This window comes from Streptomyces californicus (assembly GCF_000717645.1).
Taxonomy (GTDB): domain Bacteria; phylum Actinomycetota; class Actinomycetes; order Streptomycetales; family Streptomycetaceae; genus Streptomyces; species Streptomyces californicus.
This window is the reverse complement of sequence record NZ_JNZZ01000034.1, coordinates 1-56900: the sequence shown is the minus strand read 5'-3', so window position 1 is coordinate 56900 and position 56900 is coordinate 1. Positions and strand designations below refer to the sequence as shown.

Annotated in this window: 45 protein-coding genes and 1 riboswitch; of the genes, 27 read left to right on the top strand and 18 right to left on the bottom strand. The window is 72.9% G+C overall.

Going from position 1 to position 56900, the window contains the following annotated elements; genetic code table 11:
• Positions 1-53 precede the first annotated feature (53 nt).
• Positions 54-605: a tRNA adenosine deaminase-associated protein gene (locus IF19_RS0131000; protein WP_030117578.1), complete on the bottom strand. Its 552-nt coding sequence runs from the start codon at positions 603-605 to the stop codon at positions 54-56.
• A gap of 239 nt (positions 606-844) precedes the next feature.
• Entirely contained in the window at positions 845-1123 is a 279-nt protein-coding gene (locus IF19_RS0130995) for a hypothetical protein (RefSeq protein WP_030117577.1), read from the bottom strand.
• Positions 1124-1225: 102 nt separating this feature from the next.
• Here IF19_RS0130995 and upp point away from each other — a divergent pair, with 102 nt between their 5' ends.
• Positions 1226-1861 carry a uracil phosphoribosyltransferase gene (gene upp / locus IF19_RS0130990; protein WP_030117576.1) on the top strand — a complete coding sequence of 212 codons (636 nt, stop codon included), beginning with the start codon at positions 1226-1228 and terminating at the stop codon, positions 1859-1861.
• Between the two features lie 129 nt (positions 1862-1990).
• Here the strand turns inward: upp and IF19_RS0130985 are convergent, their stop codons facing one another.
• From IF19_RS0130985 to IF19_RS0130970, 4 genes are all read right to left on the bottom strand, one after another.
• Positions 1991-2593: a LytR C-terminal domain-containing protein gene (locus tag IF19_RS0130985; RefSeq protein ID WP_030117575.1), complete on the bottom strand. Its 603-nt coding sequence runs from the start codon at positions 2591-2593 to the stop codon at positions 1991-1993.
• A 202-nt stretch (positions 2594-2795) separates the two neighbouring features.
• Positions 2796-3092, bottom strand: a complete 297-nt coding sequence (locus tag IF19_RS0130980; RefSeq protein ID WP_003967677.1) for a type II toxin-antitoxin system VapB family antitoxin — start codon at positions 3090-3092, stop codon at positions 2796-2798.
• Positions 3093-3379: 287 nt separating this feature from the next.
• Complete coding sequence (locus IF19_RS0130975; protein ID WP_030276662.1) at positions 3380-4912, bottom strand: M28 family metallopeptidase; 1533 nt, start codon at positions 4910-4912, stop codon at positions 3380-3382.
• Between the two features lie 234 nt (positions 4913-5146).
• Positions 5147-5857, bottom strand: a complete 711-nt coding sequence (locus IF19_RS0130970) for an HhH-GPD-type base excision DNA repair protein (protein ID WP_032747737.1) — start codon at positions 5855-5857, stop codon at positions 5147-5149.
• A 252-nt stretch (positions 5858-6109) separates the two neighbouring features.
• Here IF19_RS0130970 and IF19_RS0130965 point away from each other — a divergent pair, with 252 nt between their 5' ends.
• Positions 6110-7045, top strand: a complete 936-nt coding sequence (locus IF19_RS0130965) for an eCIS core domain-containing protein (protein WP_030117571.1) — start codon at positions 6110-6112, stop codon at positions 7043-7045.
• A 142-nt stretch (positions 7046-7187) separates the two neighbouring features.
• Here IF19_RS0130965 and IF19_RS0130960 read toward each other — a convergent pair whose 3' ends face one another.
• Positions 7188-8543, bottom strand: a complete 1356-nt coding sequence (locus IF19_RS0130960; protein ID WP_030117570.1) for a COG1470 family protein — start codon at positions 8541-8543, stop codon at positions 7188-7190.
• Between the two features lie 213 nt (positions 8544-8756).
• Between IF19_RS0130960 and IF19_RS0130955 the strand changes: the two genes are divergently transcribed.
• From IF19_RS0130955 to IF19_RS01000000135110, 4 genes are all read left to right on the top strand, one after another.
• Complete coding sequence (locus tag IF19_RS0130955; protein WP_030117569.1) at positions 8757-9383, top strand: response regulator transcription factor; 627 nt, start codon at positions 8757-8759, stop codon at positions 9381-9383.
• Positions 9384-9915: 532 nt separating this feature from the next.
• Positions 9916-11919 (top strand): VWA domain-containing protein, encoded by a 2004-nt coding sequence (locus IF19_RS0130950; protein ID WP_078580732.1) that lies wholly within the window; start codon positions 9916-9918, stop codon positions 11917-11919.
• 58 nt (positions 11920-11977) lie between these two features.
• On the top strand, positions 11978-12901 hold the full coding sequence (locus tag IF19_RS1000000137265) for a Pvc16 family protein (protein ID WP_050494006.1): 924 nt from the start codon (positions 11978-11980) through the stop codon (positions 12899-12901).
• Positions 12898-15108 carry an ATP-binding protein gene (locus IF19_RS01000000135110; RefSeq protein WP_032747703.1) on the top strand — a complete coding sequence of 737 codons (2211 nt, stop codon included), beginning with the start codon at positions 12898-12900 and terminating at the stop codon, positions 15106-15108. The genes IF19_RS1000000137265 and IF19_RS01000000135110 overlap by 4 nt, the downstream gene beginning before the upstream one ends.
• 5 nt (positions 15109-15113) lie before the next feature.
• Here IF19_RS01000000135110 and IF19_RS0130930 read toward each other — a convergent pair whose 3' ends face one another.
• Both IF19_RS0130930 and IF19_RS1000000138530 read right to left on the bottom strand, forming a co-directional pair.
• Positions 15114-15758 carry a leucine-rich repeat domain-containing protein gene (locus tag IF19_RS0130930; protein ID WP_030117565.1) on the bottom strand — a complete coding sequence of 215 codons (645 nt, stop codon included), beginning with the start codon at positions 15756-15758 and terminating at the stop codon, positions 15114-15116.
• A 10-nt stretch (positions 15759-15768) separates the two neighbouring features.
• Positions 15769-19902 (bottom strand): phage tail protein, encoded by a 4134-nt coding sequence (locus IF19_RS1000000138530; RefSeq protein WP_234313274.1) that lies wholly within the window; start codon positions 19900-19902, stop codon positions 15769-15771.
• Between the two features lie 406 nt (positions 19903-20308).
• On the opposite strand from IF19_RS1000000138530, the gene IF19_RS0130920 reads away from it, so the two are divergent.
• From IF19_RS0130920 to IF19_RS1000000138520, 13 genes are all read left to right on the top strand, one after another.
• Positions 20309-21904 carry a phage tail sheath family protein gene (locus IF19_RS0130920; protein WP_030117563.1) on the top strand — a complete coding sequence of 532 codons (1596 nt, stop codon included), beginning with the start codon at positions 20309-20311 and terminating at the stop codon, positions 21902-21904.
• A 68-nt stretch (positions 21905-21972) separates the two neighbouring features.
• Positions 21973-22416 carry a phage tail protein gene (locus IF19_RS0130915; RefSeq protein ID WP_030117562.1) on the top strand — a complete coding sequence of 148 codons (444 nt, stop codon included), beginning with the start codon at positions 21973-21975 and terminating at the stop codon, positions 22414-22416.
• Positions 22416-22865: a hypothetical protein gene (locus IF19_RS0130910; RefSeq protein WP_030117561.1), complete on the top strand. Its 450-nt coding sequence runs from the start codon at positions 22416-22418 to the stop codon at positions 22863-22865. Before IF19_RS0130915 ends, IF19_RS0130910 begins: the two co-directional genes overlap by 1 nt.
• Complete coding sequence (locus IF19_RS1000000137845) at positions 22862-23005, top strand: DUF6760 family protein (RefSeq protein WP_007457431.1); 144 nt, start codon at positions 22862-22864, stop codon at positions 23003-23005. The genes IF19_RS0130910 and IF19_RS1000000137845 overlap by 4 nt, the downstream gene beginning before the upstream one ends.
• Before the next feature lie 51 nt (positions 23006-23056).
• Positions 23057-25042 (top strand): hypothetical protein, encoded by a 1986-nt coding sequence (locus IF19_RS1000000135565; RefSeq protein WP_136975158.1) that lies wholly within the window; start codon positions 23057-23059, stop codon positions 25040-25042.
• A gap of 132 nt (positions 25043-25174) precedes the next feature.
• A complete protein-coding gene (locus IF19_RS0130895; RefSeq protein ID WP_030117558.1) occupies positions 25175-25612 on the top strand; it encodes a phage tail protein in 438 nt (145 codons plus the stop codon).
• Positions 25613-25617: 5 nt separating this feature from the next.
• The gene (locus tag IF19_RS0130890; protein WP_030117557.1) at positions 25618-26478 is read left to right on the top strand and encodes a CIS tube protein; all 861 of its coding nucleotides are present in this window, start codon (positions 25618-25620) and stop codon (positions 26476-26478) included.
• Positions 26478-28517: a VgrG-related protein gene (locus IF19_RS0130885; protein ID WP_030117556.1), complete on the top strand. Its 2040-nt coding sequence runs from the start codon at positions 26478-26480 to the stop codon at positions 28515-28517. The genes IF19_RS0130890 and IF19_RS0130885 overlap by 1 nt, the downstream gene beginning before the upstream one ends.
• A gap of 38 nt (positions 28518-28555) precedes the next feature.
• The gene (locus tag IF19_RS0130880) at positions 28556-28846 is read left to right on the top strand and encodes a PAAR domain-containing protein (RefSeq protein WP_030117555.1); all 291 of its coding nucleotides are present in this window, start codon (positions 28556-28558) and stop codon (positions 28844-28846) included.
• 7 nt (positions 28847-28853) lie between these two features.
• Entirely contained in the window at positions 28854-29303 is a 450-nt protein-coding gene (locus IF19_RS0130875) for a GPW/gp25 family protein (RefSeq protein ID WP_030121683.1), read from the top strand.
• 144 nt (positions 29304-29447) lie between these two features.
• Positions 29448-31424, top strand: a complete 1977-nt coding sequence (locus IF19_RS0130865) for a putative baseplate assembly protein (protein ID WP_030117553.1) — start codon at positions 29448-29450, stop codon at positions 31422-31424.
• 4 nt (positions 31425-31428) lie between these two features.
• Positions 31429-31959 carry a phage tail protein gene (locus IF19_RS0130860; protein WP_030117552.1) on the top strand — a complete coding sequence of 177 codons (531 nt, stop codon included), beginning with the start codon at positions 31429-31431 and terminating at the stop codon, positions 31957-31959.
• 410 nt (positions 31960-32369) lie between these two features.
• A complete protein-coding gene (locus tag IF19_RS1000000138520) occupies positions 32370-33263 on the top strand; it encodes a discoidin domain-containing protein (RefSeq protein ID WP_267882453.1) in 894 nt (297 codons plus the stop codon).
• Positions 33264-33369: 106 nt separating this feature from the next.
• Here the strand turns inward: IF19_RS1000000138520 and IF19_RS0130850 are convergent, their stop codons facing one another.
• Positions 33370-34662 (bottom strand): RNA polymerase sigma factor, encoded by a 1293-nt coding sequence (locus IF19_RS0130850; protein WP_030121681.1) that lies wholly within the window; start codon positions 34660-34662, stop codon positions 33370-33372.
• Between the two features lie 207 nt (positions 34663-34869).
• Entirely contained in the window at positions 34870-35280 is a 411-nt protein-coding gene (locus tag IF19_RS0130845; protein ID WP_030117548.1) for a YciI family protein, read from the bottom strand.
• A gap of 254 nt (positions 35281-35534) precedes the next feature.
• Between IF19_RS0130845 and IF19_RS0130840 the strand changes: the two genes are divergently transcribed.
• From IF19_RS0130840 to IF19_RS0130830, 3 genes are read left to right on the top strand one after another with little or no spacing between them, the layout of a single operon-like run.
• Positions 35535-36815: a bifunctional cobalt-precorrin-7 (C(5))-methyltransferase/cobalt-precorrin-6B (C(15))-methyltransferase gene (locus tag IF19_RS0130840; protein WP_030117547.1), complete on the top strand. Its 1281-nt coding sequence runs from the start codon at positions 35535-35537 to the stop codon at positions 36813-36815.
• Positions 36812-37567, top strand: coding sequence for a precorrin-4 C(11)-methyltransferase (gene cobM / locus IF19_RS0130835; protein ID WP_030117546.1), 756 nt, complete (start codon positions 36812-36814; stop codon positions 37565-37567). The genes IF19_RS0130840 and cobM overlap by 4 nt, the downstream gene beginning before the upstream one ends.
• Positions 37568-37586: 19 nt before the next feature.
• Positions 37587-38801, top strand: a complete 1215-nt coding sequence (locus IF19_RS0130830) for a threonine synthase (RefSeq protein ID WP_030276656.1) — start codon at positions 37587-37589, stop codon at positions 38799-38801.
• A 349-nt stretch (positions 38802-39150) separates the two neighbouring features.
• Here IF19_RS0130830 and IF19_RS0130825 read toward each other — a convergent pair whose 3' ends face one another.
• Complete coding sequence (locus IF19_RS0130825; RefSeq protein ID WP_030276654.1) at positions 39151-40983, bottom strand: RICIN domain-containing protein; 1833 nt, start codon at positions 40981-40983, stop codon at positions 39151-39153.
• A 67-nt stretch (positions 40984-41050) separates the two neighbouring features.
• The gene (locus tag IF19_RS0130820) at positions 41051-41770 is read right to left on the bottom strand and encodes a hypothetical protein (RefSeq protein WP_030117542.1); all 720 of its coding nucleotides are present in this window, start codon (positions 41768-41770) and stop codon (positions 41051-41053) included.
• A 372-nt stretch (positions 41771-42142) separates the two neighbouring features.
• Here IF19_RS0130820 and IF19_RS0130815 point away from each other — a divergent pair, with 372 nt between their 5' ends.
• Both IF19_RS0130815 and IF19_RS0130810 read left to right on the top strand, forming a co-directional pair.
• Positions 42143-43237 carry a hypothetical protein gene (locus IF19_RS0130815; protein WP_030117541.1) on the top strand — a complete coding sequence of 365 codons (1095 nt, stop codon included), beginning with the start codon at positions 42143-42145 and terminating at the stop codon, positions 43235-43237.
• Between the two features lie 40 nt (positions 43238-43277).
• Positions 43278-43778, top strand: a complete 501-nt coding sequence (locus IF19_RS0130810; RefSeq protein WP_030117540.1) for a hypothetical protein — start codon at positions 43278-43280, stop codon at positions 43776-43778.
• Positions 43779-43830: 52 nt separating this feature from the next.
• Here the strand turns inward: IF19_RS0130810 and IF19_RS0130805 are convergent, their stop codons facing one another.
• A complete protein-coding gene (locus IF19_RS0130805; protein WP_030121675.1) occupies positions 43831-45351 on the bottom strand; it encodes an NHL domain-containing protein in 1521 nt (506 codons plus the stop codon).
• A 219-nt stretch (positions 45352-45570) separates the two neighbouring features.
• The gene (locus IF19_RS0130800; protein ID WP_030117538.1) at positions 45571-46773 is read right to left on the bottom strand and encodes a cobalt-precorrin-5B (C(1))-methyltransferase; all 1203 of its coding nucleotides are present in this window, start codon (positions 46771-46773) and stop codon (positions 45571-45573) included.
• 17 nt (positions 46774-46790) lie between these two features.
• On the opposite strand from IF19_RS0130800, the gene IF19_RS0130795 reads away from it, so the two are divergent.
• On the top strand, positions 46791-47549 hold the full coding sequence (locus tag IF19_RS0130795; protein WP_030117537.1) for a cobalt-precorrin-6A reductase: 759 nt from the start codon (positions 46791-46793) through the stop codon (positions 47547-47549).
• 52 nt (positions 47550-47601) lie between these two features.
• On the opposite strand, the gene IF19_RS0130790 is transcribed toward IF19_RS0130795, so the two are convergent.
• The 3 genes from IF19_RS0130790 to IF19_RS0130780 form a co-directional block, all read right to left on the bottom strand.
• Positions 47602-49125 carry a precorrin-2 C(20)-methyltransferase gene (locus IF19_RS0130790; protein WP_030117536.1) on the bottom strand — a complete coding sequence of 508 codons (1524 nt, stop codon included), beginning with the start codon at positions 49123-49125 and terminating at the stop codon, positions 47602-47604.
• Positions 49125-49751 carry a precorrin-8X methylmutase gene (locus IF19_RS0130785; protein ID WP_030117535.1) on the bottom strand — a complete coding sequence of 209 codons (627 nt, stop codon included), beginning with the start codon at positions 49749-49751 and terminating at the stop codon, positions 49125-49127. Before IF19_RS0130785 ends, IF19_RS0130790 begins: the two co-directional genes overlap by 1 nt.
• 98 nt (positions 49752-49849) lie before the next feature.
• Complete coding sequence (locus IF19_RS0130780) at positions 49850-51319, bottom strand: cobalamin biosynthesis protein CobG (RefSeq protein ID WP_030121674.1); 1470 nt, start codon at positions 51317-51319, stop codon at positions 49850-49852.
• Between the two features lie 186 nt (positions 51320-51505).
• A riboswitch (cobalamin riboswitch) is annotated at positions 51506-51591 on the top strand.
• 93 nt (positions 51592-51684) lie between these two features.
• Between IF19_RS0130780 and cobN the strand changes: the two genes are divergently transcribed.
• Both cobN and IF19_RS0130770 read left to right on the top strand, forming a co-directional pair.
• Positions 51685-55290, top strand: a complete 3606-nt coding sequence (gene cobN / locus IF19_RS0130775) for a cobaltochelatase subunit CobN (RefSeq protein WP_030276652.1) — start codon at positions 51685-51687, stop codon at positions 55288-55290.
• A gap of 111 nt (positions 55291-55401) precedes the next feature.
• Complete coding sequence (locus tag IF19_RS0130770; RefSeq protein WP_030117236.1) at positions 55402-56586, top strand: hypothetical protein; 1185 nt, start codon at positions 55402-55404, stop codon at positions 56584-56586.
• The last annotated feature ends 314 nt before the right edge of the window (positions 56587-56900 follow it).

The following is a 56900-nucleotide window of genomic DNA, read 5'->3' as shown; positions in this document are numbered from 1 at the left end:
AGGGTGAGGGGTGGAGTGGCTGGTGGGGGCCTGGGGGCGTGGGTGGGCCCGGGTCAGCGGACCGACTCCAGGACCTCCGCCGCCCCCACGGCCTCCGCGATCTCCGCGAGGGCGTCGGTCTGCAGGGTCAGCAGCTCCTTCTCGGACATCCCGAGGTCGGCGAGGAGCCCCAGCTCCCCGATCGGCCCCGCCGGTACCGCGTCCGGGTCGGTGGAGTCGTCCTGGTCGGCCGGGGCGGCGGCGGAACGGTGCGGTTCGCCGTCCTCCGTGCCGTCGAGGCCGACGAGCTCCTCCAGGGCGGCGATCTCGTCCTCGGCCCCGGGTTCGCGGCCGAGCATTTCGTCGGTGAGCAGGATCTCCCCGTACGAGGAGCGGGCGGCGGCGGACGCATCCGACACGTAGATCCGGGGGTCCTCCTCACCGTCCACGCGGACGACGCCGAACCAGGCGTCCTCCTGCTCGATGTAGACCAGGACCGTGTCCTCGTCCACCGAGGCATCCCGGGCCAGGTCCGTCAGATCGGACAGGGTTTCCACATCGTCGAGCTCTGTATCGCTCGCTTCCCACCCGTCTTCGGTGCGCGCGAGCAGTGCGGCGAAGTACACCGTGACTCTCCCACTGGTCATAGGCGAATCGGTCCGGCGGGAGGGCGAACGGTGATCCGTCCGTCCTGGGCCCCGCCCAATCGGCATCGTGGCAGAAACAAGCGCCGCGCGAGACCTCTTCGGCCGTTGCGTCGGCCATCAGTTCCAGGAGTGCCCGGTCGGACGTCGCCCTGACGCGCCGCTGAGCGGGCCTTATGCGCCGGTCAGCGGGGGAGTGCGCCGGTGGTACGCACCGGATTTCACCAGCGGAACGTGCGCATCCGCATCTGTTGCCGCATCCGCGCGGCGCGGGCCCGGCGCGGCTGTACGCGGTCGCGGAGCTGTTTGGCCTCGTGGAGCTCGCGGAGGAACTGGGCGCGTCGCCGTCGGCGGGCCGCGTCACTCTCCTGCGCGTCCTCGTCGCCGCGCGCCGCGTCCGGCACGCCGGCCGTGCTCGTCGCAGCCGCCGCGCCCTCGGCGTCGCGCTCCTTGCGCGGCGCGCGCGGGGCCGGGTTTCGGCGCAGTTCCCCGTCAGCCATCGACACACCACCCCAGTACTGGGTCCGTATGCCCCCACCTTCCCCCCGAACAGGTGGTTGATGCCAGCGCAGAGTGCCGGGCGGCGCGGTTACTGTTGACGTATGCGGATCCACGTTGTCGACCACCCGCTGGTGGCGCACAAACTCACCACGCTGCGCGACAAGCGCACCGACTCCCCGACTTTCCGGCGGCTCGCCGACGAGCTGGTCACCCTGCTCGCGTACGAGGCCACCAGGGACGTGCGCACCGAGCAGGTCGACATCGAGACTCCGGTGACGTCCACGACCGGGGTGAAGCTCTCGCACCCCCGGCCGCTGGTCGTTCCGATCCTGCGGGCCGGCCTGGGCATGCTGGACGGCATGGTGCGGCTGCTGCCCACCGCCGAAGTGGGCTTCCTCGGCATGATCCGCAACGAGGAGACGCTGCAGGCGGAGACGTACGCGACCCGGATGCCCGAGGACCTCTCCGGCCGCCAGGTCTACGTGCTCGACCCGATGCTGGCCACCGGCGGCACGCTCGTCGCGGCCATCCAGGAGCTGATCAAGCGCGGCGCCGACGATGTCACCGCCGTCGTCCTCCTCGCCGCGCCCGAGGGCGTCGAGGTGATGGAGCGCGAGCTGGCCGGGACCCCGGTCACCGTCGTCACCGCCTCCGTCGACGAGCGGCTCAACGAGCACGGCTACATCGTGCCGGGCCTCGGCGACGCGGGCGACCGGATGTACGGCACGGCCGAATAGGGCCGACCCCGGCGACGACGACGTCCCGCCGCCCACCGCGCGGTCTCGTGCGGTGGGCGGCGGGACGTCGTCGTGCGGGGCCCTGCCTCGTGCGGCGACCCGGTACGTCTACGGGCGCCGGGGAGGGTGTCAGCAGGAGGGGGACGGGGCGGGGGCCGGCTTCGTGAGGGCCGTCATCGCCGCCGTGGCCTCCTGCGGGGTGCTGAACGCCTTGAACTTCGTCCCGAGGATCAGGTCGATCTCGCCCGTCTTCCTCGCGTCGGTCTTCTCCACCGCGCCCGCGAGCTGGGTGCCGAGCACCGTGAAGCCGCCGTTCTTCGCGGCCGGTGCGCCGAGCAGGACGCCCGTGCCCGGGACCTTCTTGTCGTACTCCTTCGAGGCGTTCCCCACCTCGCCGATGGCGAAGCCCCGCTTCTTGAGCTCCTCGGCGGCGTCCTTGGCCAGTCCGCTGCGGGTCGTGGCGTTGTAGACGTTGACCTTGACGGCGGCCGGCTTCGGCAGCGCCTTGGCGGGGGCCACCGCGGGCTTCACGGTGGGGCACGCCCGTTTGTGGCCGGCCGCGGCGGCGCTCTTGTCGCCGCCGGTGAAGACGTCGATGAGCTGCAGAGTGCCCCAGCCGGCCAGGCCGAGGGCGACGACGGCGCCGACGCCCGCGAGGACCAGCCTGCGGCGCTTCCGGGGGCGGCGCATCCGGGGGTAGGCGTCACCCGTGATGCGGTACTTTCCGCCCATGCCGGGGGGAGTGAGCATGCTCATGGAAGTAGCGTAGTGCCGCTGGTCATGATGCGTACTAAATGATCAACGTATGGCACCCGGATGAGTGGGAAAGCACCCGAAAGGCCCGAATTCGTCCGCGGTGCTCCGATGCCCCGGTGCCCTGGTGCTCCGCTGGTCGGCCGGGCGGCGGTAGCGGTAGCGGGGCCTGGTGGGAGGGTCAGCCCAGGTCGAGGACGCGGGCGTGCAGCACCTGGCGCTGCTGGAGCGCGGCGCGGACGGCCCGGTGCAGCCCGTCCTCCAGGTAGAGGTCGCCCTGCCACTTCACGACGTGCGCGAACAGGTCGCCGTAGAACGTGGAGTCCTCGGCGAGGAGGGTCTCCAGGTCGAGCTGGCCCTTGGTGGTCACGAGCTGGTCCAGGCGAACCGGACGCGGCGCGACGTCCGCCCACTGCCGGGTGCTTTCACGGCCGTGGTCGGGGTATGGCTTCCCATTTCCGATGCGCTTGAAGATCACACGGAAAGCCTACCGGGCAAGGACCACCGGGCGCAGCCAGGGAACTCGCCACACCGCAGGTGCAAAGGCCGTATAGCGCCGGATAGGGCGGGATAGCGGCAGCGGGCCGAGGCGGCGGGGGTGTTCTGGCGCCCCGGCCCGCTGTGGCGGCGGAGGTGTTCTGCCCGGGCGGGTGGTGGTGCCGCCCGCCCGGGCAGGGGCCGTGGGATGCGGCCGGGCGCGGTCCCGGGACGTACCGGGTGGCCGCGTCCGGGGCCGTGCCGTGGGGTGCGAGGAGGCGGAAGCCGCTACTCCGTGTCGCGTCCGTGGCCCTCGCGCAGACCGCCGCCGCTGCCGCCGCTGCCGGGGGCGCCCGAGCCGTTGTCGGGGTCGACCGGGCGGGTCAGGGAGCGCAGGTCGTGGGCGTACGTTCCGACGGCGTTGGCGATCACGTCGATGTTGGTGTCGAAGTGGCGCATGTCGATGTTGTCCAGGTCGTCGCAGGCCGCGTGGTAGCAGGGGTCGTACGCGATCCCCGCCTCGCCGCCGAACACCTTCGCCTGGGCCGCCGTCTTGATGCCCTCGGCCCCGGTGTCCGTACCGCCGGAGGGGATGCCGACCTCGATGAACGGGCCGTAGTCCGAGCGGCCGGTGAAGTCCGTGCCCTCGTGGGGCTTGCCCTTGCCGTCCAGGAACGCGTTGATGTCCCGCTCCAGTTGGGCCGAGCCCTCCGGTCCCGGGCCCTCGCCGACGCCGTCGGAGTTGTCGCCGTCGAAGACGAACTGCACGCCGTTGGGGGAGGCGATCATGTCGAAGTTCAGGTAGAGCGCGATCTGCTCGCGCTGCTTCTCGGAGAGCGCCGCGACGTACTTCTCCGAGCCGATCAGACCGTTCTCCTCGGCCGACCACCAGGCGAACCGGACCTTGTTGGCGGGCTTGCTCTTCGACTGCGCCAGCTTCAGGGCGACGTCGAGCAGACCGGCCGAGCCCGAGCCGTTGTCGTTGATGCCGGGGCCCTCGGTCACCGAGTCGAGGTGCGCGCCGAGCATCACGGTCCGCGCCGGGGCGCCGCCGGGGGTCTCCGCGATGACGTTGCGGGTGGGGCGGTCCTCCTGGAGCTCGCGGATCTCGAAGGAGACGGTGACCTCGCCGGCCGCGAGGTCCCGGACGAGCTTCTCGCCCTCCTCCTGGGTGAGACCGCCGGTCGGGACCTTCCCGGCGGCGACCTCGCCGAGCGTGCCGGACAGCACGCCCTCCACGTTGTTGTAGATGACCGCACCGGCCGCGCCCGCCGCACCGGCGGCCGCCTGCTTCTCGGCGAAGGAGCAGCCGCCGCGCTTGATCAGCGCGATCTTCCCGGTGAAGTCCGCGGCGGCGTAGTCGGACGCCTCGCAGCCGGTCGTGGCGTCGGCGGGCACCGCGACGAGCGGCGCCGTCACGCCGCCCTTCCGCGTCGACGGCGTGTACGTCATGGCCTTGATCGTCACGTCGCGGGGCGTCGGCGTCACCACGGCGAGCTTTTCGGCCAGCGTCTCGGTGTAGGTGAAGCGGAAGTTCTCGTACGAGACCTTGTAGCCGGCCCGCTGGAGCTGGCGGTAGACGTACGCGGCCGAGGCGTCGTGACCGAGCGATCCGGCGGCGCGGTGGCCGTCGGTGGAGTCCGCGATCGCCTGGAACTGCTGGAGGTGACGGTAGGCGTCACGGGCCGACGCGTTCCTCACCAGCTCCCGCGACAGCTTGGCCGCTTCCTTGCCGGGGTCGTGCGGGGCGGGGCGCCCGGGGTGCGGGGACGCTGCCAGCAGGAGCGGCGTGGCCAGTGCGGTGGCGGCCACGACAGCCATGGCTCTGCGACGTATGGCGTGCACAGGAGTCCTTCCGGTCGGAACGGCCGGCGCCCCGGTCCGCCCGGGGCTCCGACGGTGTTCGGACGCTGCTCGGGCGGATCGGAACGGAACGGCTGAACGGCTGAACGAATGTGCTGCGAAAGCTAGCGAGTGGCGTCACGCCTGGGAACAGGTGTGGCCGGTTCTCGACGGTGAGGCGGGGGTGTCGTCCTGATTCGGACCATGTCCACGTCACTTTTCGGACGTGGTGCCGCCGCTCTTCCCCGCTGCCCGCGTTGTCGTCGTCTTCTTCGCCGTCGTCTTCGTTGTCTTCGCCGTCTTTGTTGTCTTCGTTGTCTTCTTCGCCGCGGCCTTGGCCGCCGCCTTGGCCTCCTGTTTGTAGGCCCGTACCTCGGCGAGCGACTCCGGTCCGGTGATGTCGGCGACCGACCGATGCGATCCGGCCTCCCCGTACGGGCCCGCCGCCTCCCGCCAGCCCTTGGGCCGTACGCCGAACCGCTTGCCGAGCAGCGCCAGGAAGATCTGCGCCTTCTGCTTGCCGAAGCCGGGGAGCGCGTTGAGGCGCTTCAACAGCTCCCCGCCGGTCGCGGCGTCCCGCCACACGGCGCTCGCGTCGCCGTCGTACTCCGCCACCAGGAACTGGCAGAGCTGCTGCACCCGCTGGGCCATCGAGGCGGGATAGCGGTGCAGGGCCGGTTTGGCGGTGAACAGTCCGGTGAAGGCGTCCGGGTCGTAGGCGGCGATCCGCCCCGCGTCCAGATCGTCCGCGCCCATGCGCTCCGCGAGGGTGTACGGGCCGGTGAACGCCCACTCCATCGGCACCTGCTGGTCCAGGAGCATGCCGACCAGGGCGGCCAGCGGGCTGCGGCCGAGGAGTGCGTCCGCTTCCGGGCTCTGGGCGATCCGCAGGGTGGCGGCCGTGCCGCTGTCGCTCTCGGTCATGGTGCCGATCATCGCGAGCACCGGGGAGGACGGCGACCGGTACTGCGCCGATGGCCTCTGCCCTGTCCGCCGAAGGGAGCAGGGCGTGGGAGCGGGAGGGGCGCTCCTCGGCCGGGGAGTCCGCGTCCGCGCGTGCCGCCGCGCTGCCCGATGAGGCAGTTCCGGATGCCCGGCCCGGGCCGTGGTGCGGGCTGGACGGCCCGGGGGCCGCGCCCCAATCGTGGAAGGCCGAGGACAGCGCGGTCAGGGGAGATGAGCATGGACGCGCACGACATCGAGCAACCCCACGACGGGCATGAGCACCACGGGCACGGCGAGCGCCAGGGGCCCGGAGAGCGGGAGCCGGCCCACGAGCGTGACGAGCACGGCGGGGAGCAGCGCGCTGACCATGCCGCGGACGCGCCCGGCGAACGGGCCCACCACGTCTTCCGGGCGGCGGCCGCCGGACGGGCCGATGTGGTGGGGACGGCCGGGATGGGACTGCTCCAGCGCACGGTCGGGAACAGCGCTCTCGGGGCGATGGTCCAGCGGTCCAGGTCCCGGTCCGAGGCCGAGGAGACGGCCGCAGAAACGGCCGGGACCGAGCACGGGGCCCGGCCGACTGAGGAGCGGCGGTCGCCGGTGCACGACGTGATCTCCTCCGGAGGCTCGCCCCTGGACACCGACACCCGTGCGGACTTGGAGAGCCGGATGGGCGCGGACTTCTCCGACGTGCGGGTGCACCACGACACCGCCGCGCACGAGTCGGCGAAGGGGGTCGGGGCGCACGCCTACACCGTGGGCAACAACGTGGTGTTCCAGCGCGACGCCTACGACCCCTCGTCACCGCAGGGCCGCACCACGCTCGCACATGAGCTGACCCATGTGATCCAGCAGCGCAACGGTCCGGTGGAGGGCACCGAGGCGCCGGGCGGGATCCGGGTCAGCGACCCCTCGGACCGGTTCGAGCAGGAGGCCGTCGCCAACGCGGACCGGGTGCTGGCCGAGCCCGCGCCGGAGACGGCCTCGTCCGCGCCCGCCCCGGTGGCGGTCCCCGCGCCCGCGCCTGTTTCCACGCCTGTTTCCGCCGTACAGCGGACGGCCGCGGAGGACGAGGACGAGCAGCCTGCGGACGTCCAGGGCTCCTTCGTCCAGCGGGCGGTGGGGAAGAAGCCGGAGGAGGAAGAGGAGGAAGCGCCTCCGGCGTGACCTCTGGGACCGCCCCGGGCGCGGTGGGCCGCCCCGGGGCTGGTGGGACTGCCTGCCCGGTGGGAGCGCTCCGGGCGCGGGTGGGCCGCCCGGGTGCGTGTCACGACGTTCGGGTGCGTGCCACGACGGTCGGTTGCGTTGCTCAGTCCGTCGCGTCCGGGCGCATCGTTCCGCCCAGGAACATCGAGGTCGCGCACCGCGAGGGGGCCGGGGCGCCCACCGGCTTGCCGATCCGACGGCAGTCGATGGTCATCGTGACCTTGCCGCCCGCCGGCACCAGGATCGGGGTGACGAAGTGGTAGTCGGAGTCGCGGAAGTTCTCCAGCCCGAGGCTCAGGACCCGGGTGTCCTCGCCCGCCGTGACGGTGACCGTGCCCGCGTCGCCCTGCGGGTTCTGCACCACGATGTCGGTGAGCTGGAAGGTCTGGCCGGCCGGAACCGTCAGGGCCGTCCCGGTATTCGCGCCGCCGCCCACCGCGTCCTGCACCCGGGCCTGCGCACTGGTCGGGGCCCCGCCGCCCGTACCGCCGCCGGATCCGCCGCCCCCGGTGGCGCCCGAGGCCGACGGGCCCGGTGACGGGGTGGCGCCGCCCGATCCGCCGCCCGGGCCCGTACCGGCGGACGCGCTCCCTCCGGGGTCCGCCCCGCCCTGTCCGCCCTCCTCGGGCGCCTTGCTCCGGTCCGCCGCGGCGGCCGACCGTACCGCCTCGGGCGTGACCGCCTCCCGGGCCGCGGACTTCACCGCCGGGCGCAGCAGCGCGTACCAGAGGCCCACCAGGGCGAGGACCAGCAGCGCGGCGGTGGCCAGCGCCCGGGGCAGCCACCGCGGCAGGATCGGGTCCTGCTGGTAGGAGCCGTCCACCAGCACCGGAGGCGGCGGTTCCTCGCCCTCGGGCGGCTCGGGCGCCGCGAACACCTGGAAGGCGTGCGTCACCGGCGTACCGCGCCACATCCGCTTCGCCGGGCGGACCCGCAGCTTCGCGAACTCCGCGTGCCCCGGCTCGATCCGCAGCTCGGAGGCGGCGAACACCACCCGCGCCTGGTCCGTACCGGGGCGGGCTCCCAGCCGTACGGTCACCGGGACGTTGCCCCGGTTGTCCACGGCGAACTGGTGCCGCCCGCCGCGCGACCCGTTCGAACTGCGCGGGACCAGTTCGGCGGTCGTCTCGGTGAACGGCAGGACCGTCACCCGGCCCTCCGGCACCACGGTCTCGCCGCGGTCCCCGGCCGGCGTCACCCGGACCCCGAACGTCGTCTCCCCCGCGAGGACCGCCGAGTCGCGCGGCGGGCGCATCATCACGGACACCGACCCGGAGTCGCCCGGGTAGAGGGAGAGGACCGCGGGTTCCACCGCCGTGTAGGCGGCACACGCGCCGACCACCTCGAAGTGGTACTCCTCGACGGTCCGGCCGGAGTTCAGGATCTGCAGGGGAAGGGTCGTCTCCTCGCCCGGTACGACGGTGACGGCGGACGCGTCGAGGCTCGCGGTAAGGCTCATACGGCGGACGGTAGAGCCGCTCCGGTGGACGGACACCGGTCACGGAGGAACACTTTCGGGCAACTTCGGTGCCCGTAGCACCCTTTCTGTTTCCTCATCTGGGGGAGCGGGAATCCTCTGACCGCCTCACGACAGATGGGGCGGACGAATACAGCTGTGGAGCTTGTGCCTGCTGTGTGACGCTTCCAGCTGGTGCCCAGGGGGAGCATTCGCATGGAGCGCATCACTGTCTCTTTACGCGCGCAGGACCCGATTTCCCAGGCCGGAGTGGCCAGTCAGCTGCGGGCCCGTCCCGAGGTCAGCGTCGTCGAGCAGGACGGCGGCGAGCCGACGCCCCAGGTCGTGCTCCTGGTGGTCGACACGGTGGACGACGAAGTCCTGCGGGTGCTGCGCAACATCCAGCGCACCAGCACCTGCCGCACAGTGCTGGTGACCCGGGACATCGACGAACAGAAGCTGGTGAGCGCGGCGGAGTGCGGGGTGGCGGGGGTCGTCCGGCGGTCCGACTCGACCCCGGACCATCTGGTGCAGGTCATCGGCACGGTGGCGCGGGGCGAGGGGCATCTCCCCTCCGACCTGCTCGGACGCCTCCTCGAAGAGGTCGGCAGGCTCCAGGGCCAGGTGCTCGGGCCGCGCGGCCTGCACTTCACCGGGCTGGCCTCGCGCGAGGTGGACGTGCTGCGCCTGGTCGCGGAGGGGTACGACACCGCGGACATCGCGACGAAGCTGGCGTACTCGGAGCGCACGATCAAGAACGTGCTGCATTCGGTGATGACCCGCCTGCAACTGCGCAACCGCTCCCATGCGGTGGCGTACGCGATGCGCCAGGGACTGATCTGACGCCTCGCGGCGCGCGTTCCGGTCTCGTGTTTCCTGTCCCGTGCTCGTGCTTTCTGCTCCGGCCTCGTGCTTTCTGCTCCGGCCTCGTGCTTCCTGCTCCGTTCCCGTTCTCGTGGCGTATGTCCCGTCACCGTGTCGCCCGTCCCGTCCCGTCCCGTCTCGTTGTCACCTGTCCCGGGCTCGTCCGACGCCTCTCTTTCGGCGGCTGCCGCCCTCTGCGTCGCGTGTGCGGCTGGGCGCGGCCCCGCTGCGGCAGGGTCCTTGCACCATCGGGCAGTCAGGTCTTCCCGGGGGTCTGGCTCGCCCTCCTCGGTGCGCGGCGGGCCGGTGCGCGACGGTGGTCGGCGGGTAGCGGGCGGGACACGGGGAGGGGAACGCTGTGCGGTGGCTTCAGCCGGGGGCGGGTTCGCTGTGGCGCGCGGTTGGGCCGCGTCGGCGTACGGCCGGGCGGGGTCGGCCTGCGGTCGGGCTGTCGGGGCGCATCGCCGGTGCGCGGCACGGCCGTTCGGGCGCGTGCGCTCTTCTCCTGGTGCTGATCGCCGGGCTCGTCCCCGTCTCGGGGGCGGGCGGCGTGGCCTCCGCGGTCCCCGTGCCCCCGGAGCCGTGGGTGACTCCGGCGAAGCTGGAGGAGGTGCTGGACCCGGGCGGTTCGACGGGGGTGGACAAGCAGGTGCGGACGCCGGCGATCCCGCCGCGGCCGGATGTGGTCCTGCTGGTGGACGGCACGGCGAGCATGGCCGACCCGATCGGGAGCGTCCGGGAGAACCTGCCCGCCATCACCGGCAAGATCCTGGCCGAGCAGCCCGACTCGCGGTTCGCGGTCGCCACCTTCGGTGACCAGGAGGGCGATGTCGACGCGGGCTTCAAGGTGCTCACCGGGCTGACGGACGACCTGACGAAGGTGCAGGAGGGCGTCGACGGGCTGAGGACCGATCTCGGGGGCGCCAGCCGGGGCCCCTCGGAGGACTGGATCAACGGGCTGTGGCAGATCGCGGACGGCGCGGGCGGTGCGACGGAGTTCCGCGAGGGCGCCAGCCCGGTCGTCGTGCTGGTCAGCGACGCCTCCAGCCACGCGCCCAGCAACGGGCACTCCATCGACGACACCATCTTCGCGCTCCAGGACAAGGGCGTTCGCGTCATCGGCGTCGATGTGGAGAGCACCATCGGTGACGGTCTCAACGGCAACGGCGACGCCGGAAACCCGGACTACGTCGAGGACCCGCCCACGACTCCCGGCCAGGCCACCCGCATCATCGAGGCCACCGGCGGCCGGTTGCTCGAAGGCATCGACGGGGACCGGGTCGCCGAGGCCATCATCGACGGCTTCGACAACCTCCCCACCTCCGTCGGCTACCGCCTCGACGCCTGCGATCCGCATCTGACCGTCGCCCTCGACCCGCCGACGCGCCGGCTCACCAGCGGGGAGACCGCGCACTTCGCGGAGACGGTCGACGTGTCCGAGGACGCCCCGCAGGGCGCGACGCTGACCTGCACCGTGCAGTTCCTGCTGGGCACCCAGGTGCCCGGGACGGACACGGTCGGGCCGGCCGCCGTGGACGACCCCGACTTCCAGCAACGGATCAGCATCTCCGTGAACGACATCGACCTGCCCGTCGTCACCGTGGACGACCGTACGGCCAGGGCCGCCGACGACGACGGCGTACGCATCGACTACACGGCAACGGCGACGGACCCGCAGGACGGGGCGCTGCCGGTGACCTGCGCACCGCCGTCCGGATCGTTGTTCCCGGTCGGTCTGACGACGGTGACCTGTACCGCCACCGACTCGGCGGGCAACACGGGCGCGGACACGGCACGGTTCGAGGTGCTGGAACCGGTCGTCCCGCCGGACCCGCCCGCCCCGCCGCCGCCTCCACCGCCCCCGGTCTCGGACCTCGCGGTGCGGGCCGACGTCAGCCCGGACCGTACGTACGTGGGGCGGCCCGCCTCCGCCCGGTTCACGATCACGAACGCGGGCCCGGACACGGCGACCGGCGTCGTCCTCGGGACGGTCTGGCCGAGGACGGAGAAGGCGGAGGACCGCAGCCTGCCCGCGGTGGGCCGGTGCACGGCGGCGCGTCCCTGCACGATCCGTCCCGGGGGGCGGGTCGAGGTGACGCAGACGGCGACCTACCGGGCGGCGGTCACCGGCGACGTACGAGCCTCCGTGCGCGGTGCCCTGCCCGACCGGCGTACGGCGAACAACCGGGACGTGGAACGGCTGCGGGTCCTCCAGCCCTCGCTGACGGTCACCCCGCAGGTGGCGAAGCCGGGGCAGCCCGTACTGGCCCGGGGCAGAGACTACCCGCCGGGGGAGACCGTACGTTTCACGTGGAACATCGGCATCACCGCCGACCGGTCCGGTGTGCGGGTGGGCCGCGACGGCACGTTCGAGGTGCAGGTGCTGGTCCTGCGGAAGGACACGCTGGGCCCGCGCGTTCTGCGGGCGGACGCCCGTGACCTGCCACGACTGCGCAAACCGGTCCTCGTCGTGCAGCGCAACCTCCAGCCCCCGGACTTCGCGGGCCGGTCATGAGGACGCCCGTCGTGGACCCGGTCGAGAACCGCCGGACACGCCCTGAGGCGGTCGCCGGATGATCCATGAAGTGGACGACGTCCTGCGGTCCCTGATCCGGGCCGAGGTGCTGGAGGGCCGTCAGATCGCGGTGGTCTTCGACGCCCCGACCCGGGAGTGGGCGGCCAAGGTCAACGCGCCGATGGTCAACCTCTACCTCTACGACATCCGTGAGGACATGCGGCGGCGGGAGCGCGGCCTGCACAACGAGTACGACGAGCGTGGGGCGATCGTCGCGCGCCGCCGCCCACCCCGCTACTTCAAGCTGTCGTACCTGATCACGGCGTGGACCAAGCGCCCGGAGGACGAACACCGCCTGCTCTCCTCCCTGCTGGCCTGCTTGCTGCGGTACGAGGCGCTGCCACCGGAGCGGTTGGCGGGCACGCTGGCGGCGGTGGGGGCCGCGGTACCGATGTCGATCGCGCTGCCGCCGCCGGAGGACCGGTCGTTCGCCGATGTGTGGAGCGCCCTCGGGGGCGAGTTGAAACCCTCGCTGGACCTGGTGATCAGTGTTCCGGTGACGGCCTCGCCGGTCTACGAGGCGGGCCCGCCGGTGGGCGACGAGGGGCTGCGCGCGGAGTTCGGGGACATGCCCGCGTCGGTTCCCGGGGAGAGCGCGGGTGCGGGGGCGGGGGCGGGCGTGGGTGCGACGGAGCCGCAGCCTGGACGGCCGGGGCTGCCGGTGTACGGGTCGCGTCCCGGCCGGCCGGCCCGCGTGCCGTCTGCCGCCGCGCCGGGCGGCGAGCGGGGGCGGGCGGTGTCGTTGCGGATCACGGAGCGGCGGGGGACGGCGCCCGGGGACGCGAGCGGGGGCGCGGGGCGGCGGGGGACGTCGGCTGCGGACGAGGGGGGTAAGGCGAGCAAGGCAGGCGGGGCAGGCGGTGCGGGCAAGGCAGGCAGGGCGCACGAGACGGACGAGGCGGACGAGGGAAGGGACGGATGACGGCGGGGGACGGCGTCGGCCCGGACCTCCGGCATCTGCTCGCCCGGACGGCGGCCGTGGAGCGGCGCATCCGGCACGCGGTGGAGCTGCGGAGGAGCACCGACCCGGACCCGGACGACGATTTCCGGGGCCTGTATCTGACGGACGAGAGCATCGCGCGGCTGCTGGACGACGAGCGGGCGCGGGGGTTTCCGACGACGGCCGGTTTCGCGGCCGAGGGTCTGCGGGACGGGGCGGAGGCTTCCGAGGAGGAAGCGGCCTCCCGACTGGGCCGACTGGCGCGGGAGTTCGGTCTCACCGTGCTCGACACGGAGATCCTGCTCATCGCGCTCGTACCGGATCTGGACGACCGTTTCGAGGCTTTCTACGGCTACCTGAACGACGACGTGTCCCGTCGCCGTCCCTCCATCGGGCTGGCCCTCGGCCTGTGCGGTGCGGCGCTCTCCGACCCGGCGGCCCGGGCCCGGCTGGCGGCGGGCGCCCCGCTCCGGGCGGGCGGGCTGCTGCTGGTGGAGGAGCTGAACCGGCCGTTCCTGAGCCGTGCGCTGCGGGTGCCGGACCGGGTGGCCGCGCACCTGCTGGGCGACGACGCCCCGGACCCCCGGCTGGCGGAGCTGCTGGCCCCGTGGCAGGCCGTGGCCGGGGCGGGCGACCCGGCCACGCTCGCCGGAGTGCTGGCGGACGGGGTCGCGTTGGCGTACCTGAGCGAGGACCAGGGCGGGGCGGGCACGGCACTGGCCGCGTCGGCGCTGGCGCGGGCGGGCCTGGGGGTGCTGGGCCTGGACCTGGCCCGGCTGGCGGAGGATTCGTCGCCCGCCGAGGCGGTGCGCGCCCTGGTCCGGGAGGCGCGCCTGACCGGGGCGGGGCTCGTGTGCGCGCCGCTGGACGCGGTGTCCCGGGACCGCCCGGGGCTCCTCAGGCTCCTCACGGCGGCCCCGGTCCCGACGGTCCTGGTGGGCCGGGCGCCCTGGGACGCGTCGTGGTCGGCCGTCCCGCCGCTGCTGCTGCACGCGCCCCGGGTGGAGCCGTCGGCGCGGGGGGCGCTGTGGCGGGAGGCGTACGAGCAGGCGGCCGGGGCGGGACGAGGGCCCATGAGCGGGGCTGGGCACGGAGGCCGCCCGCCCGAGGTCGGCCACGGGGACCCGTCCGGCGACGCCGCCGCGCTCCCCGCCGGGGCCAGCCCGGGGCACCCGCCCGCCATCGCCGCCCCGCTGCCGCCCGGCATCGCCCCGGACCACCTGCTGGCCCCCTTCCTCCTCACCCCGGAACAGATCACCGGGGCCGCCCGGTCCGCCGCCCAGTCGGCTCGGCTGGCGGGCGGGGAACTGACCGCCGACCACGTACGTCAGGGGGCCCGCGCCCAGAACGCGGCGGGCCTGGACCGCCTGGCCCGTCGCATCGAACCCACGGTGGGCTGGGAGGACCTGGTCCTTCCGCCCGACACCCGCACCCAGCTCCGCGAACTCACCGCGCGCGCCCGGCACCGCGACCGGGTGCTGGGGGAGTGGGGCATGCGGCCGGGCGGGGGGAGGGGGCGAGGCGTATCTGCCCTGTTCGCCGGCGACTCGGGCACCGGCAAGACGATGTCGGCGGAGGTGATCGCGGCCGATCTGGGGCTGGACCTGTACACGGTCGACCTGGCGACGGTGATCGACAAGTACGTGGGCGAGACGGAGAAGAACCTGGAGCGGATCTTCACGGAGGCGGCCGGCGTGAACGGCGTGCTGCTCTTCGATGAGGCGGACGCGATCTTCGGGAAGCGCTCGGACGTGAAGGACGCCCACGACCGCTACGCCAACGTGGAGAGCGCCTACCTCCTGCAACGCATGGAGTCCTTCGACGGCTTGGCCGTCCTCGCCACCAACCTCCGCGCCAACCTGGACGACGCCTTCACCCGCCGCCTGGACCTGGTCGTCGACTTCCCGGTCCCGGACCCCGAACAACGCCTGCTCCTCTGGGACCGCTGCCTGGGCCCGACGCTTCCGAGGTCGGCCGACCTGGACCTCGCCTTCTGCGCCGAGAACTTCGAGCTGGCGGGCGGCAACATCCGGTCGATCGCCGTGACATCGGCGTACCTGGCCGCGGAGGCGGGGAGCGCGGTGACGATGGAGACGGTGATCCACGCGATCCAGCGGGAGTACCAGAAACTGGGCCGGCTGACGCTGGCGTCGGAGTTCGGGCCGTATCTGGGGCTGGTGCAGGGGTGAGGGAGCTACTTCTCAAACAACGAAGCGACGGCGGAAGGGTTCTCGGTCAGCAGCGCATCGAGCTCTTCTGGAGCGATGATGGGGTGGTTCAGTTCCGGGACGGATGTGAATCGCAGCCCGGGGCGGCAGAGCCGGTACCCCTCCGCGCTTTCATAGTAGGAGAACGGTATTCCTTCTTCGCTCATCCGTAGTCCCAGTGCCCATTCGGTTTCCCCGGAGTGAATCACGCGACACCCTCTATCCATCAGTTCCGGGATCACGCTCCGGTAGCTGTGGCGATTCAACGGATTCCCCGTCACGTTCACTTCCATGAGGTTCGCCTGCGCGAGGAGGGGCGTGAGGTCCTCGATCCTGTTCCTCTGCAGATCCATTCGGTCCAGCTGTAGTTCACTCAGTCCAGAAATGTCGCACAGTGCGCTGTTGTGTGAGATCACAGCGACCAGGGACCGCATGTCCTGCAAAGGCCGGCCGATCGAAGGAACGTTGCATCCGTTCATGATGAGGATCCGTAGGGCGTGAAGGCTCTCCAGTCCTTCCAGTGAGTGAGCGGAATTGATGTTGATCGATGTGATTGCGGCCAGCTCGGCGGTTTCGAATGGCGCCTCGTGTCCCACCTTTTTGCGGATGCTTTCCTGAACAGATGCGTCCATTTCTGCACTCCTATCCGGCATTTCCTCGACCTTCGAGAGCCTTTCGGGCTTCGAAGAAATCCTGTAGGACTCGCTGGTAGTTCTCTTTCTGCTTGTCCGCCAGTTCCTTGACGGGGATGTTGACCATCTCGACCGTTGTTATGGTTTTCACGCTTGTTTGGGTGTCGATGGTCACAACTTTTCTCTTATAGGTGCCCATGACGGGGACGGTGTATACATCCTCGGGGAAGTCCGGGCTGATCTCCCCGTCCCACATGAGTTTTCCGCTCTCAAGAAGGGCTTGGAGGTGGGACAGGAACCCTCTAGCTGTTTTGTCCGCCTGGTCAGGACTTTCTAGGAATGCCTCGAATATCCCACGTAAGCCCCCGCTGGGGATGCGCGTCTCAGGGTCCTGGGGAAGATGGCGCTTCTTCGGATCTCCGTGGTATATCGGGTCGGCGACTGAGCTGTAGGTGTTCTCCGCGTATGCACCCGTGTGGGCTGCAAAATTGTCGCGCGTAATGGCGGTCGTCGTGCTGTCGATTTTCATGTCCCACAGGACGTCGCCGGTGAAGGAGCGTAGGGCATGCTGCAGTGTGATCCACTCGACGGCGGTGTCTATTCCGTCGCGATCCCTGCTCTCGATCGCGGTTTCGAGCACCCGGCCGATATAGTTCGTAGGAATCCACTCGTGGTGCCCGGGGCGGGCTGCGCGAAACTGCTCCTTGACCCAGCCGGTGCTTGCCCCTCCCTTTTTCCATATTTTGAGGAACTCGGTCGAGTCTATGCCGTTGACCGTCGCGCCGGGTTTGACTATCAGTTTCAGGAAATTGATGATCGGCTTGTCCGGGGGACCTTCGCACTTCGCTACGGCATCCACCAGGTTGGCATCCGCCTCCTCGCCCGTGTTGGGGAGATGGGTGAAGCGGCCGTACCGGTAGTTTTTCAGCTCGAATCCGATGCCCGGAAGCTTGTTGATGACTTTTGCATCGTCTTCGTCCGTGGCGATCGATTTTATGCGCTTCTCTCCGCCCTCCTTTCCTGTGATCCAGATGAGTGCGCCTCGTGACATGGCGCCAATGAAATCAGCGCGAACCGTATGAGGTGGGTCGGTTTTCGTTTCGTGCAGAGCGTACTTATGAAAGGTGTCGGTCTCTGCCAGATCCTTTCCTCGCGTCTTTTTGAAGTACCCTATGAGCGCCCTTCCTGTCACGTTCTTCTGTAAATCCTTCAGGGCCTCTTCCTCTGTCCCCTTGAGGGATGTCTCGTCCCAAATGGAGATCCCTCCTATTCTTGACTTGCCTAATTGGTTTCCCCATTCTCTGTGTATCTCCTGTGCTCTCTTGGGTCCGTAGTCACCGAGAGACTTCCGCATGCTCGTCATGAGCTGCTTCTTGGTGGGGGCCTTTGATTTCGCTGAGGCTCGGGGGTTGATCGCTGCTTCGATCCTCCAGCTGTCACCGTCCTCAAATGCTCGAAGCTCGGTCAGCTTGTACCGGGCCTTGATCGTGCTCAACTTCACGCGAACGCTCGACTCTGGAACGAGTTCGCCCTCGTGCCTGTCAAGCTCCTTCGATGCGGCCCTGACGCCTTCCCTCAGAAGCTTTCTTTTGTCGAGGGAGCTCTCCTTCCCGTCCTTGGGGCTGGTTTTTTTCTGATCCCTGCGTTCGTTGCCTTCCTTGTCTTTTCGGAGTTTTCGCCACAGCGCCTTGCCCTTCTTGGCGATGAAGTCGACGATCTTGTCGATGGCGCGGGTGACCGGGCGGGAGACCGACTGGAAGACCGACTGGACCTTGTTGGCCAGGCCGCCGATGCCGAGGAGGGCGGCCAGGAAGCCGATCAGGAGGGGGACGCTCGTGGCGAGGGCGGCTTCGATGAGCTTGGGGACGCCGGCCTGGCCGCCGTTGGCGATGGCGATGACCGCGTCCAGGACCGCGTTGACGAAGTCCGCGATCTGCGCGCCCTGCGTCACGATGAACGTGACGATGTCGATGATCCCCTTGACGGCCCGGACGAACGCCGACGCGGGGTTCAGCAGGGAGATGATCCAGGTGATGCCCGCGATCAGGACCGTGGGGATCAGGTAGGTCGTCAGCTTGCCGAGGATCGTGGCCTTGAGGTCGCCCGCTTCGGCCTGGATCTCCTTGACCGCGCCCGCCGGGCCCTCGGCGGCGAGGTTCTTCGCCACGGGGACCGAGGTCTCCACGGCCGACATCGCCTCGTCGGGGACGCCCTTGCGGGTGACGCGGGCGCGGATGTTGTCCCAGGTCAGGCCGAGCATGGAGCCGATGAGCTGGATGATGCCCTTGAGGTCGAACCTCTGCGGGAGGTCCAGGCCCGCCTTCACCGCCGTACCGAGCAGCCAGGAGACGACCCCGGTTTTCAGGTGGTCGGCGATGTTCGTGATGAACAGGTTCAGGCCCGCGCCGACCGCTCTCACCAGGTTGCCCAGGAAGCCGATCGGGTCCTTGATGATCTTCATGATCGCGGAGGCGGCCTTGGCGAGGATGCCGAGGAGCAGGTTCTTCAGCTCGTTGATCGTCTTGATGACCCCGACGATGGCGTCCTTCGCCTTGTCGATCAGCCCCTTGTTGGCCTCCTGGAGCTTCTTGATCTCCTCGTCGATCTTGTCGAGCGCCGCCGTGTACTTCTGGGCCAGGTCCTGGACCAGCTGTTCCGACTTCTCGTCGACCGTGGCTTCCAGGTCGTCGAACTTGCCCGCGAAGTCCTTCGCGGCCTCCTGGCCGAACTGCTTCAGGTCGGCGGGGAGTCTGTCGACCTCAGCCTTCAGCTCCGTGCGGCCCTTGGCGATGCGGGCCTTCGCCCTGCCGAGTTCGGCGCCGATGATGTCCGCCACCGAGGAGATGACCGTCTGCATGCGGGAGACGTAGAGCTTGCGGGACTCCTGGTAGAGGTCGTTCGCCGCCTTCGGGAGGCCGGCGAACTTGTCCTTGATCCAGCGGCCCTTGCCCATGAGGCCCGAGTACCGCTTGTCCTTGTACTTCTTCATCCGGCTCTTGTGGTCGGCCGTGAACGCGTCCCGCGCCGCCTTCTCGCCCGACGTGAACGCCGTGTCCACCTTCTTGTCCAGGCCGGACAGGACGTCCTCGACGTCCTTCTTCGTGCCGTCGTAGACCTTCTGGAGCTTGGCCGTGACCTCGGCGCGCTTCTTCTCGTCCTTCGACTTCGTGTCGTTCTTGCCGCCGTCCACCTGCTTTCCGGCGGCGGCCCGGGTCGCGGTGAGCCCGGCCATCGCCTGGGCTCCGAAGGCCGCCGCGTTCTCCTTGGCGGCGGAGAGCTGCCGGTCCTCCGCCGCCCTCCCCTTCGCCGGCGCCTTCGCCGCGTCCGCCTCGGAGCTCTTCTTCGCCGACAGCGCTTCGTCGAACTCCGGTTCGTTGCCCTTGGCGAGTTGTTCCTCGGTGACCTCGGCGTCCGCCATCGCCTGGTCGTTGGCGGCCGGGCCCTCGGAGAAGTCCGTCACCGCCGCGGGCTGCTTCTCCGGCACCGCGTCCGCGGCGGACGGAGCGCCCGGGTTGCCCGGGGCCCGGTCGGGGGTGAGCGGGGTGACGTCCTTGTCCTGGGCGGCGGACGTGTCGGGCGGGGCCTTCGTCGCCGTGTCGATGTCCTTGGCGGAGGACTCCTTGCCGTCGGTGACCTTGCCGTCGACCTCGGCCTTGACCTGGTCCGCCTTGCCGGACCCGGAGAACTTGTCCGCCTCGTCCAGGTTCTTGGGCGCCTGCGCGTCGATCGCCTTGTTCACGGCGTCGATGAACGCCTTCTTGTCGAACTCCCCGGGCTTCGCCGCGTTCATCTTCTCGGCGTTCGCCGCCTTGCCCTGGGCCTCCTTGTCGTCCGGCGGGGCCACGGCCGCGTCCTGCGACGCCTTCGACTCCGCAGCCGCCGGGGCGTGCGCGGCGAGCCGGGTCTTCTTCGCCGCCACGTCGGCCTTCACGCCGCGGAAGCGGGGCGACTGCGCCGGGGCCGGTTTGACCGGTGCGGTGTACCGCTGGGCGACGAGCCGGGAGACCGCCCCGTTCCCGGCCATGCGCTGCAGCCGCTGGAGGGAGCGGCGGTCGGGGGGCGAGAGGGCCGGCCGGGGCGACGCGTCCGTCCGCGGTGTGCCGGGGCGCGAGGTCTCGGAAGGCTTCTCCGGAACCGCCTTCATCCGCCGCCCCCTCCCGCCCTTCCGCTCCCGCCGGCCAGGAGACCCCCGGCCCGAAGCCGCCCGAAGGAAACCCGAGGCCGTCGGCAGGCAGCCCGGAGGCCGCCCGAGGTCGCCGGCTGGCAGCCCGAAGGCCGAGTGAAGGCCGCCAGGCGGCCGCCCCAGGAGGCGGTGCTCGCGTAGTGCCTGCCACGGTGCCGGGAAGCCGGAGGGCGTACCGAGCGCGCGCGACCCTCGTACGGGGCAGGGCCGGGCGGCATCCCCGACGTGGTCGCGTTGCCTCATCGGGCAGCCCGGCGTGCGCGGGCGGGCGGCCGACCGTCCGTTCCCGGTGATCGCCGCAGTGGCCACAATGGCCCGCGTCCCCCGTCGAGCAGTACGCCCAGGAGTGTGCCGAGGAGAGGCCCCTATGCCGTCGTACCTGTCCCCCGGCGTCTACGTCGAAGAGGTCGAGTCCGGGTCCCGGCCGATCGAAGGGGTGGGCACCTCGGTCGCCGCCTTCGTCGGCTTCGCCCAGAAGGGGCCGTTCGACGAGCCGACGCTGATCACCAACTGGAGCCAGTTCGTCGCCACGTTCGGCGACTTCACCGAGGGCGCCCACCTGGCCTCCGCCGTCTACGGGTTCTTCGCCAACGGCGGCGGCATCTGCTACATCGTGCGGGTCGACGACGGCACGGCCGTCTCCCCGGACGGCGGCGACGACGGTGAGCACACAGGCGGTGAGCACGCCGCCGGTGAGCGCGCCGGCGGCGCCGGCGGAGAGCTTCCGCCCGGGGCCGAGGTCCCCGTCGGGCCCTACGCCGTACGCGCCCGGCCCGGGGTGAGCGGCGAGATCAGCGTGGAGGTCGCCCCGGTGCAGGGCGACGACCCGCCCGCCGACGTCTTCCGGTTCCTCGTGCTGCGCGACGGCCGGGTCGCGGAGACGTACGCCTCCGTCACCACCAAGCGCAGCAAGGACAACGTCGCCACCCGCGTCAACGCCACGTCGGAGCTGATCGAGGTACGGGAGTCGGGCCGCGGCCCCGCGCCCGCCCCGCCCGGCCCGCAGACGGTGGTCCTCGCCCCGGCCGCCCCCGCACCGGGCGGCGCCGGAGCGCTGGCCCCCGAGGTGTACGTCGGGGACGCCGACCGCCGTACGGGGCTCGGCGGGCTCGAAGCGGTGGACGAGGTCACCATGGTCGCCGTCCCGGACCTGATGAGCGCGTACGGGCGCGGACTGCTGGACCTCGACGCGGTCGTCGCCGTCCAGCAGGGGATCGTCGCCCACTGCGAGTTGATGGGCGACCGCGTCGCGATCCTCGACCCGCCGCCCGGCCTCACCCCGCAGCAGGTCCGCGGCTGGCGCACCGGGCAGGCCGGCTTCGACTCCAAGTACGCCACGCTCTACTACCCCTGGATCAGCGTCGCGGACCCCGCGTCCGGCCGCGCCTCCCTCGTACCGCCCAGTGGGCACGTCGCCGGGATCTGGGCGCGCAACGACGACACCCGCGGGGTGCACAAGGCCCCGGCGAACGAGGTCGTCCGGGGAGCCGTCGCCCTGGCCACCCAGCTCACCAAGGGCGAGCACGACCTCCTCAACCCGATCGGGGTGAACTGCATCCGCTCCTTCCCCGGCCGGGGCATCCGGGTCTGGGGCGCGCGGACGCTCGCCTCCGACCCCGCCTGGCGGTACCTGAACGTGCGGCGACTCTTCAACTACCTGGAGGAGTCGATCCTCGCCGGTACCCAGTGGGTCGTCTTCGAGCCGAACGACGACGCCCTGTGGGCCCGGGTCCGGCGCACCGTCTCCGCGTTCCTGGTCAACGAGTGGCGCAAGGGCTCGCTGTTCGGGCTGACCCCCGAGGAGGCGTTCTACGTGAAGTGCGACCGCGAGACGAACCCGCCGGAGAGCATCGACGCGGGCCAGGTCGTCTGCGAGATCGGGGTCGCCCCCGTCAAGCCGGCCGAGTTCGTGGTGTTCCGGCTCTCCCAGCTGACCGGCGGCAGCGGCGGCGTCGATGAGTGACGCCCCGCCGCGCCCCCGCCCGGCACCCGCCGACAGCCCGTTCCCGAGCCTGGCGTAAGGAGTCCGCCGTGCCCCTTCCCGATCTCGACAGTTCCGTCGGGCATTCCTTCGGCCTCGAATTCGACAGCGTCATCATCAAGCAGATCACCGAGGTCAGCGGTCTGAAGATGGAACAGGACGTCATCGAGCTGAAGCAGAACACCGCCGACGGGAAGTACGCCATCAAGAAGCTGCCCGGCCGCCCCAAGGCCGGCGAGGTCACCGTCACGCGCGGCCTCACCGAGGACAACAGTTTTGAACGCTGGATCAAGGACTCGCGGTTCGGCCGCATGACGAGCGCCCGCCGCAACGGGGCCGTCATCGTCTACGACTACGAGGGCCTGCCGATCAAGCGCTACAAGCTGATCAACGCCTGGCCGAAGTCCCTGGAGATCGGCACGCTCAAGGCCGGCGACACCTCGGTCCTCACGGAGAAGCTGGCGATCACCTACGAGAGCATGGAACTCGACTGATGCGCCGGTCGGTCCAGTTCCAGAGCCCCGAACAGGCCGAGGCGGCGCCCGACCGGGGCGGCGTGCGTCAACGCGAGCCGCTGCGCACGGAGTTCGGGTTCGAGCTGCCCCGGGGTTACGTCGACGAGTCGGGCACCGTGCACCGTACGGGGGTGATGCGCCTCGCCACCGCCCGCGACGAGCTGGTCCCGCTGCGGGACGACCGGGTGCGGGAGAACTCGGCGTACCTGTCGGTGGTCCTCATCTCCCGCGTCGTGACGCGCATCGGCACGGTCGAGGACATCCACCCCGGCGTCATCGAGGACCTGTTCGCCTCCGATCTCGCCTTCCTCCAGGACTTCTACCGGCGGATCAACGCCGAGGGCCACACCCGCGCCGCCGTCACCTGCCCGTCCTGCGACGAGGAGTTCGCGGTGAATCTCGCCGGTGGCCGCCTGGGGGAATCGTGACGTACGCGGCCGACCTGCTCTACGAGGAGGTCGCGTACCTCGCCTACCACTTCCACTGGCCGCTGGACGACCTGCTGGACCTGGAACATCCGGAACGCCTGAAGTTCGTCGCGCAGGTCGCCCGCCTCAACGGGCACTAGCGGCGGCCGAGCCGGACCGGAGGAGAACGTGCGGGGGAGGACGGGAAGCTCATGGGGTTGATGTCCTGGTTGCGGGGCGTGGGCGGCGGTGACGCCGACCGCCCCGGCAGCGGTGCGTCCGAGCCCGGTTCCGTGGCCGGTTCCGTCACCGGTTTTGGCGGTGGGGCCGGCTCCGGTGCCGACGAGCGGGCCGGACGGGTCGACGTCGACCGGTTGGAGCCGATGCGGCGCCTGGTGTCGGGGCAGCGGCTGACGTCCGCTCCCGCCGAGTTCGAGGCGTCGCTGACCACGCGGCAGGACACCGCGCTGGGCACACCGCTGGGCCACCTGGTGAGCCCCGACGCACCGGCCGGGCTGGTACGGGGGATCGGGGTCGCGGAGCCCGCCCCGTCGTCTCCCGCCCCGTCGTCGCCGGTCGCCGCTCAGCGGTCCGTGGACATGCCGCTGCGGGGCGACGCGCGGCCCTCCGGACGGGCGGGCCCGCCCGCCGGATCCGCCGGGGGTGCTGAGGCGCGGGACCAGCCCGGCGTACGGGAGGCCGGGACCGCACCCGTGCAGCGTCTGTACGGGGGTGAGGGCCCGGCCATGACGTCCGCCGCCGAGTACGGGGCGGGGGCCGGGGGCGCGCAGGAGTGGCCCGTACGGCGTCTGGTGGGGGAGCGGACCGTGGTGCCGGACGCCCGGCCGGCGGTGCCGGACCCCTCCCCCGCGGAAGCGCGGGACGCCCCGACCGCGCAGGGGGCCGGTCCGCACTTCGGCGGTCCCGGTGTCCAGCGGGCCGTGACGCCTCCGGCGGGGGACGCCGGAAAGCGGACGCGCCGGACACCTGGGCTGGGTGCGCCGCTGCCCGGCCTGCCGCCGACCGCACAGCGACGGGCCGCCACGGACCGACCGGCTTCGGGCGGACCGGCCTCGGGCAGGACCGGAGCCGAGGGGGCCGGGGCGGAGGGCATCGCCGGGGCGGAGGGCTTCGGCAGGGCGGGGAGCTTCGCCGGGGCGGACGAGGGATTGGGCGGCCGGGACGCGGTCGCTCCGCTGCTGGGCGAGGACCCGGTGGCGGGAGTGGCGTTCCGGGGGCCCGCGGGCTCGGGTGGGCCGGGCGAGGCGGATGGTGTGGGCGATGCGGGTGGTGCGGTCGTGGACGTGCCGCGCGGTGGTGGGGTCGAAGGGGCCGATGGGACCAGTGGGGATTCTGGGGGTGCTGGGGCTGGTGGGGTCGGCGGTTCGGTTCAGCGGACGGTGAGCGTGACCGCGGTTCCGGCTCCGCCCGGTCCGGACCCCGAGCCCGCGCGGCGGCCCGTCGCGCCCCTGCTCGGTGACCGGCCCCTGGTTCCGAGGAACGCCGACGTACAGCGGGCCGTCGAGCCGGATCCCGGCCCCGCGCCGGGCCCGGATGACGGGTCCGCCGTACCGCCCGGCGGTGTCCCGGTCCGCTGGACCGGAGCGGAGGAGGGCGGGCCACCGGCCGGCCCCGGGGTCCGGCTCGGACCCGCTCCCGCCGGGGTGCCGTCCGCGCCCGGCCCCCTCCAGCGGCGGGCGGTGGGCGCGGCCGGAGGTCCCCCGGTCCCCGCCTCGGTCGCGCGTTCCGTGGGACCGGGGGCGGCGGGAACCGGCCGTGGCGCCGCCGGTCCGCCGGGCCCGCCCCCGCCCTGGTCCGGCGGCGGGGCGGGCGCGGTGGCGGTGTCGGCCGGGGTGGCGCAGCGGATGGCCGACGGCAGTGTCGTCTTCGCGGGCGCGCCGGTCTCGGGCACCTCGCGGGCGGTCATCCAGCGGGCCGCCGAGCCCGGGGAGCCCGTGGAGGAGCTTCCCCCGCCGGAGCCCGCCGATGAGCCCCCGCCCGAGCCCGTACCCGTGACGGAACCGGGGGGCGGCGAGCAGCCGGTGCCCGAGGTGGCGGGAGGGCAGGGCGGCGGAGGGGCTCCCGCCGTCACGGACGAGCTGGTCCGCGCCCTGTACGCGCCGCTGAGCAGGCTCCTGAAGAACGACCTCCGGCTGGAACGCGAACGCGCCGGCCATCTCATCAACACCCGCCACTAGAAGCCCCCGCCGCTGAAAGCCCCGCCGCTGAAAGCCCCCGCCCCCGCCCCGTCGCCGGGACCCCACCGAAGCGAACCGACCCGAAGCAAACCGAAAGAGAACCGAACCGAACCGAACCGAGAGGTGCGTGTCATGGCCACCGCCCAGGACAGCGACCCCGCCGTCAGCGTCTGCTTCGTCGTGACGATCGACGACATCGAGCTGGGGTCGTTCAACACGTGCGAGGGCCTCGGCTGCGAGGTGGTCCTCGAAGCGCGGGAGGAGGGCGGCAACAACGGGCACGTCTGGCAGCTTCCGACCCGGCTGAAGTACAGCAACGTGAAGCTGTCGCGGCCCCTCACCCGCGAGACGGAGAAGGTGGCGCGCTGGTTCGCCACCATGACCACCGGGTTCAGCCGGAAGACCGCGCACATCGAAGCGCGTACGGGAGACGGCCGGAAGGTCGCCCAGTGGGGGCTGCTGGAGGTCGTCCCGGTGCGGTGGACCGGCCCGTCGTTCACGCCGGAGTCGCCCAAGGTCGCCATGGAGACCATCGAGATCGCCCACCACGGCTACGTGATGGAGGGCTGAGCGCGATGAGCGGTGCTGCGGGACCCATCGCGTTCAGCGCGGCCGGTACGTCGGGGGTGGCCTCGACGGCGAAGGGCGGTGCGGCGCGGCCCAAGCTGGAGCACGCCTACCTGGAGCTGCGCACGCCGCCGACCGGAGGCGGGCTGACCCCGGGCGGGCCGTGCGGGCGGATCGACTTCCAGTTCAACCCGAAGGAGCTGAGTCTCACCAAGGCGGCTTCCTGGAAGCGGAGTCCGGCGAAGGGGGCGAAGAGTTCGGGGCCGCCGGAGTACCAGGGGTCGCAGCCCAGCAAGCTGACGGTGGAGATGTTCTTCGATGCCGGGGACACCCAGGACACCCGGGTCGTCACCTCGGTCGAGCAGCTCTTCGCCTGCTGCGTGCCGACGGACGAGACCCGGCAGCAGCAGCGTTCGTCCCCGCCGTGGGTCGTCTTCCACTGGGGCGGGCTCACCGGATTCCCCGGATACGTCAGCCAAGTCGCCGCCAAATACACGCTGTTCACCACGTCCGGCGTGCCGATCCGGGCGGTCTGCCAGGTCACCATGGAGGAGATCAGCGGCGAGACCCCGGGCCAGAACCCGACCTCGGGCGCGCTGGCCGCCCGGCGCGTCCACCGGGTCGGTTCGGGCGACTCGCTGCCCTCGCTCGCCCATCGGGAGTACGGGGACCCGGGCGCCTGGCGGGTGATCGCCGAGGCGAACGGCATCGACGATCCGCTGCGGCTCGCCCCCGGTACCCAGCTCCTGCTGCCCGCCCTGGACGAGCTGGCCCGGCTCAAGGCGGAGGCCGGGGGCGCGGCCGGCCGGGGGCTCGGCACGGGGCCCGGGACGGGCGCGGGCGGCGGCCGGGGCCGGAGGGACGGCTGATGGCGGGCCAGGGGGTCTCCACGGCGCTGACGGTGGAGTTCGGCGGGACTCCGCTGCCCGCGAAGTTCGTGAACACCCTGGTCGAAGGTTATGTGGACGACAGCCGTACGCTCCCCGACCTGTTCCTGCTGCGGTTCCGGGACCCCGACCGGGTGCTGCTGGAACAGGCCGGCCTGAAGATCGGCACCGAGGCGCGGCTGCTGGCCCGCGCGGGCGGTGACACGGCCCCGAAGCCGCTGCTGGAGGGCGTGGTCACGGCGCTGGAGGTGGAGCTCGACGACTCCGGCACGTTCACCGTCGTGCGCGGGCTCGACGAGTCGCACCGGCTGTTCCGGGGGCGGCGGGTGGCCAGCTACCAGAACATGACGCTCGCCGACATCTGCGGCCAGGTCGCCCAGCGCGCCGGACTGCGGCCGGGCCCCGTCGACATCGCCGGGCCCGTGCTGGAGCACATCGCCCAACCCAACGTCACAGACTGGGAGTTCGTGCGCGGACTCGCCGAGGAGGCGGGCGCGCAGGCGTACGTACGGGACGGGCGGCTCCACATCACGAAGCCGGCCGACGCGGGCAGCGCCCCCGACGCCTCGGCGCGGGCCGAACGCGACCCGCTCGTACTGGAGTTGGGCAGCAACCTGCTGCGCTGCCGGGCCGGGGTGTCGGCCGCCGAGCAGGTCGCGGAGGTGGAGGTGCGCGGTTGGGACGTCGGGGCGAAGCAGCCGCTGGTGGGCCGCGCCCCGGCGGGGACCACTCCGACGCTGGAGCTGGGGGTGACGGCGGCGGAGGTGTCGGCCCCGTTCGGCGAGGCCCGGTTCGTGGTGACGGACGCGGCGTACGGGACGCAGGCCCAGGTCGACCTGACGGCGAAGGCGCTGGCGGAGCGGATCGCCGGGTCGTTCGCGGAGCTGGAGGCGGTGATCCGGGGCAATCCGGAGGTGCGGGCGGGCAGCGCGGTGGCGCTGAACGCGGTGGGCGCGCCGTTCGAGGGCCGGTACACCGTGACGACCTCGCGCCACGTCTTCGACGCCGTACGCGGGTACGAGACCTGGATCACCGTGTCGGGGCAGCAGGAGCGGTCCCTGTACGGGCTGGCGTCCAACTCCGTTTCCTCACCGATGGGTTCGCGGTGTGCCGGGCTGGTCAGCGGGACGGTGACGGACACGCAGGACCCGGAGGGGTCGGGGCGGGTCAAGGTGCGGTTCCCGTGGCTGTCCGACGAGTACGCGAGCGACTGGGCGCGTACGGCGCAGGCCAACGGCACCGGAGGCGGTGAGGCGTTCATCCCGGAGGTGGGCGACGAGGTCCTGGTCGGCTTCGAGCACGGGCATCTGGACCGGCCGTACGTCCTGGCGGGGCTGTACAACGGCCAGGACCGGCCGGGGGGCGGAGGAGGGGGCGGCGCGGGTGCTCCCGGGTCCGTCGGTGGTGCTCCCGGATCGGCCGGTGGCGGTACCGGGTCGGCCGGTGGCGCTTCGGGGGCGGCCGGTGGTGCTCCCGGATCGGCCGGGCGTGCCTTCGGTTCCGTGGCCGGCGGGGGTGTCGGGGCAGGCGCCGGGGGCTCCGGGGGCGGCGGTGGGGGCGAACTCGTCGATCCCACCAGCGGCGCCGTCAACCGCCGCGCCTTCGCCTCCCGCAGCGGCAACCAACTGGAGTTGCTGGACGCCGCGAACGGCCCGCAGGGCGTCCGGCTCCGCACCGGCGACGGCAGGCTGACCATCGACCTGGACCGCAGGGGTACGGCCATCGTCATCGGCAGCGACGGCAGCGTGACGATCGAGGCCAAGGAGAAGATCTCGCTCCGGGCGGACGGCGGCGTCGCCCTGGACGCCGGTCGCGGGAAGCTCGAACTGGTTGGGGAGAGCGTCACGTTGACCGCGCGCAAGGGCGTGTCCGTGGACGGCGGCACCGGAAAGGTCGACGTCGCCTCCCAGGGCGCGGTGGAGGTGCGGGGCGGTGAGGTCGCGGTCGACGGGAGCCGCCGTACGGAGATCGGGAGCGGCGGCTCGGTGAACGTGAACGCGCCGATGATCAAGCTCAATTGATGGCCGGTCAGGCCATGTTCGCGGGAGGAGCGACCAGTATGTCCGACGCAGCAGCCGCCCCGGCGGCCCGGGTCGGCGACCCCACCGGCCACCCCGGCACGGTCGGACCGCCGGGCGTCCTGTCCGTGCTCATCGGCGGGAAGCCCGCCGCCACCGTCGGGACCGCCCATGTGTGCTCGTCGCCCGCCGCCCATCCCCCGACGGTGCTCGCACCGCCCGGCAGCAGGACGGTGTTCATCGGCGGGCGGCCCGCCGCCCGGGCCGGGGACCTGGCGGGCTGCGGCTCCCCGGTGGTCTCCGGCTGCCCGACCGTCCTGATCGGCGGGTGAGACGGCCGTGGGACAGCAGTTCATCGGCGCGGGCTGGGCGTTCCCGCCGCGTACGGACGCCACCGGGTCCATCGCCCTGGTACGCGGCGAGCACGAGCTGGAGGAGTCGATCCGGCTCATCCTCGCGACCTCGCCGGGGGAGCGGCCCATGCGGCCCGAGTTCGGCTGCGCGGTCAACGACTACGTGTTCGCCCCGGCCGACGCGGGGACCGCCGGCCAACTCGCGTACGAGGTACGGCTCGCCCTGGAGCGGTGGGAGCCCCGCATCGAGGTGACCGAGATCGTCGTCCGGTTCGACGAGGCGGACGACGGCGTCCTCTACATCGACATCGGCTACACCGTGCGCGGCTCCAACGACCCCCGCAACCTGGTCTTCCCGTTCTACGTGATCCCGCAGCACGCGGAGTCCGCTGAGGCCGCCGAACGCCCGGCCGCAGACCCGGGAGCCGGCGCGTGAGCCCCGCCCGTACGGCGGGCGGCGGCGCACGCCGGGAAGACCGGCGCGCGATCCGGGTCCGCAGGGCCGCGACGCACGACGAGGAGGCCGGCGCGTGAGCCCCGCCCGTACGGCCGCGACGCACGACGACGAGGAGGCGAGGGCGTGACCCTGCCCAGCCCGCACCTGGACGACCGCACCTTCCAGGGCCTGGTCGACGAGGCGAAACGCCTGGTCCAGCAGCGCTGCCCGGAGTGGACCGACCACAACGTCTCCGACCCGGGGGTGACGCTGATCGAGGCGTTCGCGACCATGGTCGACCAACTCGTCTACCGGGTGAACCGGGTCCCGGAGAAGAGCTACCTCACCTTCCTCGACCTCATCGGCGTCCAGCTCCACCCGCCGACCGCCGCCCGCACCGAGGTGACGTTCCGGCTCTCCGCGCCGCGCCCGGACCCGGTGCTGGTGCGCGCCGGCACGGAGGTCGCCACCGTCCGTACGGAGACCGAGGAGGCGGTCGTGTTCACCACATCGGCGCCGCTCTCCATCGTCCCCTGCTTCTTCGCCCACCTGGCGACCTGGCCCTCGCCGGGCGAGGCCGCCGACCGGACCGAGGAGCTGGCGCTCGGCCGGGACGTGCCCGTCTTCGGCGCCACCCCCGCCCCCGGCGACTGCCTGTACGTCGGGCTCTCGGCCGCCGTGCCCGCCGGCGTGGTGGCGCTCCGGCTGGACTGCACGGTGGACGGGGTGGGCGTCGACCCGGAGCGCCCGCCGATCCTCTGGGAGGCGTGGGACGGGACGCGGTGGGCGGTCTGCGAGGTGGAGAAGGACGAGACCGGGGGGTTCAACCGGTCCGGCGAACTGATCCTCCACCTGCCCCACACCCACGCCCCGGCCGCCGTCGTGCGCCGTACCGGGGGCTGGCTGCGCTGCCGGCTGATCGAGGCGGAGCCGGGCCGGCCGACATACCTGGCCCCGCCCGTCGTCCGGGGCATCACCGCGTTCACGGTCGGCGCGACCGTCGCCGCCGAGCACGCCGAGACCGTCGCGGACGAGGTGCTGGGCCAGGCGGAGGGGGTCCCCGGGCAGGTGTTCCGGCTGGCCAGGGCACCGGTGGTGCCGGGCGAGTTCGTGGTCGAGGTCGTCGAGCCGGCCGCCCCCGGCGACATCGAAGGCCCGGACGCCACCCGGTGGAGCCGGGTCGACGACTTCGCGCACTCCGGCCCGGAGGACCGGCACATCACCCTCGACCCCAACGCGGGACGCGTCGAGTTCGGCCCCGCCGTACGCGAACGGGACGGCTCCGTACGCCACTACGGCCGGGTCCCCGCCAAGGGCGCCACCGTCCGGGTCCGCTCCTACCGCACCGGCGGCGGGCTGCGCGGCAACGTCGCCCGCGCCACCCTCCGCGTCCTGCGCAGCGCGATCCCGTACGTCGCCCGGGTCGAGAACCGGCGGCCCGCGCTCGGGGGCGTGGACGGCGAGAGCGTCGAAAGCGCCCGCGTGCGCGGCCCGATGACCCTGCGCACCCTGCACCGGGCGGTCGTCCCGCACGACTACGAACTCCTCGCCCGCGAGATCGCCCCGGACGCGGCCCGGGTCCACTGCATCAGAGCCGGTACGGAGGAGGGGTCGCCGGAGACCGGAGGGGTGCGGCTGCTCATCGTCCCGGCGGGCAGCGGAGACGGGCAGGGGCGGATCGCGTTCGACGAACTGATCCCGCCCGCCGACACGCTCGCCCTGATCGCCGGGCATCTGGACGCCCGCCGGCCGATCGGGGCCCGGCTGGTGGTCGAGCCGCCGTTCTACCAGGGCGTGACCGTCGTCGCCCTGGTCCAGGCGGAGCGCGGGGCGGTCGCCGAGAAGGTCCGCGAGAGCGCGCTGGCCGCGCTGTACGGGTACTTCAACCCGCTCACCGGCGGGCCGGGCGGCGACGGCTGGCCGTTCGGCCGGCCCGTGCAGTCCGGGGAGGCGTTCGCCGTGCTCCAACGGGTGCCGGGGGTGGACCTGGTGGAGGACGTACGGCTCTACCGGGCCGACCCGGTCACCGGTGAACGCACCGACGCCACCGCGAAGATCCCGCTGGACCCGCACGCGCTGGTCTTCAGCTACGAGCACCAGCTCCGGGTGAGGGGGGCCTGAGCCGATGCGCACCGGAGTACCGGGGCTGCCGACCCCGCACCCGCTGATCGATGGCCTCCCCGCCGTCTACCTCGAACAGGACTTCCTCCAGCGGTTCCTGGCGGCGCTCGACGACGTCCTCGCCCCGGTCCTGCTGTCCATCGACAACCTGCCCGCGCACCTGGACCCGCGCAGCGCCCCCGGCGACTTCCTCGACTGGCTGGCCCAGTGGGTGGCCGTGGACCCGCACGAGGGCAGCCCGCCGGAGCTGCGCCGGGCGGCGGTGCGCGGCGCGGTCGCCCGGCACGCCCGGCGGGGCACGGTGGGCGGGCTGGCCGAGGCGCTGCGGCTGGAGACCGGGGCCGAAGCGGAGATCGTCGAGAGCGGCGGCACGGCCTGGTCCACCGGCCCGGGGACCCCGCTGCCCGGCCAGGCCCGCGCGTGGGTGACCGTACGGCTCCGGGCGGCCGGGGGCGAGGGCGACCGGGCGCGGCTGGAGGAGCTGATCGACGCGGAGGTGCCGGCCCACGTCGGATACACCCTGGAGCTGCTGTGACCTGCGACGAGTGCGGCCACCGGAATCCGCCGGGGCGAGAGTTCTGCGTGGCGTGCGAGGCGTTTCTGCGATGGGAGCCGGAGGGGGGACCGGGGCGGGAGGGGAGACCTGGGCCGGAGGGGAGACCTGGACCGGAGGGGGGACCCGGGCCGGAGGGTGGCGGCCTCGCCTCCGGTGACCGGTCCGGCACGGCAGCGGGGTCCGGTGCCGGTGCCGGCTCCGGCTCCGGTGAACCGTCCGCCACGGCACCGGGCTCCGGTTCCGGTGAGCGGCCCGACGCGCAGGGGCAAGGCGTGCGGCCCACTGCGCCGGGGTCCGGCCCGGGCGGGCGGCCGTCCGACGCCCCGTCCGACGCCCCCGCCCCCTTCGTGACGCCTCCCGCGCCCGCGCCGGTGGCGTCCCCCGCGCCGATGCCCGTCACTGCGCCGCAGCCCGCGCCCCCGGTGTCCGGGAGGGCGGCGCCCAGGCGGCCGGGGGACCTGCCGCCCGGGCCTGCGCTCGGGCCCGACGCGTGGCCGGACGGCGGCCGGGGGTCCGGTGACGGGCCCGGCCGGTCCACACCCGCCCGTGCGACGGTCGTCTGCCCCAACTGCCGTACGGAGAACGCCCCGGACCGCATCCTGTGCCGACGGTGCGCCCTGCTGCTGGACCCCGGGCCCGCGCCCGGGGGCCGCCCGCCGTGGTGGCGGCGGCTCCTGCGCCGCCGCCCCCGGCGGACCCGTGCGGCGGGGGCGCGGCCCCGGCGCGGCTGGCGGCGGCCGAGGCTCGGCCTGCCGATCGTGCTGGTCCTGCTGGCGGTGGGCGTCTGGTTCGCGCTGCCGCACCTCTCGGGGCTGTTCGGCTTCGCCCGGCAGGAGACCGGGGCTCCGGAGTCGGTGCCGCCCGCCGTCTGCCGGGCGTCCAGCGAGGCGGACGGGCATCCGGCGTCGGCGGCGGTGGACGGGTTCAACAACCGCTACTGGGCGCCGGAGCGGGCCGGCGAAGGCGTCGGGGAGCACCTGGAGTGCGACTTCGCGCAGCCGGTACGGATGATGAAGATCGTGGTGTTCTCCGGGACGTCGGCCCGCCAGGACGAGTTCCTGACGCAGAGCCGCCCGGCACGTCTCACGGTGGAGCTCACGTCGGAGGACGGGGAGAAGACCGGCCGCACGATCCGGCTGCGCGACCAGGCGGGCCAGCAGACCTTCGACGTACGGGGGTCGGGCACGGTGAGCGCCCGGATCACGGTCGCGTCTGCGTACGGCACGGGGAAGGAGCGGCGTACGGCGCTCGCGGAGGTCGAGTTCTTCGGACGCCGGGAGTGAGCGACGGGGGCTGATGGGGCTGCTGGGGCTGCGGGAGCGGCCGCGAAGGCGACGGCGAAGGTGACGACGGCCGTGGCGGCGGTCGCCGGCGGTGGCCGGGGAGCCGCTACCCGTCCAGCTCGTTCGCGCGCCTTCGGAGATAGCGGGCCTCGGGCTCGCTGAGGGTGGCGTCGGCGGCCGCGCGGTAGGCGGTACGGGCGGCGGCCGGGTCCCCGGCCCGTTCCAGGAGATGGGCGCGTACGGCGTCGAGCCGGTAGTGCCGCGCCGCCGCCTCCGCCGTTCCCCCGGCCGTGCCCGCGGCCCCCGCCGCCTCCTCCAGCGCGTCGACCTCCGCCAGGCCGGCCCTGGGCCCGTGCACCATGGCCACGGCGACCGCCCGGCCCAGCGCGGCGGCGGGGTCGGGGGTGCGCCGCACGAGGAGGTCGTACAGGGCCAGGATCTGCGGCCAGTCGGTGTCCTCGGCCCGCTCCGCCTCGTCGTGCAGGGCGGCGATCGCGGCCTGGAGCTGGTAGTCCCCGGCCGGGCCCTGGGAGAGAGCCTCCTCGGCCAGGGCGATGCCCTCCGCGACGGCCGTACGGTCCCAGAGGGCGCGGTCCTGCTCGTCCAGCGGGATCAGCGCGCCGTCCGCGCCGGTACGCGCCGGAGCGCGCGCCTGGGTGAGGACCATCAGCGCCAGCAACCCGGTCACGCGCCCCTCGTGGGGCAGCAGCCGGCGGACGGCCCGGGTCAGCCGGATCGCCTCACGGGCCAGGTCCGTACGGAGGAGGTCGGGGCCGGCGGTGGCGGTGTACCCCTCGTTGAAGATCAGGTAGAGGACCTGGAGCACCGCGCCGAGCCGCCGGTCGAGCTCCCGGGCGTCCGGGCGCGGGAACCGGGTGCCGCGCACCGCCCGCTTGGCCCGGCTGATCCGCTGCGCCATCGTCGCCTCCGGCACCAGGTGGGCGCGGGCGATCTCCGCCGTGGTGAGGCCGCCCACCGCGCGCAGGGTGAGCGCGATCTGGGCGGCGGGCGAGAGCGCGGGGTGGCAGCACAGGACGAGCAGGGTGAGCGTGTCGTCCTCGGAGGGCGCCCGGTCCGGGCCGCCGGGGGCCGCGTCGGGCGGCGGGGTGACGAAGGCGTCCGCCGGGGTGAGCGCCGCCGCGGTGTTCTCACGCCTGCGGCGGGCCTCGTCGCTGCGGAGCCGGTCGGTCAGCCGGCGGGAGGCGACCCGGATCAGCCAGCCGCGCGGGTTGTCGGGGATCCCGTCCCGGGGCCACTGCCCGGCCGCCGCGATCAGGGCCTCCTGGACGGCGTCCTCGGCCGGGTCGAAGTGACCGTACCTGCGGACGAGCGCGCCGAGGACCTGCGGCGCGTGCCGGCGCACCAGCTCTTCGATGACGTCGTCGGTCGTACCGTCCATGTGTCTCCCCGGGCGGCGCCGGGGCGTACGAGGCGGGCCCCGCGCGCCGTGTGCCGTCGATGCGGTGCGCGGGACCAGTCGATCACCCGGCACGGCCGAGCGCCACACGCCGAAAGGGGCATCTACCGGTCGGCGGCCGGACGGTCGGCTGTCCGCCCGACGGGTGTGCGTCCGGCCGACCGGACGCACACCCGTCGATCCCGCCTCCTAGTCGTCGATCCCGCCGTCCACGGGGCGGATCAGCACCGGGTACTCGGGCGCCCCGGCCGGCTGCGGGCAGCGCGCCACCCGGGCCGCGATCTCGGTGACCCGTTCCAGGCTCTCGCAGTCGAGCACCCAGAACCCGGCGAGCAGCTCCTTCGTCTCGCTGTACGGCCCGTCCGAGACGACCGGGCGGCCCTCTCCGTCGAGGCTGACGGCGCGGCCCGCCGCCGGTTCCTTCAGCCCGTAGCCGGTGATCAGCTCGCCCGACTCCGCGAGATCGTCGTTGATGGCGCCCATGTGGGCGAACATCGCCTGGATCGCCTTCTCGTCCCAGACCGGGCTGTCGGCGCTCCCCTTGCCGGACTGGGCGTCGTAGTCCGCCTGGCTGCCCTGGACCATCACCAGATACCTCATGACCGTCGCCTCCGTGATCGCTCGCTCGTTCGTCGTTCTTCTTCCTGCTGCACAGGGGACGTCGGGGCCGATGCGGCGTTCTCGACACCACGCGCGCGGTCTTCTCGGATTCACCCGGCGGACGGCGCGGAACAGGGCGTTCAGTAAAGTTCGGCAGCGTCGCGCCCGCGCGGCGCACGCTCCTCCCGCCTTCCCCGTCCCCGTACTCCCGCCTCCCTCGCCCCCGTACCCCCGCCGCTGATCGAGGTTCCGACGTGTCACCCGTTCCGCCCCCGGCCGCCGCCTCCTCGCACCCGGTCTTCGTCGTGGGGATCGGTGCGGACGGCTGGCCCGGTCTGTCGGGCGCGGCCCGGGAGGCGCTGGTCGCGGCGGAGGTGCTGATCGGCGGGGGGCGCCAGCTGGACCTGCTTCCGCCGGAGTGCGCCGGAGCGCGGGTGGCGTGGCCGTCCCCGCTGCGGCCGGCCGTGCCCCGGCTGCTGGCCGAGCACCGGGGGCGCCGGATCGCGGTGCTGGCCAGCGGGGACCCGATGTTCTACGGGATCGGGCGCGCGCTGGCGCAGGAGCTGGGGCCCGAGGGGCTGCGCGTCGTCCCGCACCCGTCCTCCGTCTCGTACGCCTGCGCGCGCCTGGGCTGGCCGCTGGAGGACACGGAGGTCGTGACGCTGGTGGGCCGCCCGGCGGCCCGGCTCGCCGCCTCCCTGTATCCGGGGCGCCGGCTGCTGGTGCTGAGCGCGGACGCGTCCACCCCCGCCGAGGTCGCGGCCCTGCTCACCGACCGGGGCTTCGGCCCGAGCCGGCTGCGGGTCCTGGAGCAGTTGGGCGGCGAGGACGAGGGGTGCGCCGAGGGGATCGCGCAGGAGTGGGCGCACCCGCCGGGCGACCGGCTGAACGTCGTCGCCGTCGAGTGCCTGCCGTCCGCCGGCGCGCTGCGGCTCGGTACGGTGCCAGGTCTGCCGGACGCGGCGTACGAGCATGACGGCCAGCTCACCAAGCGCCACATCCGGGCGGCCACCCTGGGCACGCTGGCGCCCGCGCCGGGGGAGCTGCTGTGGGACGTGGGCGGCGGGTCGGGCTCCATCGCGATCGAGTGGCTGCGGGCCCACCCGTCCTGCCGGGCGGTGAGCGTGGAGCGGGACGCGGTGCGGGCCGAGCGGATCACCCGTAACGCGGAACGCCTGGGCGTCCCCGGCCTGCGGGTCGTCACCGGCCCGGCGCCCGCGTCGCTGGCCGGCCTGCCCGTGCCCGACGCGGTGTTCATCGGTGGCGGGCTGACCGCGCCAGGCCTGCTCGACGCGTGCTGGGAGGCGCTGCGGCCGGGCGGCCGGCTGGTCGCGAACACGGTGACGCTGGAGTCGGAGGCGCTGCTGGCCGGACGGCACGCGGCGTACGGCGGCGAGCTGGTGCGGCTCGCGGTCGCCCACGCGGTCCCGGTCGGCGGCTTCACCGGCTGGCGGCAGGCGATGCCGGTGACCCAGTGGTCTGTGGTCAAGTCCCCGGAATCCGGGGTGCGTTCGGACAAGGGAGATCGATCATGACGGTGTACTTCATCGGCGCGGGCCCCGGCGCCGCCGACCTGATCACGGTGCGCGGCGCGCGGATCCTCGCCGCCAGCCGGGTCTGCCTGTACGCGGGCAGCCTGGTTCCGGTGGAGCTGCTGGCCGAGTGCCCCGAGGGCGCCCGGCTGGTCGACACGGCGGACCTGGACATCGAACAGATCACCGCCGAACTGGTCCGGGCGCACGCGGAGGGCCACGACGTGGCGCGGCTGCACTCGGGCGACCCGTCGGTGTTCAGCGCGGTGAACGAGCAGATGAAGCGCCTGGACGAGGCGGGGATCCCGTACGAGGTGGTGCCCGGCGTCCCCGCGTTCGCGGCGGCTGCTGCTGCGCTGAAGCGCGAGCTGACCGTTCCGACGGTCGGCCAGACGGTGATCCTGACCCGGATCGCGCAGCGCGCCACGGCGATGCCGGAGGGCGAGGACCTGGCGACGCTGGGCCGCAGCGGCGCGCTGATCGTGCTGCACCTGGCGGCCCGGTACGTGGACCGGGTGGTGGCGGAACTGCTCCCGCACTACGGGGCGGACTGTCCGGCCGCGGTGGTGGCGATGGCGTCCCGCCCGGACGAGATCATCCTGCGCGGCCCGCTGGACTCGATCGCCGGGCAGGTGAAGGAGGCCGGGGTGATCCGGACGGCGGTCATCATGGTCGGCCGGACGCTCGGGGCGGAGCAGTTCCGCGACAGCCACCTGTACGCGGTGGGGCGCGACCGGGGAGCGTGCGGTTCCTGAGTTCCTAGACTTCGGGACCATGACCACGACTTCCCTGGCCACCGGCCAACGTTCCCTGGGCGATCCGGACATCAGCTATCCGCTGTGGCCGCCGCTGACGCGTGGCTGCCCCCGGACCAGCTCGGACACCATGTCGTACCCCCTGGAGATCGACTACGACTACGCCCGCGTGACGTCCGACTTCATCACCGGGCAGGGGCGGCCGCGCTCCGGCCTGGACCGCTGGGCTCCCCTGCTCCCGCCGCTGGCCGCGCCCGGACTGGGTGAGGGCGGTACCCCGCTGATCGCGATCGGTGACGGGGTGTACGTCAAGGACGAGTCGCGCAACCCCACATGGAGCCACAAGGACCGGCTGAACCGCTGCACGGTGAGCGCTGCCGTGGCCATCGGCGCCCCGGGCGTGGTCGTGGCCTCCTCCGGCAACCACGGCGCCTCCGCGGCGGCGTACGCGGCGCGGGCCGGGCTGCGCTGCGTGGTGCTCGGCTCGCCCGAACTGCCGCCCGCCGTCGCGTCGTTCCTCAGCGCGTACGGGGCGGTGGTGCTGCCCGTCGAGACCGCCCACCGGTGGCCGCTGACCGAGCGGATCGCCGAGGAGTTCGGCTTCCACCCCGTCAGCAACCTCACCCCGTTCCACACCGGGCACGCCTTCGGGCCCGAGGGGTACAAGACGGTCGCGTACGAGATCGCGGCCGACATCGTGGACCCGGGCGCGGTCTTCGTGCCCACCGGCTACGGCGAGCTGCTCTTCGGCATCGCGAAGGGGTTCACGGAGCTCCACCGCCTCGGCCTCGTCTCCCGCGTCCCCCGCCTGTTCAGCTGCGAACCGGCCGTCGGGGGCCCGCTCGCGTCGGCCCTGCGGCAGGGCCTGCCCGCCACCGAGGTGGCGGTGGGGGACACGGAGGCGTACGGCATCGCCTGCCCCGTGAACAGCTACCGCGGGGTGCGCGCGATCACCGTCAGCGAAGGCCGCGCGCTGACGGTCGACGACGCGGCGATGCACCGCGCCCAGGCGGAACTCGCGGGCCAGGGCCTGTGGGTGGAGCTGTCCGCCGCGGCGGGCCTCGCCGGTCTGCGCACCCTGCCGGACGACGAGACCATCGAGGGCCCGGTGGTCTGCGTCACCACATCCAGCGGCTTCAAGGACACCCGGGTGGGCGACCACCACCTCGCACCGGTGGACCCGTCGTGGGAGAACGTACGGGCGCGGCTGCGGGCGGAGGGCATCCGGAGCTGAACCGGGGCCGAGCGGCACCCCACCGACTGCGGGACGAACACATGCCGGGGCACTCTCCCGAACGCCGTCCGCCAGGCGGGGTCGGTCAGGCCATCGGGGTCGGCCAGGGCCCGGACGAGGGCGGCGCGCCTGGCGGCACCGACCTCCGCCCGGCCACCGCCCGTCCGACCCACGGCACAACGGGGGTTCCACTGTGGAACGGGCCCGGGGCCGGGCGGAACCCGGGGGCCGTACGGCCCGGGGAGCGTACGGTCCGCGCGGGCGGGGTCAGCGCGCCGGAGGCCGCGGTCCGAGTTCCTTCGTCAGGCAGCTCCGAGCAGCGGCTGCCCACAGGTGACGTGCTTGTGGGTCACCGGGTTCTGAAGCGGCGGAAGAGATTACGGGCGACGTGTACGCCCGGGCCGCCGAAGCCGACGATGTCGACGCGGCCGTCGCCGGTGATGTCGGCCAGGAAGCGTGAATGGCGGTCGACCCGCCAGCCGCCCGCGTCCTCGTCGTACCCGAATCCGCGGCAGACCAACTGGGCCTGTTCGAAGGTGCCGTCGCCCTTGTTGTGCGACACCCAGACGCCTTCGTTGCCGAAGCCGATGACGTCGGGGTTCTTGTCGCCGGTGGTGTCGGCGAGGAGGCGGGGGTGCTTCCCGCCCGTCCACCCCTGGGCCTGCCCGTAGTCGTTCAGGACGAGCTTGCCCGGTTCGAACGTGCCGTCGCCGCGCCCGCGGGCGACGACCACGCCCTGTGGACCGAAGCCGACGATGTCCACCGCGCCGTCGCGGGTCGTCCTCGCAAGGAACCGGGGGTGTTCGTCGGGGGAGCTCCACCCCTGATCGACCCCGAACTCGTCGAGCACGTAGAGGGGTTCGGCGAAGGTCCCTTCCTCGTCCTGGAGGGATACCCAGAGGCCGTCGTCGTGGCAGCCGACGATGTCGAGCCTGCCGTCGCCGGTGGTGTCGGCGAGGAACCTGGGGTGCTTGTCGACCAGCCAGCCGCCGGCCTCCTCGCTGTGGCCGAACGCCCGGAGGGCGGGCTCGTCGGGGAGTGGTGCGAACTTTCCGTCGTCGTCCTGGAGGGATACCCAGAGGCCGTCGTCGTGGCAGCCGATGACGTCGAGCCTGCCGTCGCCGGTGGTGTCGGCGAGGAACCTGGGGTGCTTGTCGGCGAGCCAACTGCCGGCCTGTGGGCCGTGGCCGAACGCCTTCAGGACCAGTTCGCCGCCGGCCGGCGCGAACGTGCCGCCCTCGTCCTGGGTGGACACCCGGACCCCGTCGGCGGCAAGCACGACGACGCCGGGGCGGCTCTCGCCGGCGAGGTCCGCGAGTGTCCACAGATCCTTGGGCGTGGCGGAGGGCGCGGGCGGGTGGAGAACCCGTTCGTCCTCGAACGTCCCGTCCCCTCGGCTGGAGCAGGTGACCGCCCCCTTCGCGGGTTTCAGCCCGACGATGTCCGCGATCCCCCTTCCGGTGGTGTCGGCGAGGAAGCGGTCGCCCAGCCCCGACCACCAGCCCGCCTGGCCGGCAGGACGGCGGTCGGGCCTGTCGGTCTTCCACCCGCCGGCGTCCTGGTCGCTGCCGAACTTCTCCAGGACCAGCAGTACGTTGCTGAAGGAGGGCGTCGCGTCGGCCGTCGGCCGCAGGGCGGTCCTGTCGTGGGTCAGCCGCCAGGACCGGCGGCTGTTCCAGTGGCCCAGCGGTGCCCAGGACAGGACGAGGTCGCTGATGCGCTCCGGCTCTGCCGGTAGCAGGAGCCATCGCTGGCTCCGCGCGCTGTCGTCGTACTCGCCCAGGACGATCCGGGTGTCGTCAGGGCCGGGTTCGGCGAGGTCGAGAACGGTTCCACCGGCCGCGCCCTCGATGACGTAGTGACCCGCTTCGCCGTCGACGGGGACGAGGTGCCACTGCTGGCTCCTCCTGTTGGCCGCGGCATCCCACTGGCGGATGCCGCGGTCCGCGGCGGCGGGGTCGTCGAGCACCTTGCCGCTGACCGCGTTGCGGATCACGTACGTCGGCTCGTCCTGCGGACCCGGGGCGGGGACGAGGCGCCACTGCTGCGGGCGCGGGCCGCCCTCGGGGTGGTCGCGGACGACGAGCGCCCCGTCCGCTCCCGGTACGGCCTTGGCGCCGAGGGGCTGGCCTGTGGCGGCGTTGACGATCTCCAACTTCAGTTCTTGCGTGGGCACGGGCATGGTGGTGCCTCTTCCGGGCGGGTGGTGCGACGGCTCGGGACAGGTGTGGCGCGATGGTGGCCGCGGCTCACGTGAAGACGTGGTGGTAAGGGACGTCCCACTCGTTGGGCAGCCGCGGGTAGAACGTGTTGATGACCGTGCCGGTGAAGTCCCCGCCCCAGTTGTAGGTGAGCCGCGCCTCGCTGTCCTTCGCCACCGTGTGGTCCTTGAACCCGAGGATGGCGTCGGGGTGGGTGATCGGCACGAAGGTGATCCCGCCCCACGGCGTGACCGTGACGACCCACAGCTGGGTGTCCTCCACCGCCCCGTTCTTCCCGCGCCACTTGTCGGCCACCTTGGCGGGCAGACCAACCTGCAGGGTGTCGGCCGTGCTCTGCGGGGCGTCCTGGTGGACGGTGACGCGCCTGCGCTGCGGCTTCGGCGCTCCGTCGTCACCGCGGCCGGCAGCCGCGTCGGCCGTGCCGGCGGGCGGGGGCGTCACCTGGCCCGCGGCGCTCTCGATGAAGTACAGCGGGCGCTGCCCGAAGAAGCCTCCGGGGGTGATGTGCCAGAGGTGGCCCTGCGCGTCCTTGGTGGCCGGGTCGAGCGCGGTGGCCAGCTTGACGCCCTTGTCGTGGCTGCTCGCCGCCAGTTCCGCGGGCCGGAGGTAACCGCCGTTGAAGGCGTGGACGAGCATGACCGGCCGGTTCTCGACCAGCGCGGCGACGATCGCGTTGTCGTAGCTGTTCACCGCTACCGGGCCACCGACCACCAAATTCGCCATCGCCGTGCGCTCTTGGGTATACAACGTGGAAACCTCGCCTGTTCTTGATGAGGAGAACAACGCCTTAGGCGCTCAGTGAAGTGGTTTATCACGCGCTCTTACCAAAAGCTCCACCGCCCGCGATCGGTTCAGCTTCATAAGCGAATGTGCGATCGGAGTAAATACGCCCAAAGTGGCAACTTTCGAGGTCAGGGAGGTGCGATGAACTCCTGTGAGGTCATCGATCGGGTGAATCAGGTTCGCCGGGAATTCTTGATCACCCGTTTGAGTGCGATACGAGGAGTGGCCTTCTCGGGTGATGGAGCCGCTGCTAGCTTCGCTTGTCGGAGCGTGTGCGAATTTATTTTTTGCCATTTCACCCAGTGCGGTTTCGGCCAGATCAGTCGAGGACAGAAATTGCCTTCCAATGCGTACAACCTGGAACGGGCCAAGCGCCGGCCGCTGACGAAGAAGAACCTGCGGGAACTCAACATCGAGCAGACCTGGCAGGCCATCCTGGACCACCCCAACCTGGTCTACGTCGACGACTACGGGGTGCGGCACAAGCCCGTCGGCTTCTCCGTGAACAAGTCGAGCTTCGGCTCCTTCCCCGGCACGGCGTACGGGCTGGGCTGGCTCGCCTACATGAACCTCGGCGAGCCCTTGATCGAGGAACGGCGCAACATCACCCAGCCCCCGCCCGACTCGTTCTCCTCACGCACCTACGTCAATCGCAGCCAGTCCGAGATGACCTTCACCGACTCCGTCGACTTCACCGTGTCGAACGGGGCCACCTGGTCACTCTCGGGAGACTCCAAGCTCACCTTCGGCGGCAGCGTCAGCGCCCAGCTCCAGCTGCAACTGCAGAACAAGCTCGGCCTGAACCTGCAGGGACAGCTGGGGACGCAGCTCAAGAACGAGATGGCGAACAAGAACGCCAACACGGTGACCAACAAGAACAGCAAGGACAGCGTGGGGGTGGACAACGCCAACACCGTCGACACCTCGGTGGCCAACGGAATGACGAACTCCGCCTCGACCTCGCTGGCCGGCTCGGTGGACTTCACCACCACGGGCAGCGCCTCCGGCACCGCCGCGCTCAACGCCGCGCTGGCCCTGGGGATCGCGGCCTCCGTCGGCGGTTCGTTGACCACCAGCTGGGCGTCGAAGTCGCAGATCTCCGGCAAGGTCCCGCCAGGCTCCCGCGTGGAAACCATGGTCACCCAGCGCCGTGCCCTCAAGCAGTACACCTACGAGATCCCGGTGACCTTCTCCGGGCTGCTCGCGGTGAAGTACGCGGTGCCGGTGGCCGTCCTCTCTCCCCCGCAGGCGGGCGACCACCCCGGTCTCGACGAGCTGGTCGCCCGCGACATCGCTGACCTCGACCTGGCCGGCGGCGGCTTCCGCATGACGGGTCTGGCCGAGGTCGTCTCCGCCCTGGAGGTCCACCACACGATGTTCGACGGAGAGAGCCTCACCGACAGCGACCGAGATCTGTACAAGGCGCCCTGACCAGCGGGCGACACCGCCACGACGACCAGAGGTGACAACCATGGTGTTCAAAAACGTCTTCGACTCCGCGGGAACGGGCGCGGGGCTCTTCTCGGTGACCACCGACCGCGACAAGCCGCAACCGGGAGCGGACGTCGACTTCGAGGACGCCGACGACGACACGTACGACGACACGACGACGAGCCTGTTCACCAGCGGAATCCACGGCGCTTCACACCGGGCGAAGACCGTGCGGGAACAGGCGCCCGAAGCCCGGGCCATCCTGGGCTTTCTCGCCTCCTTCATCCAGACCACCCAGGACTCCGCCGGCACCCAGGCCGCCTACGCCCAGGACCCCGGATCGGTCTCCACGGCCGCGGCCGCCGGCATGGACAAGTCCAGCGAGACAGTGAAGCAGTACGGCGACCTGCAGAAGGACGAGGACCTGCGGGCACCGAAGAGGGACGACTTCAAGGCTCCCGACACCCCGGCATCGCCCAAGGCCGAACAGCCCCCCAAGGCACCCAAAGCCTCCGCCGAGAAGCCTTCCGACCCCCAGTAGGTTCCCGCGCACGAGTGGCCAGGAGCGACATCGCCCCTGGCCACTCGTGCGTTCACGCGGGCAACAGCTGCCACTGCCGGCCGCGGTGGTCGCCCTGCGCGCCGTACTGCTTGATCACCGTAGGGGCGTTGGTGTCGACGCGAAGAAGCAGACCGCTGTTGCGGTTCGCGATCTCGTACACCTGCGGAGTGTCGGTCCCCGAACCCACCGGAATCAACCTCCACAGCTGGTGGTCGGCGTCGCTGCCCCCGTAGGCGCGCTGTGCGACCACCGCCCCGTCCACGGTGCCTCCTCCGACGACCTCCAGGACCTTGCCGCTGCGCAGATTCTCGATCCGGTACAGGACCTCGCCGTCGTCCTGGCCCGACGCGATCAGCCGCCACCGCTGGTGAGCCCTGGGGGAGGCGAGTGCCTGATGGATCTCGGCCCCGTCCGCAGTGGACTCCCGCAGGACCCCCATCCGCAGCCTGCTGCGCACGTTGGACCAGGAGACCACCGTGCCCGACTCGGGCAGCCCGGCCATCTTCTCGGAGACGACCTTCCGGACCCGGTTGTTGAGGTGGTCGGCGATGTAGAGGGTGTCGACGCAGTCCACGGCGAGCCCGAACGGATGGTGCAGCTGGGCGGCTGCGGCCGGTTCTCCGTCGCCGCCGAAGCCCGCGGTGCCCTTGCCGGCGAACGTGGTGATCTCGCCGTCCGGCGTTACTTTCCTGACGCGGTGGTTGTGGTAGTCGGAGATGTAGAGGTTCCCCGTGCTGTCCACCACGATCCCCAGGGGCAGGTTCAGCTGGGCAGAGGTCGCCGGACCGCCGTCGCCGCTGAACCCCGCGGTGCCCTTGCCGGCGACCGTGCTGATGGTCCCGTCGGCCGCGACCTTGCGGACCCGGTGGTTGTTCCCGTCGGTGATGTAGAGGACGTCCTCGGGGCTCACCGCCAAGGCGTACGGGCGGTTCAACTGCGCCGAAGCCGCTGGGCCGTCGTCTCCCTTGAACCCCGCCGCCCCGGTCCCCGCGACCGTGCTGATCTTCCCGTCGGCCCCGACCTTCCGGACCCGGTTGTTGCTGTGGTCCGAGATGTACAGGGCGCCGGTGCTGTCCACCGTCACCCCCAACGGGTAGTTCAACTGGGCCTTGTCGGCTGGGCCCCCGTCACCACTGAACCCCGCGGTGCCTGTACCCGCGACGGTGTTGATCTTCCCGTCGGTGGTGATCACCCGGACCCGGTGATTGGCGGCGTCAGTGACGTAGACGCTGCCCGCGGCGTCCACCGCCACCTCGCGCGGACAGTTCAGCTGAGCCGATACCGCAGGGCCGTTGTCGCCCCGGTAACCCGCCCCGGCGCCGGCGACCGTGCGGATCTTCCCGTCGGTGCTGATCTTTCGGACCCGGTGGTTGTTGTAGTCGGAGAAGTAGAGGCTGCCGGAACCGTCCAGCGCGATGCCGTACGGACGATTCAACTGCGCCGCGACGGCCGGCTCGTCGTCCCCCTTGAACCCCGCGGTCCCGGTCCCCGCGACCGTGCTGATCTCGGGGACGAAACTCTCGCCACCGGCTTCCGTCCGAGCAGTGCTCATCGTCTTCCCTCCGCCCTTCACCGATCGCCCACTACGGCCGGTTGTCGAACGATTCCAACAAGACGTACGGGGGCCCGGTCGGCGAAGTCACCAACGAGTTCATCCACGCGTCGAGTTGACGCACTCCTCCTCGGAGGGGGGTGCAGGTGCGGACGGGCAGTGGTGCGCGGGTTCCGGGCTGGAGAACCTCCGGAATCCCTCGCAGTTCCGCGCGGCCGGCTACGTCGGTCCGTTGACGGAGGGGCGGACGGAGCGCCCCACCACCGCCCCCGCCCGGTCGACGCAGATCACGTCCACCGCGACCGGGGCGCCGCGCAGGACCGACAGGGCCTCGTCGCGGGCGCGGGCCGCCACCAGGTCGCCCAGGGGGACGCCCGCCGCCTCGCACAGGCGCAGGGCCTCCAGGCCCGTGTTGGCGGTGGCGATGCGGGAGGCCAGGTCCTCGTCCGCGCCGCCCGTGCGGGCCAGGTCGGCGAGGAAGGGCTTGTCCACCTGGGAGCGGGCCGAGTGGAGGTCCAGGTGGCCCGCCGCGAGTTTGGAGAGTTTGGCGAAGCCGCCGCAGACCGTGAGGCGGTCGACCGGGTGACGGCGTACGTACTTCAGGACCGCGCCCGCGAAGTCGCCCATGTCCAGGAGCGCGATGTCCGGCAGACCGTACTCCGCGACCACCGTCCTCTCCGACGTCGAGCCGGTGCAGCCCGCCACGTGGGTCAGACCCGCTGCCCGCGCCACGTCCACGCCCCGGCGGATCGAGTCGATCCAGGCCGAGCAGGAGTAGGGGACGACCACGCCCGTCGTGCCGAGGATCGACAGGCCGCCCAGGATGCCCAGGCGGCCGTTCCACGTGGAACGGGCGATCTCCTCGCCGTGGTCGACCGACACCGTGATCTCCACGTCGCCCGCCGCGCCGTGTTCCGCCGCCACCCGCTCCACGTGCTCGCGCATCAGCCGGCGCGGCACCGGGTTCACCGCGGGCTCCCCGACCTCCAGCGGCAGGCCGGGGAGGGTGACCGTGCCCACGCCCGGGCCGGCCCGGAACACCACGCCGGAACCCGGCGGCAGCCTCCGTACGGTCGATCGCACCAGCGCCCCGTGCGTCACGTCCGGGTCGTCGCCCGCGTCCTTCACCACCCCGGCGCTCGCCCCCTGCGGTGTCAGCTCCTCCACCGCCAGCGCGAACGCCGGCGTCTGGCCCTTCGGCAGCGTGATGGACACCGGGTCCGGGAAGTCGCCGGTCAGCAGCGCCGTGTACGCGGCCGTCGTCGCCGCCGTCGCACAGGCGCCGGTCGTCCAGCCGGGGCGCAGACCGGTGTGCTTGAGTTGGGCACTGCGACCGCCCCGCGCCTCCCCGCCCGCCGCGCCGGTGCCTCCGCCCGCCGTGCCCGCCCCGCTGCCGTCCGCGCCCCGCGCCTCAGCGTTCATGAGATGAGTCCGTTCCGATGCCTGTGCCTGCTGCCGTGCGTGTTCTTGTTCTGGGCGGTACGACCGAGGCGCGCCGGCTGGCCGAGAGCCTGGCCGGTGACCGGAGCGTCCGGGTCACCACCTCGCTCGCCGGGCGCGTCGCCGCCCCCCGGCTGCCCCCCGGTGAGGTGCGCGTCGGCGGGTTCGGCGGGCCCGAGGGGCTCGCCGCGTGGATGCGTGAGCACGACGTGGACGCCCTCATCGACGCCACCCACCCCTTCGCCGCCGCCATGAGCCGGAACGCCGCCGAGGCCGCCGCCCTGGCCCATGTTCCCCTCCTCGCCCTCCGCCGGCCCGGCTGGGTCGCCCAGGACGGTGACCACTGGCACTCCACCGGATCGCTGGCCGAGGCCGCCGGGCTGCTGCCCGCACTCGGCGAGCGGGTCTTCCTCACCACCGGGCGGATGGGGCTCGCCGCCTTCGCGGGGGCGGACCTCGACGCGCTGTGGTTCCTCGTGCGGTCCGTCGACGCGCCGGAGCCGCCCTGCCCGGCCCGGATGGAGGTCCTGCTCGACCGGGGGCCGTTCACGCTGGAGGGCGAGCGGGAGCTGCTGCGCCGCCACCGGATCGACGTCCTCGTCACCAAGGACAGCGGAGGGGACGCCACCGCCCCCAAGCTCACCGCCGCCCGCGAAGCCGGGATCCCCGTCGTCGTCGTGCGGCGGCCACCGGTGCCGGAAGGGGTGCCGGTGGCCGCGACGCCCGACGAGGCCGTGGAGTGGGTGCGCCGGTTCTAGGAAGTGACCGGCGGACCAGGAGCGGACCCGGTCACGGTGCGCCGGACACGCCCTACGCCTCCGGGTAGCGGCGCGGGGTCCAGACGACGGTGTCGCCGCCCTCGCCCCTGCGTACCCACCGCGTCTGCGACGACCCCACGATCAGCAGTGTCCGCATGTCCACCTCCGCCGGGTCCAGATCGGCCAGCCGCACCGTCCGTACGGACTCCGTCGGGCCGCCCACATCGCGTGCCAGCACCACCGGGGTGTCCGGCGAGCGGTGCTCCAGGAGCAGGTCGCGGGCCTGGCCGACCTGCCATGTACGGGACTTGGAGCCCGGGTTGTACAGCGCCAGCACCAGGTCCGCCGCGGCTGCCGCGCGCAGGCGCTCCGCGATGACCTCCCACGGCTTGAGCCGGTCCGAGAGGGAGATCGTGGCGTAGTCGTGGCCGAGTGGGGCGCCCGCGCGGGCGGCCGCCGCGTTGGCGGCGGTGACCCCGGGCAGGACCTGCACGGGAAGGTCCGCGTACGCCTCCTGCGAGGCCACCTCCAGGACCGCCGTCGCCATCGCGAAGACCCCGGGGTCGCCGCCCGAGACCACCGCGACCCGGCGGCCGCGCCGGGCCAGGTCCAGGGCGAACTCGGCCCGCTCCGACTCCACCTTGTTGTCCGAGCCGTGCCGCGCCTGGCCCGGCCGGACCGGCACCCGGTCCAGGTAGGTGGTGTAGCCGACCACGTCGTCGGCGGCGGCGAGCGCCCCGCGCGTCTCCGGCGTCAGCCACAGCGGGCCCGCCGGGCCGGTGCCGACGACCACGACCCCGCCGCCCGCCGAGGGCGACGGGCGCGGCGCGTCCACCCGGCTCGGCAGCACCGCCACGGAGAAGTACGGCACCGACTCCGGGTCGATGTCCGCCAGTTCGCCGGTGCGCTCCCCGGCCATGGTCGCGCGCTCCACGTACCGGGCCTCGCCCAGCCGCCCCGACGCCTCGAACGCCCCGCGCACCGCCGGGAACGTCCGCCCCAGCTTCATCACCACCGCCGTGTCCGTCGCGGCGAGGCGCGCCGTCAGCTCCTCCTCCGGCAGCGTGCCGGGCAGGATCGTCAGGATCTCCTCGCCCTCGACGAGGGGGGTGCCGAGCCGGGCGGCGGCGGCGCTGACGGAGGTGACGCCCGGGATGACCTCGGTGGGGTACCGGTCGGCCAGCCGCTTGTGCATGTGCATGTACGAGCCGTAGAACATCGGGTCGCCCTCGGCGAGCACCGCGACCGTGCGGCCCGCGTCCAGATGCGCCGCGAGACGGGCCGCGGCCTTCTCGTAGAACTCCTCCAGCGCGCCCCGGTAGCCGCCCGGGTGGTCTGTGGTCTCCGTCGTGACGGGGTAGACCAGAGCCTCCTCGATATGGTCGGACCGCAGGTGCGCCGCCGCGATGGACCGGGCGATCGAGCGGCCGTGCCGGGCGCTGTGGTACGCCACGACGTCCGCGTCGCCGATGGCCTGGACGGCCCGCAGGGTCATCAGGTTCGGGTCGCCGGGGCCGAGCCCGACCCCGTAGAGCCGGCCGGTGCCGGTGCCGGTGTCCTTCGCCGGAGTCGTCACTACTCTTCCTCGCTCGCGATGGCGTTGAGCGCCGCCGCCGCTATCGCGCTGCCGCCGCGCCTGCCGCGGACGATCAGGTGCTCCAGGCCCGACGAATGCTCGGCCAGGGCCTCCTTCGACTCCATCGCGCCGACGAAGCCGACCGGGACGCCGATGACGGCGGCCGGGCGCGGGGCGCCCTCCTCGATCATCTCCAGCAGCCGGAACAGGGCGGTCGGCGCGTTGCCCACGGCCACCACCGCGCCCTCCATCCGGTCGCGCCACAGCTCCAGGGCCGCCGCGCTGCGCGTCGTCCCCATCTTCGCGGCCAGCTCCGGCACCGACGGGTCGGACAGCGTGCACACCACGTCGTTGTCGGCGGGCAGCCGCTTGCGGGTGACCCCGCTGGCCACCATCGCCACGTCGCAGAGGATCGGCGCGCCCGCACGCAGGGCGGCGCGGGCGTCGGCCACGGCGTTCGGCGAGAAGGCGAGGTCGCGCACGAGGTCGACCATGCCGCAGGCGTGGATCATCCGGACGGCGACCTGGCTGACGTCGGCGGGCAGCCCGGCCAGATCCGCCTCCGCGCGGATGGTGGCGAAGGACTGGCGGTAGATCGCCGGTCCGTCCTTCTCGTACTGGTGCACAGTGCTGTCGCTTTCTTCAGCTGACGGATCAGAGGGTCAGGGGGTCGGGGCGGGCGCGTGGTGGGGCGGCGGGCGGCGGGTCGGGCGGGGCCAGGGGGTCAGAGGGCTCGGGCGCGGGCCGCGGCGACCGCCGCCGCCAGCGCGGCCGGATCGTCCCGGACCGTGGCCGGGGGGTCCCGCCGCTCTCCCCGCACGTACGAGATCCGGTGCCCGTCCGGGGTGGCGACCACGTCGATCCACTCCCCGTGGGGGTGGCCGCAGCGGCGTTCGCACCCGGACCAGTACACAGGGAGCCGCCCGGCCGGCCCGAGGGCGGCCCCCGCCTCGGCGCGCACGTCGGCCAGCGACTTCGCGCAGCCGGGGCGGCCGATGCAGGCGCCGACGCCGGTCCAGGGGGAGTCGGGGGAGGTGATCAGCCCGGCCGCCGCCAGGGCGCCGAGCGCGTCGGCCGCCTCGGCCCCGGTGAAGGGGCCGGGGACGACGATCCCGCGCCAGGGGGTGAGCCGCAGCTCGCCGCCGTACCGCCGCGCGGTCGCGGTGAGCAACCGCCACTGGCCGGGGGTGAGCCGCCCCAGGGGTACGTCGACGGCGAGCGCGGCAGCGGAAGCGGGTGGAGCCTGCGGCGGGTTGGCGGGGGCGGCCGTGTGCGCGGGACCGTGGGGGTTCGCGTGACGGTGGGCGTCCGGCAGCGCGTCCGTGGAGCCGGGCGTGGTCTCGGGCGCGGCCCCGGGCCCGGGCGTGGTCTCGGGCGCGGCCCCGGATCCGGGCGTGGTCTCCACCGCGTCCCCGGTCCCGTGCGTGCCCGGCTCGGGGGCCTTCGCCGTACGCGGCCGGGGCCGGTGCTCGGCCGGGCCCGCCGCCGCTCCGACGGCTCGGACCAGCTCGGACCGTACGGGGTCGGGGAGGTCCTTCACGCGCCAGGCGCCGGAGTCCCGGGCGGCGCGCAGGAACGCCTCGGCGGCCCGGAGCGCGGCGCGCGGGCCCTCTGCCGCCGGGATGCGGAACACCTCGTCGCCGGGCCCGATCCGCAGGAGGAAGGCGTCGCCGTCCGCGATCAGGGTCACGTCGGCGCCGAGCGCGTCCACGTCGCCCCGGCCGTCGTCGAGGGCGAAGAGGAAGCGGCCGGAGAGCGAGGCGGTGGCCGCCGACGCGCAGACCAGGGCGTCCAGTTCGGCCAGCCGCTCCCCGAGCGCGGGCGAGCCGTCCAGCCCGGCGAGCGGGGAGGCCACGATGTTGCGGGCCCGTTCGTGCGCGGCGGACGGCAGCAGCCCGGCGCCGGCCAGCAGCTCCGCGAGCCCGCCGCCGCACTCCGCGCCCAGCCCGCGCAGCTGGACGTTGCCGCGCGAGGTGAGATGCAACTCACCGTCCCCGAACCGGCCGGCCGCCGCGAGCAGCGCCTCCGCCCGGTCCGCGCTCAGCACCCCGCCGGGCACCCGCACCCGGGCCAGCGCACCGTCGTCGGCCCGGTGCAGCCGCAGCGTTCCCGGGCAGGCGTCACCGCCGTCGCGGAGGGCTGGGCCGCCCGCGGAAAGGGGCGAGGGGGCGGAATCGGGCATGGCGGCGAGCATACCGACCGTGCCGATCCGAGCGGCGGGCCCGCCGCTGTGACCTGGGGGACAGTGGCCCGGCCCACGGGAAGGGCCCGCCCGCACAGTGATCACCGCCGCACCCCCGCCCCCTGCCCCGGCCGCGCCCCGCCGCTTAGGATGCAGGCGGTGGTCCGTTCAGGCCGCCATCGCCAGACGGCGACAGGGGAGGAAGCCCGGTGAGAATCCGGCGCGGTCCCGCCACTGTGAGTCCGGCCGCCGCCACCACCGGCAGCCGGACGAGTCAGGAACTCCCTTCCCCGAGTGCCCGGCAGCCGCCGGGACGCCCGGGGAGACCCTCCGACACCGCCCGGGGCGTGGACACCCCGAGGAAGGCCTGACGCAGCATGATCCTGCTCCTGTCGACGTCCGACACCGACCTCCTGAGCGCCCGCGCATCCGAGGGGCCCGTCAGCTACCGGTACGCCAACCCCTCCCGCGTCGACCTCGGCGGACTGCCGGAGCTGCTGGAGGGCGTCGACCTCGTCGTCGTACGGCTCCTCGGCGGCGTACGCGCGTGGCAGGAGGGGCTGGACGCGGTGCTGGCCACCGGGCGGCCCGTCGTCGTGCTGACCGGTGAGCAGGCCCCCGACGCCCAGCTGATGGCCGCCTCCACCGTGCCGATCGGCATCGCGGCCGAGGCGCACGCCTACCTCGCGCACGGCGGGCCCGCCAACCTGGAGCAGCTCGCCCGGTTCCTCTCCGACACGGTGCTGCTGACCGGCCACGGCTTCGAGCCACCCGCCCCGGCCCCCGCGTGGGGCCCGCTGGAGCGGGAGGCCCGCACGGCGCCCGAGGGCGCGCCGACCGTCGCCGTCCTCTACTACCGCGCCCACCACATGAGCGGGAACACCGCGTTCGTGGACGCGCTGTGCACGGCGGTCGAGGACGCCGGGGGCCGCCCGCTCCCGCTGTACGTCGCCTCCCTCCGTACGCCGGAGGACGACCTCGTCGAGACGCTGCGCTCCGCCGACGCCATCGTCACCACCGTTCTCGCGGCGGGCGGCACCAAGCCCGCCGAGGCGTCGGCCGGCGGCGACGACGAGTCGTGGGACGCGGGCGCGCTCACCCAGCTCGACGTGCCGATCCTCCAGGCGCTCTGCCTCACCAGCCCGCGCAGCGCCTGGGAGGAGAACGACGAGGGCGTCTCCCCGCTGGACGCGGCCACCCAGATCGCGGTGCCGGAGTTCGACGGCCGGCTGATCACCGTCCCGTTCTCCTTCAAGGAGATCGACGAGGACGGGCTCCCGGCCTACGTCCCCGACGCCGAGCGGGCCGCCCGGGTCGCCGGGATCGCCGTACGCCACGCGAAGCTGCGGACCATCCCCAACGCGGAGAAGAAGATCGCGCTGGTCCTCTCCGCCTACCCGACCAAGCACTCCCGCATCGGCAACGCGGTCGGCCTCGACACCCCCGCCAGCGCCGTCGCCCTGCTGCGCCGGCTGCGCGCCGAGGGGTACGACTTCGGGCCCGAGGAGGAGATCCCGGGCCTGGTCTCCGGCGACGGCGACGAGCTGATCTACGCGCTCATCGACGCGGGCGGCCACGACCAGGAGTGGCTGACCGAGGAGCAGTTGGCGAAGAACCCGGTGCGCATCCCGGCCGCCGACTACCGCCGCTGGTTCGCCGAACTCCCCGAGGAGCTGCGGACCGCCGTGGAGGAGCACTGGGGCCCGGCCCCCGGCGAGATGTTCGTGGACCGGTCGGCCAACCCGGAGGGCGACATCGTCCTCGCGGCCCTGCGGCGCGGCAACCTCCTCATCCTCATCCAGCCGCCGCGCGGCTTCGGCGAGAACCCGATCGCGATCTACCACGACCCCGATCTCCCGCCGTCCCACCACTACCTGGCCGCCTACCGCTGGATCGCCGCCTCCGCCGAGGAGAACGGTTTCGGCGCGGACGCCATGATCCACCTGGGCAAGCACGGCAACCTGGAGTGGCTGCCCGGCAAGAACGCGGGCCTCTCCGCCGCCTGCGGCCCCGACGCCGCCCTCGGCGACCTCCCGCTCGTCTACCCGTTCCTGGTCAACGACCCGGGCGAGGGCACGCAGGCCAAGCGCCGCGTCCACGCCACGCTGATCGACCACCTGGTGCCGCCGATGGCCCGCGCCGACAGCTACGGCGACATCGCGCGGCTGGAGCAACTCCTCGACGAGCACGCGCAGATCGCCGCGATGGACCCGGCGAAGCTGCCGGCGATCCGCGCCCAGATCTGGACGCTGATCCAGGCGGCCAAGCTCGACCACGACCTCGGGGTGGAGGACCGCCCGGAGGACGAGGGCTTCGACGACTTCATCATGCATCTCGACGGGTGGCTCTGCGAGATCAAGGACGTCCAGATCCGCGACGGCCTGCACGTGCTGGGCAACCCGCCCGCCGGGAACGACCGGGTCAACCTGGTCCTGGCCGTGCTCCGCGCCCGGCAGATCTGGGGCGGTACGGCCTCGCTCCCCGGCCTGCGCGAGGCGCTCGGCCTGGACGAGTCGGCCGCCACCCGCACCGCCGCCGACGAGATCGAGGAGCAGGCGCGCGCCCTGGTCCAGGCGATGGACGACGCGGACTGGGCGCCGGAGGCCGTGGCGACGGTGGCGGCGGGCCTTCCCCGAGCCGTGGCCGACATCCTCACCTTCGCGGCCACCGAGGTCGTCCCGCGCATGGCGGCCACGACCGACGAACTCACCCACGCCGTCCACGCGTTGAACGGCGGGTTCGTCCCGGCGGGCCCGTCCGGCTCCCCGCTGCGGGGCCTGGTCAACGTGCTCCCCACGGGCCGCAACTTCTACTCGGTGGACCCGAAGGCGGTCCCCTCGAAGCTGGCGTGGGAGACGGGCCAGGCGCTGGCCGAATCCCTCCTCACCCGCTACCGCACCGACAACGGCGACTGGCCCACCTCGGTCGGCCTCTCCCTCTGGGGCACGAGCGCGATGCGCACTGCGGGCGACGACATCGCGGAGGCGTTCGCGCTGCTCGGCATCCGCCCCGTCTGGGACGACGCCTCGCGCCGGGTGACGGGCCTGGAGCCCATCCCGTACGAGGAGCTGGGCCGCCCCCGCATCGACGTGACGCTGCGCATCTCGGGCTTCTTCCGCGACGCGTTCCCGCACACGGTGGGGCTGCTGGACGACGCCGTACGCCTCGCCGCCTCGCTGGACGAGCCCGCCGAGCGCAACCACGTACGGGCGCACACCCAGGCCGACCTGGCCGAGCACGGTGACGAACGGCGGGCCACCACCCGTATCTTCGGCTCCCGCCCCGGCACGTACGGCGCGGGCCTCCTCCAGCTCATCGACTCCCGCGACTGGCGCACCGACGCCGACCTCGCCGAGGTCTACACGGTCTGGGGCGGCTACGCCTACGGCCGCGAACTCGACGGCCGCCCGGCCCGCGAGGAGATGGAGAGCGCCTACAAGCGCATCGAGGTCGCCGCGAAGAACACCGACACCCGCGAGCACGACATCGCGGACTCCGACGACTACTTCCAGTACCACGGCGGCATGGTGGCCACCGTCCGCGCGCTGAAGGGCACGGCCCCGGAGGCGTACATCGGGGACTCCACCCGCCCCGAGACGGTCCGCACGCGCACCCTGGTCGAGGAAACGTCCCGCGTCTTCCGCGCCCGCGTGGTCAACCCGAAGTGGATCGAGGCCATGCGCCGCCACGGCTACAAGGGCGCGTTCGAGCTGGCGGCGACGGTGGACTACCTCTTCGGGTACGACGCCACGACCGGCGTCGTCGCCGACTGGATGTACGACAAGCTCACCGAGACGTACGTGCTCGACCCGGAGAACAAGCAGTTCCTCCAGGAGGCCAACCCCTGGGCCCTGCACGGCATCGCGGAACGCCTGCTGGAGGCCGAGTCCCGCGGCATGTGGGCCAAGCCCGACCCGGCGGTGCTGGAGGCGCTGCGCCAGGTGTACCTGGAGACGGAGGGCAACCTGGAGGGCGAGGACTGACCTCGCCGCGGCGGGCCCGGCGGGCGGAGCGCGGCGGCCCGCTCCGTGTTTCTTCCGCGTTCTTCCGCCGGACCCTGCCCCGGGCCGCTCCCGACCGGCACAATCGCGGTCATGGGGACAACGGGGCGGGGGCCGGTCGCGCAGGACCCGGCCGGGGGGAACGGCCTTACTGAGCAAGAGAGTTCGGCCTTCCGCCGAACGCTCGCCGGGCTGCGCCTGACCTTCACGTCGGGAGTGACGGGGGCGGCGGCCTCGGCCGTCGTGGTCGGCGTGATCCTGGGGCGGGCCACGGTGTTCCTCACCGGCGGCGGGGTCCTGCTCCTCCTCGTCCTGATCGGCTTCGTCGCCGGGCGGCGGAGCCCGGGGCCGGACGCACCGCCGGTCACCCGGACCGCCCTCGCCCGGATCGAGGACCTGCGGGCGACGAACGGCGAATCGGCCGACGTCCCGGTGGAGTTCCGGCTGACGGTCGCACCGGAGCCGGCGGACGGCCGGCCGGCCTACCGCGTGGTGATCGACCAGCACATCAACCTGGTCGACATCCCCGCCTACCGGCCCGGCGGCACCGCCGTCGTGGAGTACCGCCCGGACGAGCCCTGGGAGGTGCGGATCGTCACCCGCCCGACCCCGGAGTGGAGCCGCCGCGCGGAGGCGGCGGAGATCGACTCGGCCCCCGCGTCCACGCTGGTGGAGAACCCGGGGCTGGGCGAGGGCTCCTGGTGTGTGCTGGTGCTCTTCGCCTTCCTGGCGGGCGCGGCGCTGGTGGTGCTGCTGTTCCGGGGCGAGCTGTTCGCGTCCGACGACGCGGCGGGGCCCGCGTCGGAGCGGCCCGCCGTCACGTCGTCCGCCTCCGCCTCCGTATCCGCTTCCGTCTCCCGGACGTTCACCACCTCGACCACGGTCTCCGGCCCGTCGTCGCTGCTGGTCCCGGGCCGGATGCGGGAGACGGTCACGGAGCTGGCGGAGCGGGCGGGCACCTCGGACGTCACCGCGATCACCATCCGGGAGCGCCGCATGGAGATCCGGGGCGATTCTGCACTCCCGCCCGCCGAGACGCTGCACGTGCAGATGCTCCCCTACGAACTGTTCCCCGCGCTGGTCCGCGAGGCCCGTACGACGCTCGGCGTCCGCACCCCGCAGAGCTGGCGCATCGACGTGGCACCGGACCCCGGCGCCTGGCAGGGCGTGGGCCCCCGGGTCCGGGTCACCGTGACCGGCGAGGAGGGCACCGCCCACCTGGACGCGGACGCCACCGCCCGGATCGTGGAACGGCGGCCGGTGGCGAAGGCGGGCTGAGGTCGGGGGCGGGGCCGGGGTCACCCGGAGAACAGGACCACCAGACCGGCGACCACCGCCGCGGCCAGTACGGAGACCACGGGCACGAACCAGCGCCCGTACAGGAAGCCGGTCGGGCGGTCCGGCGTGTTCTGTGCCGGGCCCGGTGGTGCGGTCGCGGGGCAGGCGGTGGGCTTCGGCGACAGGAAGGACGTGCGGGGCGCCGCGTGGCCGGGTGGCTTCGGCGGCGGTGTGGATCCCGGTGCCGGTGTGGACCCCGGTGCCCGTGCGGATCCCGGTGGTGGGGGCGGCGATGGTGGGGGTGGGGTCTGCGG

What these genes read in the sequence shown, in the direction of transcription:
- IF19_RS0130995 (WP_030117577.1), bottom strand. Translation starts at nt 1,123, where the DNA reads ATGGCTGACGGGGAACTGCGCCGAAACCCGGCCCCGCGCGCGCCGCGC.
- upp (WP_030117576.1), top strand. Translation starts at nt 1,226, where the DNA reads ATGCGGATCCACGTTGTCGACCACCCGCTGGTGGCGCACAAACTCACC.
- IF19_RS0130985 (WP_030117575.1), bottom strand. Translation starts at nt 2,593, where the DNA reads ATGGGCGGAAAGTACCGCATCACGGGTGACGCCTACCCCCGGATGCGC.
- IF19_RS0130975 (WP_030276662.1), bottom strand. Translation starts at nt 4,912, where the DNA reads ATGGCTGTCGTGGCCGCCACCGCACTGGCCACGCCGCTCCTGCTGGCA.
- IF19_RS0130970 (WP_032747737.1), bottom strand. Translation starts at nt 5,857, where the DNA reads ATGACCGAGAGCGACAGCGGCACGGCCGCCACCCTGCGGATCGCCCAG.
- IF19_RS0130965 (WP_030117571.1), top strand. Translation starts at nt 6,110, where the DNA reads ATGAGCATGGACGCGCACGACATCGAGCAACCCCACGACGGGCATGAG.
- IF19_RS0130960 (WP_030117570.1), bottom strand. Translation starts at nt 8,543, where the DNA reads ATGAGCCTTACCGCGAGCCTCGACGCGTCCGCCGTCACCGTCGTACCG.
- IF19_RS0130955 (WP_030117569.1), top strand. Translation starts at nt 8,757, where the DNA reads ATGGAGCGCATCACTGTCTCTTTACGCGCGCAGGACCCGATTTCCCAG.
- IF19_RS1000000137265 (WP_050494006.1), top strand. Translation starts at nt 11,978, where the DNA reads ATGATCCATGAAGTGGACGACGTCCTGCGGTCCCTGATCCGGGCCGAG.
- IF19_RS01000000135110 (WP_032747703.1), top strand. Translation starts at nt 12,898, where the DNA reads ATGACGGCGGGGGACGGCGTCGGCCCGGACCTCCGGCATCTGCTCGCC.
- IF19_RS0130930 (WP_030117565.1), bottom strand. Translation starts at nt 15,758, where the DNA reads ATGGACGCATCTGTTCAGGAAAGCATCCGCAAAAAGGTGGGACACGAG.
- IF19_RS1000000138530 (WP_234313274.1), bottom strand. Translation starts at nt 19,902, where the DNA reads ATGAAGGCGGTTCCGGAGAAGCCTTCCGAGACCTCGCGCCCCGGCACA.
- IF19_RS0130920 (WP_030117563.1), top strand. Translation starts at nt 20,309, where the DNA reads ATGCCGTCGTACCTGTCCCCCGGCGTCTACGTCGAAGAGGTCGAGTCC.
- IF19_RS0130910 (WP_030117561.1), top strand. Translation starts at nt 22,416, where the DNA reads ATGCGCCGGTCGGTCCAGTTCCAGAGCCCCGAACAGGCCGAGGCGGCG.
- IF19_RS1000000135565 (WP_136975158.1), top strand. Translation starts at nt 23,057, where the DNA reads ATGGGGTTGATGTCCTGGTTGCGGGGCGTGGGCGGCGGTGACGCCGAC.
- IF19_RS0130895 (WP_030117558.1), top strand. Translation starts at nt 25,175, where the DNA reads ATGGCCACCGCCCAGGACAGCGACCCCGCCGTCAGCGTCTGCTTCGTC.
- IF19_RS0130890 (WP_030117557.1), top strand. Translation starts at nt 25,618, where the DNA reads ATGAGCGGTGCTGCGGGACCCATCGCGTTCAGCGCGGCCGGTACGTCG.
- IF19_RS0130885 (WP_030117556.1), top strand. Translation starts at nt 26,478, where the DNA reads ATGGCGGGCCAGGGGGTCTCCACGGCGCTGACGGTGGAGTTCGGCGGG.
- IF19_RS0130880 (WP_030117555.1), top strand. Translation starts at nt 28,556, where the DNA reads ATGTCCGACGCAGCAGCCGCCCCGGCGGCCCGGGTCGGCGACCCCACC.
- IF19_RS0130860 (WP_030117552.1), top strand. Translation starts at nt 31,429, where the DNA reads ATGCGCACCGGAGTACCGGGGCTGCCGACCCCGCACCCGCTGATCGAT.
- IF19_RS1000000138520 (WP_267882453.1), top strand. Translation starts at nt 32,370, where the DNA reads ATGCCCGTCACTGCGCCGCAGCCCGCGCCCCCGGTGTCCGGGAGGGCG.
- IF19_RS0130850 (WP_030121681.1), bottom strand. Translation starts at nt 34,662, where the DNA reads ATGGACGGTACGACCGACGACGTCATCGAAGAGCTGGTGCGCCGGCAC.
- IF19_RS0130845 (WP_030117548.1), bottom strand. Translation starts at nt 35,280, where the DNA reads ATGAGGTATCTGGTGATGGTCCAGGGCAGCCAGGCGGACTACGACGCC.
- cobM (WP_030117546.1), top strand. Translation starts at nt 36,812, where the DNA reads ATGACGGTGTACTTCATCGGCGCGGGCCCCGGCGCCGCCGACCTGATC.
- IF19_RS0130830 (WP_030276656.1), top strand. Translation starts at nt 37,587, where the DNA reads ATGACCACGACTTCCCTGGCCACCGGCCAACGTTCCCTGGGCGATCCG.
- IF19_RS0130825 (WP_030276654.1), bottom strand. Translation starts at nt 40,983, where the DNA reads ATGCCCGTGCCCACGCAAGAACTGAAGTTGGAGATCGTCAACGCCGCC.
- IF19_RS0130810 (WP_030117540.1), top strand. Translation starts at nt 43,278, where the DNA reads ATGGTGTTCAAAAACGTCTTCGACTCCGCGGGAACGGGCGCGGGGCTC.
- IF19_RS0130805 (WP_030121675.1), bottom strand. Translation starts at nt 45,351, where the DNA reads ATGAGCACTGCTCGGACGGAAGCCGGTGGCGAGAGTTTCGTCCCCGAG.
- IF19_RS0130800 (WP_030117538.1), bottom strand. Translation starts at nt 46,773, where the DNA reads ATGAACGCTGAGGCGCGGGGCGCGGACGGCAGCGGGGCGGGCACGGCG.
- IF19_RS0130795 (WP_030117537.1), top strand. Translation starts at nt 46,791, where the DNA reads ATGCCTGTGCCTGCTGCCGTGCGTGTTCTTGTTCTGGGCGGTACGACC.
- IF19_RS0130780 (WP_030121674.1), bottom strand. Translation starts at nt 51,319, where the DNA reads ATGCTCGCCGCCATGCCCGATTCCGCCCCCTCGCCCCTTTCCGCGGGC.
- cobN (WP_030276652.1), top strand. Translation starts at nt 51,685, where the DNA reads ATGATCCTGCTCCTGTCGACGTCCGACACCGACCTCCTGAGCGCCCGC.
- IF19_RS0130770 (WP_030117236.1), top strand. Translation starts at nt 55,402, where the DNA reads ATGGGGACAACGGGGCGGGGGCCGGTCGCGCAGGACCCGGCCGGGGGG.